The sequence below is a fragment of the Hymenobacter sp. genome (assembly GCF_036388155.1).
In the GTDB taxonomy this organism is placed as follows: Bacteria; Bacteroidota; Bacteroidia; order Cytophagales; family Hymenobacteraceae; genus Hymenobacter.
The window spans coordinates 1-56,581 of the sequence record NZ_DASVSI010000077.1 but is presented as its reverse complement, the minus strand read 5'-3'; the positions used below and the strand labels follow the sequence as shown (position 1 = coordinate 56,581).

The window sequence follows — 56,581 nt, the reverse complement described above, 5'->3', positions numbered from 1 at the left end:
CGTGGTAAGTTTGGTAGCCGTAGGAATACCGCGAAGTGAAGTCGTGGTCGGTGCCGCTCAGCAGCAAGCCTAAGCTTTGGAACGGGCGGGTGGGCCAGGTATACGACGTTTTGGCGTAGCCGGTGTAGCGGGTGGTGGCCTGGGTGGTGCCGTACTGCTCAACGTAGGCCGCGTCGCCAGTGTCCCGGAAACCTACCTGGCCGCCCTGGCGGGTTTCGCGCAGGGCGCCAATGCCCACTTCGCTCACCAAGCCCTTGCCCGACAAGTATTTCCACTTGTTGAAGGCGTTGAACTGGGTTGCCAGCGGCAGGTCCAGAAACCCGTCCTTGTTGCGGTCCACGCGCTGGCCCAGGTGGTCGGTGTGCAGCAGCAGCACGGTGCTCCATTTGGGGCTGAGGCGCGCCGACGTGTTCAGGTTGACATCGAATTTGCCGAGGTCGTTGCCGTAAATGTTGAACAGCAACTGGTCCGTCTTCTCCGGTTCCTTCAGCTTCACGTTCACCTGGCCCGAAATGGCCTCGTAACCGTTCACCACCGAGCCCGTGCCTTTGATGATTTCGATGTTCTCAATCCAGGGCCCGGCCAGGTAGCCCAGGCGGTAGGGGGCCGACAGGCCGCGCAAGGCCGGCTGGTTGTCCACGGTCAGCAGCGAGTAGCTGCCGTCGAGGCCCAGCAGCTGAATCTGCTTGGCGCCGGACACTGCGTCCGAGGTCGTGACTTCCACCGAGGCATTGGTCTCAAAGCTTTCGGCCAGGTTGCAGCAAGCCGATTTGGTCAGGTCGCGCGCCGAAATCACCTGCACGTTGGCCGGTGTAATGGCGGAATACGCCGGGCCGCGGGCCGTTACGGTCACCTCGCCCAACTCCTGGCCGGCGCGCAAGGCTACCCGCAAGTAGGGGGCGCCGGTGGTGGGCACCGCCAGGGTGTCGGCTTGGTAGCCCAAGGCCTGCACCACCAGCCGCGAGGCGGCCTGGCCCGGACGAACCAACGCAAAGTTTCCTTTTTCGTCGGTAATTGCCGTGAGGGTCGGTGCGGCCGCGTCGGGCGCATCCAGTAGCCAGCGCACCACGGCGCCGGGCAGGGGAGAGGTTTTGCCCGCCTCGGTGACTTCGCCCCGTACCGGCGCGATTGCCGCCGACTGCGCCGCTGCCCAGCCAGGCCACAGCCCAGCCAGCAGTAGCCCGGCCGAAAAGAGAATTGGCGGAAAACTTCCGCTGTAAGGTTTCATATAGTCTGTAAGATAAGCGTTTCTAAAAATGTTGCCGCCTAAGGGCAATGCCGGACGTGCAAAAACACCGCAGTCCGGCTTTCAGAAGCACTTACACCACCAGCGTACAGACAAAGGCCAGTAGTTCACGTCCGGCCAGCGGCGGCGGAGACGAGTCGGCCGCCAACCACCGCGGGCCAACCCCAGGCAATGCTACCGTGACCGATTGCGGGGGCCATTGCATTTCAGGCATCCGGGCCACCAAAACCGGCACCGGTACCAGCACCTTGGCGGCGAGCTCGTGAGCCGGCGCCGAAAGCTTGTGGAGGTGGCTGGTGGTGTCGCAGCAGTTGTCTTCGACTGCGGTGTTGGCCGTCGCTGCTTGGCTGTTGCAGCCCTGCGGCAGTGCCCGTCCGGGCACCGTAACGTTCACCTTGCTGCGCCCACTCATTCGGCAAGTATGCCGCTGCACCGTGAGGCCCACCGAGGCGGTGAGCACCACCACCGCCAGCAGCAAGCTGACGAAGCGACGGAACAGGGAATAGCGAGGCATAGCGCCTGCAAAGGTACGGCTAGTGCGGGAAAGGATGTGGGTCAAAATTGGGATTGAAACGTGCTAAATCCTGCCCAAAAGCCTTCCGAGAAGTTCCTCTCTGGGGGCTGAGTTGCACACTGCCACTTTGGCAAACATCGTGTACAATCACACCTTTCGTTGGAGGCCGGCGCTACGGAGTTCTCGAAAAAACGCCTTAGCGAGCGCATGGAAGCGTTTTGGGGATTGTGGTAGGAAATGGTAAATTGTGGTTGATTTCTCAGAGGCTTCCCGTACATTTGCCCATGCCGCTCCATTTTACCCGGCGGACTTGCCCATGAATCTTCTGTCCGGCGAATACGAATGCAAGCTTGACCCCAAAGGGCGGCTTGTGTTGCCGGCCAAAGTGAAGGGCAACTTGCCGGAGCAGTCGGGTAACCAACTGGTGCTGGTGCGCGGCTTCGAGCCTTGCCTGGTGCTCTACCCCCGGGCGGCGTGGCGCGTCATTCACGAGAAAGTGATGGCGCTCGACGAATTCAACGAGGAGTACCGTCAGTTTCAGCGCAATTTTTTCCGGGGCATGACGGAAGTAGAGCTCGATACAATCAATCGTTTCATGCTACCTCGCAGCATGTTGCGTTACGCGGGCATTGAGAAAGAGGCAATCATCGTGGGCTTGGGCAACCGCTGCGAAATCTGGGACCCGGCCCGCTACGATGAGTTCCTCATCAAAGACCAGCAGAGCTTCAGCAAACTGGCGCAGAAATTTCTGTCGGTTGACACCCCCACCGCAAGCGTCCCCACGGCATGAGCGAATACAGCAACGATAGCGCCTACCATCGCCCGGTGATGCTGGCCCAGTGCCTGGCTGCGCTCGACCTGAAGCCCGAGGGCCGCTACGTCGACGTCACCTTTGGCGGCGGGGGGCATTCGGCCCGCATCCTGGAAAAGCTGACCACCGGACACCTCTACAGCTTCGACCAAGATTCGGACGCTGAAGCCGAAGCCAAAAAGCTGGCACGGCCACAGTTTACATTTGTAAAGGCTAACTTTCGGGATTTAACCGCTGAACTACAGGCACTTGATGCCTTGCCCGTGGACGGCCTGCTGGCCGATTTGGGGGTTAGCTCCCATCAGTTCGACACCCCCGAGCGCGGGTTCTCAACGCGCTTTGACGGGCCGCTGGACATGCGCATGGACCCTGACGGGCCACTCACGGCCGCCGACATTCTGAATGACTACAGGGAGGCCGACTTGCACCGCATTTTCGGCATGTACGGCGAAGTGACCAATGCCCGCACCTTGGCCAGCACCGTGGGCGCCGCGCGGCGGGGCCGCCGCCTCGAAACCATTGCCGAACTCAAGCAAGCCATTCAGCCCTGCACTCCCCGGGGCAAGGAAAACAAGTACCTCGCTCAGGTCTTTCAGGCCCTGCGCATCGAGGTGAACCAGGAAATGCAGGCGCTGCAGGAGATGCTGCAACAAACGGCCGAGGTGCTGCGGCCGGGCGGGCGCTTGGTGGTGATGAGCTACCACTCGCTGGAGGACCGGCTGGTGAAAAATTTTATTGCCAAGGGCAAGTTTTTTGGGGCGGTCGAAAAAGACTTCTTTGGCAATGAAAGCAAGCCTTTTGAGGCCGTGAACCGCAAGCCCGAAGAAGCTGACCCCGCAGAAGTGGCGCTGAATAGCCGGGCTCGAAGTGCTAAATTGCGGGTTGCGATTCGAAACGAATGAGCACCCCAATGCGCGGCACAAGTCGAAAAACACCCCGGCCTGCTGCGATGCTCTCCGTTTCCACTCGCTTCATTCGCTCCCGATTCGTGTAAAAAGTACTCTCGAAACTCATCCCGTGGCCACCAACACGCTCAGACCTTCCGATAGCCCGCGCCGGGCCAACGTGCCCCGCGAAGTTGCCGCGCCGGCCGCGCCCGAGGTGCTGCCCGAGCCCGTGGTGGCCGTGGCCCCCGAGCCCGAGCCCGAACCTGAACCAGAGCCCACCCCGGCTCCGGCCCCCAAACGGCCGCGCAAGCCCGCCGCCCCGCCGCGGCCGCGGAGCTCGTGGAGCTTGTTCTCGCTGCTCGACCGGATGACGAGCGTGGACGGCCTGTTCCGGGAGGGCTTGCCGGTCCGCTACCTCCCGCACCTGCTGTTTGTGATGGCGCTTACACTGCTCTACATCGGCAATACGCACTATGGCAACCGAATGAACCGCAGCATCCAGCGCCTTAAGCAGGAAACCGAAGACCTGCGCGCCGACTACACCACGCTGAAGTCGGATTACATGGAAGCCAGCAAGCAGAGCGAGGTGGCGCGCAAAGTGGCCGCCTTTGGCTTGGTAGAAAGCTCGTCGCCGCCGTTCCGCATCACCGTGCCCGCCGGCCACCTCGACGCAGCGGAACTGGAGCTGATGCCCGTGCTCACGGCCGATACGCTAGCCGCCCGCGCCGCCCGGGATTCGGCCGCTGCCCAGCACGCCGAAGTGCTGGCCGAGCGCAACCGTGCCCCTGTGGCTGAGGGCGAAGAGGTAAGCGGGCCGGAAATCATCGCCCCGCCCCAACCGCTGGACGGCGACACCGTGGCGGCAATGGCCCCGCCGGCTAGCCGCGAGCTCGGTAGGCGCACTTCTTCGCCCAAGCGGACGTCACCACCGGCCTCCAAAGCAAAGAGTAATTCGCCAAAAAGCACCCGGGCCGCAAATAAGCCCGACAGCAAGCGCAAGGTACAAAAAGGTACAAGTTCGTCTAAAACTAAAAGGGCGGACAAGCAAGATGTTAGAACACGGACACGATGAAAGGCAACGTTAAGAAGTCCATAGTCACGCGGGTGCGGCTGGCCTTTCTAGGGGTAGCCGTTTTCTCGTGCGCCATCTTTTGGAAAGCCACCAAAATTCAGGTGCAAGAAGGCAGTAAGTGGCGAGCGCTGGAACAGGAGCGCCGCATTAGCTACCAGCCGGTGCCGGCCACGCGGGGCAACATTTACTCCGACAACGAAAGCATCATGGCCACTTCGCTGCCCTTTTACCGGGTGGCCTGGGACCCGGGCGTGGTGGACGATGCCATTTTCAACAAGGGCATCGATTCCTTGGCCTGGCACTTGGCGCATTTCTTCCAGGACCGGAGCGTGCAAGAGTACCGTCGCCGGTTGAAGAATGCGCATTCCTCCAAAGTGCGCTACATCCGCTTGAACTCTCGCCAAATTAACTTCCAGGAGAAAAAGCTGATGGCCACCTGGCCCGTATTCCGCGAAAGACGCAACCGAGGCGGTGCCATTTTCGAGAAAGTGGACAAGCGGTTCCGGCCTTTTGGCGGTTTGGCGCAGCGCACCATTGGCTTCGTGAACGAGGACAAACACGGCGCGGGTTTGGAGTACACCTTCGAGCAAAGCCTGGCCGGTAAGCCGGGGGAGGCGCTTTTTGAGCGGGTGCCGGGCGGTGTTAAGCCCGTGTACGATGGCACCGAAATCAAGCCCCAGCCGGGCTACGACGTGAAGACCACACTCGACATCAACCTGCAGGACGTGGCCGAAAACGCACTGTACAAGTCATTGGTCGATAACAACGCCCAGTATGGCTGCGTGATTCTGATGGAGGTGGCGACCGGCGAAATCAAGGCGGTAGCCAACCTGGGCAAGGCATCGGACGATACCTATAAGGAAGACTACAACTACGCCTTTGCCGACCAGGGCCGCACCGAGCCAGGCTCCACGTTCAAGCTGGCGTCGATGATGGCCTTGTTTGAGGCACGGCCCGAAATTGAACTGAGCGACATCGTGGACACCGGCAACGGCCGCATGTACGTGGGCGGCGCCGTGAAGTCGGACTCGCACGGGTACGGGCGCATCAGCGTGCAGCAGGTGTTCGAGAAGTCCAGCAACATTGGCGTGGCCAAACTGGTGGACAAATACTTCGCCGGCAACCCGACCGAATACACCGACTACCTGAAAAAGTTTGGGCTGCACAAACCCCTGGGCTTCCAGATGGCAGGCGAGGCATTGCCTTACGTGAAAGACCCCGCCGACCGTAGCTGGAGCCGCACTTCGCTCACCACCATGAGCATTGGCTACGAGCTGAAGCTGGCACCGCTGCAGACACTGGCCTTGTACAACGCCATTGCCAACGGCGGGGTGAAGGTGCAGCCGCTCATTGTGAAGGAAATCAAGCAGGCCGACCAGGTACTGCAGCGCAATGAAACCAAGGTGCTGAACCCCAAAATCTGCTCCGACGCCACGCTGGCGAAGGTGAAGTCGATGATGGAGGGCGTGGTGACCGAAGGCACAGCCCGCAGCATCCGGCCCAAAGACTACAGCATTGCCGGCAAAACCGGCACGGCCTGGAAGTTCAAGAACGGCCAATACACCAAGACGTATTCCACCAGCTTCTGCGGCTACTTTCCGGCCGACAAGCCCAAGTACAGCTGCATTGTGGTGGTGGACTCGCCGCGCAACGGCCGCATTTACGGGGCCGACGTGGCCGCGCCGGTGTTCCGGGAAGTGGCCGACAAGTGCATGGCCCGCGACCTGCTGAGCCAGCGCCCATTGCTGGCCAAGGCCCGCCTGAACAAGAGCCGCGTGCCCATGGTGCGGGCTGGCATGCAAGACGAGTTGGCGCTGGTGTGCCAGAAGCTGGGCCTAGCTGGACAAACGCAGGCTACAGGCGGCGAAGAGTGGGTACGGGCGGCCTCGGACACGGCCTTCCACGCCCGTACGGTGGCCTTGGTGGTGAACCCGGTGCGGGTGGGCTACGTGCCCCAGGTAAAGGGCCTGACCCTGCGCGATGCCCTGTTCCTGCTGGAAAACCGGGGGCTGCACGTGCGGGCCATCGGCACCGGCCGGGTTAAAGAACAGTCGTTGGCCGTGGGCTCGCGCATCAAGCGCGGCGACGTAATCACGCTGTCGCTGGCAGAAACAGCGCCGCGCGTAACTGCGCCCGTGGCCTTGCCGGAGCCCGAGCACACCGACCTCGCCGAAAACAAGCTTCTGACCCCAGCCGACCCGGAACCGCTAGCCAAGAAGCTTATGGCCAAGCCTTTTGCCGCTTCGGCCAAAGCGAAAGTGAATTCTTCTGCTTCCCACTCAGATGCCCCAGCGGCTACCAAGAGCAAATCCAGCAAGCCGGCTGCCCAGTCCGCAACGGCCAAGGAGAAGACTTCAGATGCCGACAAGTCCGCGTCGAAGGCCAAAACGGGCTCCGGTAAGACTTCGCCCAAGGATGCCAAAAAACCAACTTCGACCAAACCAGCGGTTCGCCGCGCTTAAAGCTTTACGTCAGATTTTGTGGCTTGCTGCCGAAGCCTGACCAATACCCAATGATTTCTCTGCCGCTCTTTTCTTTGCTTACCGACGTGACCGTCCTCGCCCAGCACGGTCCTGCTGACGTGGCCATTACCGGCCTTACGCTCGACTCGCGCGAGGCGGCGCCGGGCGTGGCTTTTTGCGCGCTGCGCGGCACGGCTACTGATGGCCATAAGTTCATTGAAGACGCGGTAGGGAAGGGGCTGGCGGCCGTGATTTGCGAAGAGCTGCCCGCCGAGCTGAATCCGGCCACGGCCTACGTGGTGGTGAAAGACAGCGCCGAGGCCCTGGGCCACATTGCCGCGGCTTTCCACGGCCACCCCTCGCGGCAAATGCGCCTCATTGGCGTGACGGGCACCAACGGCAAAACCACTTGCGCCTCCCTGCTCCACAAGCTGCTGCGCGAGCTGGGCTACCACGCCGGCCTGCTCAGCACGGTACAAAATCAGATTGACGAGGAAGTCATCCCGAGCACCCACACCACCCCCGACGCCATCCGGCTGAATGCGCTGCTGGCCCGCATGGTGGCCGCCGGCTGCACCCACGCCTGCATGGAAGTGAGCAGCCACGCCGTGGCCCAGCACCGCATCACGGGCCTGCGCTTTGCTGGCGGGGTGTTCACCAACCTCACCCACGACCACCTCGACTACCACGGCACCTTCGACAACTACCTGAAGGCCAAAAAAGCCTTCTTCGACGCGCTGCCCAAAACCGCTTTCGCCCTCACCAACGCCGACGACAAGCGCGGCCCGGTGATGCTGCAAAACACCGCCGCCCGCCGCGAGACCTACTCCCTGCGCGGGGCGGCCAGCTTTCGGGCCAAGCTGGTGGCCAACGAGGTGCACGGCCTGCACCTGGAAATTGACGGCCGCGAAATCCTCTTCCGCCTCATCGGGGTGTTCAATGCCTACAACCTGCTGGCCGTGTACGGTGCCGCGGTGCTGCTGGGCGAAGACCCCACCGAGGTGCTCACCATCTTGTCGGGCCTGACCACGGCGCCCGGCCGCTTCGAGCCGGTGGTATCGGCTAAGCAGGCCGTGACGGGCATCATCGACTACGCCCACACGCCCGACGCGCTGGAGAACGTGCTGCAAACCCTGCACGAAATCCGGCAGCCCAGCCAGCAAATCATCACGGTGGTGGGCTGCGGCGGCAACCGCGACGCGGCCAAGCGGCCCATCATGGCCAACCTAGCGGCGCGCCTGTCCAACAAGGTCATTCTGACTTCCGACAACCCCCGTTTCGAGGAGCCCGCCGATATTCTGGCCCAAATGGAAGCCGGAGTAACGGCTCCCGACTCGGCCAAAGTTCGCACCGTGGTCGACCGGCGCGAGGCCATCAAAGCCGCCGTGGAGCTGGCCGGTGCCAACGACATCGTGCTGATAGCCGGCAAAGGCCACGAAAATTATCAGGAGATTCGCGGCGTGAAAGCGCCATTTGACGACAAACTGATTTTAACCGAATTTTTCCAACAATTGAATAAGTAAGAACCGCCGCAAAAGAACGTCCTGTCGAGCGCCGCCGAGACATCTCGCTCGGGACAGTAATCAATTGAGCAGTGGTGGCACGCAAGATGTCTCGGCGCTCGACATGACGTTCTGCTGAAACAGGCTTCTTCCTAAGACCGAATGCTTTTTTACCTCTTCCGTTACCTGCACGACCATTTTGACCTGCCCGGCACGGGGGTGTTCCAGTACACCACGTTTCGCGCCGGCTTGGCCGTAGTCATTTCGCTGCTCATTGCCCAAACATTTGGGCACCGCCTCATCCGCCTGTTGCAAAAGAAGCAAGTAGGCGAAAGCATCCGCGACCTGGGTTTGCAGGGCCAGAATGAGAAGAAGGGCACCCCCACCATGGGTGGCCTCATCATCATCCTAGCCATTCTGGTGCCGGTCATTCTGCTGTGCCGGCTGCGCAACATCTACATCATCCTTATGATATTGAGCACCGTGTGGTTGGGGCTGATTGGTTTCTTGGACGACTACATCAAGGTATTTCGCAAGAACAAAGAGGGGTTGAGCGGCCGGTTCAAGGTGCTGGGCCAGGTTGGGTTGGGCATCACCGTGGGCTGGGTGCTTTTCTACAGCAATGAGATTACCATCCGGGAATACCTGCTACCCAATGGGCAATACTCGGCCATCGAGGCCACCAAGGTTTTCAAGGACGTGCACTTGATGATTACCACCGTGCCGTTCATGAAAAACAACGAGCTGAACTACGGTGACTTATTTGCCACTGCTGGTACGTTTTTCAACGGCCTCTACGGCCTGCTCTACATTCCCATCGTCATCTTCCTGATTACGGCCGTGAGCAACGGCGCCAATATCACCGATGGCCTCGACGGACTGGCGGCCGGTACTTCGGCCATCATCGGCATCACGCTGGCCATTTTCGCTTTCGTCAGCGGTAACGCCTTGTTGGCCGATTACCTGGACGTCATGTTCATTCCCGACTCCGGCGAGCTGGTTATTTTCTGTACAGCCTTCGTGGGTGCTTGCATTGGCTTCTTGTGGTACAACAGCTACCCGGCGCAGGTATTCATGGGCGACACCGGCTCCCTGGCCCTGGGCGGCATCATTGCCGTGCTGGCGCTCATTGTGCGCAAGGAGCTGCTTATCCCCATCCTGTGCGGTGTGTTTCTGGTTGAAAATTTGTCGGTTATGGTGCAGGTGGGCTATTTCAAGTACACTCGCAAGAAGTACGGCGAAGGGCGGCGCCTACTGCGCATGTCGCCGCTGCACCACCACTACCAAAAGCTGGGCTACCACGAGTCTAAAATTGTGTCACGCTTTTGGATTGTCGGCATCATGCTGGCCGTCATTACTTTGGTTACGTTGAAACTGCGATAACCCATGAAAATAGTTATCCTCGGAGCAGCCGAAAGCGGCGTGGGCGCGGCCCTGTTGGCACAGGCCAAAGGCCACAGTGTGTTTGTGTCGGACCGCGGCACCATTCAGGCCGATTACAAGCAGCAGCTCACGCAAGCGGGCATCGAGTTCGAAGAAAACCAGCATACCCTGGAGCGCATCCTGGCGGCTGAAGAAGTCATCAAAAGCCCCGGCATCCCGGAAAAGGCGCCCGTCATCAAAGCGCTGCGCGAGAAGCATATTCCCATCATCTCGGAGATTGAGTTTGCGGGCCGCTACACCAAAGCCAAGTGCATTTGCATCACCGGTACCAACGGCAAAACCACCACCACGCTGCTTACTTACCACCTACTGAAAAGCGCAGGCCTGAGCGTTGGACTGGCCGGCAACGTGGGCTTTAGCCTAGCCGAGCAGGTGATTGCCGACGAGCACGACTACTACGTGGTGGAGCTGAGCAGCTTCCAGCTCGACGACATGCACGCGTTTCGGCCCTGGGTTGCCGTGCTGCTCAACATCACCCCCGACCACCTCGACCGCTACGACTACTCACTCGAGAAGTACGCGCAGTCCAAGCTGCGCATCACGCGCAATCTGGACAGCAACTGCACCTTTATCTACAACGCCGACGACGAGGTGATTGGCCGGTACTTTCTTTCGGCGTTTCTGGAAACCCGGCAGCTGCCTTTCAGCCTGCATCATCGGCGCGACGTGTACCTGGCCGGCTACTACACCAGCGAGCACACGCTGTGCACCAACCTGGCGCCGGGCCTCGACGAAACCGGGGTGGAACTGAGCACTGCCGCCTCACCGCTCATCGGCCAGCACAACCGCCAAAACACGCTGGCCGCCGTCCTTGCCGCCCGCGTGGCCGGCCTTAGCCCCGAGCAGATTGAAACGGCGCTGGCCACGTTCCAGAACGCCGACCACCGCCTGCAACTGGTGGGTGAAATCAACGGCGCCCGCTACATCAACGACAGCAAGGCCACCAACGTGGAGGCCGCTTGGTACGCCCTCGACGGCATCCACCAGCCCATCGTCTGGATTGCCGGCGGCACCGACAAGGGCAACGACTACACCAGCCTGCTCAACCTGGCTGAAAGCCGCGTGAAGGCCCTCATCTGCCTGGGCGTGGACAATACCAAGCTGCTCGACGCCTTCGGTGGCGTGGTGCCCTACATCGAAGAAACGCAAAGCATGACTGACGCTGTGGCCCGCGCCGCTGCCCTCGCCGAGCCTGGCGATGTGGTGCTGCTCTCGCCCTGCTGCGCCAGCTTCGACTTATTCAAAAACTACGAAGACCGGGGCCGGCGATTTGCCGCGGCGGTTTCAGACTTGGTTAATGAGGGTAGGAGGGCAGGAGGGTAGGAGTTTGCTGCTTTTGCCTCACCCATTTTTTACCTCTTGCCCTCTCACCCTCCCACCCTCATACCCTACGCAATGGAAACCCCAAAAAACTGGCTGCAGCGCAACCTCAAAGGCGACCCCATTTTGTGGGCCATTGTGCTGCTGTTTTCCTTCATCAGCATTGCGGTGGTGTACTCGGCCACGGGCACGCTGGCTTATAAGAAAATGGACGGCAACACCGAACATTTTCTCATCAAACACACCGGCCTGATTCTGGTGGGGCTGCTGTTTATGTGGTTGGCGCACCGCATCGACTACCGCTACTATTCGCGCCTGGCGCTGTACGCGCTGCTGATTTCGGTGCCGCTGCTGCTGTTTACTTACCTGATGGGTTCCAACATCAACGAGGCCTCGCGCTGGCTCACCATCCCGGTGATAAACCAAACCTTTCAGCCCTCGGATTTGGCCAAGCTGGCCCTGATTTCGCACCTAGCCAGCATGCTCAGCCGCCGCCAGCAACACCTCGGCGACTTCTGGACCACGCTGTTTCCGGTAATGCTGTGGGTCGGCATCATTTGCGGGCTCATCATCCTCAGCAACGCCTCCACGGCGCTGCTGTTGTTCGCCACTTGCCTGCTGCTCATGTTCATCGGGCGCGTTCCGTTGCGCCAAATGGCCGTGATGATTGCCATTGGGGTGGTGGTGGGCGGGGCCGGCCTGGCCACCGGCCAGCGCGGCAAAACGGTGATGTCGCGCATTGAGAACTTCAGCAACCCCAACAAGAAAGTCCCCTTCCAGCTCGAGCACAGCTACATTGCCATTGCCACGGGCGGCATTGCCGGCAAAGGACCCGGCAAAAGCACGGAGCGCAACATCCTGCCCCACCCGTATTCCGACTTCATTTTTGCCATCATCATCGAAGAGTACGGCCTGATTGGCGGGGCCACGGTGCTGTTTCTCTACCTCGCTTTCCTCTACCGCGGCCTCAAAACAGTGATGAATAGCTACGGCGCCTTCGGGGGCCTATTGTCGGCCGGCCTGAGCTTTAGTCTGGTGCTGCAGGCGCTGGTGAATATGGGCGTGGCCGTGGGCCTGGGCCCCATCACCGGCCTGCCGCTGCCGCTGCTGAGCATGGGCGGCACCTCGCTTATTTTCACTGGCATCAGCATCGGCATCATTCTGGCCGTCAGCCGCGGCGAGCGGGAAGTACGCCCCATGACCGGCGAGCCCGACGACACGGCCCGCATCCCTAGCCAGCGCCCGGCGTATGCGTGAGGGCTGTTGTCAGTTGTTCGTTGTCAGTTGTCAGGTTGTTCTGAAAACTGACGCCAGCACCTGACGACTGACAACGAACAACTGACAACGAACCCATGAGAATCATCATCAGCGGCGGCGGCACCGGCGGGCACATTTTCCCGGCCGTGGCCATTGCCAATGAAATCCGACGCCGGCTGCCCGACACCGAAATCCTGTTTGTCGGTGCCAACGGCCGTATGGAAATGACCCGCGTGCCCGACGCCGGCTACAAAATTGTGGGCCTCGACATTAGCGGCCTGCAGCGCCGCCTGACGCCGCAAAACCTCATGTTCCCGGTGCGCGTGTTTCGGTCGGTGCGCAAGGCCGGCAAGCTGATTGAGGAATTTCGGCCCGATGCCGTAGTGGGTGTGGGGGGCTATGCCTCGGCGCCGGTATTGCTGGCCGCCACGTCGCGCGCCATCCCGTCGCTCATTCAGGAGCAAAATTCCTACGCCGGGTTGGTAAACAAGCTTTTGGCCCGCCGGGTAAACCGCATTTGTGTAGCCTACGACGGCATGAGCAAGTTCTTTCCCGCCGACAAGCTCGTGGTAACGGGCAACCCCGTGCGCACCGAAATTGCCAGCGGCACCCGGGCCGAAGCCCTCCAGTTCTTTGGCCTGGACCCCGACAAAAAAACGGTGTTGGTAGTAGGGGGGAGCCTAGGCGCGCGCACCCTCAACCTCGCTACTGCGGCGGCACTGGCACGCTTGCGCGAGGCCGGCGTGCAACTGCTCTGGCAAACCGGCAAGCTGTATTTCCCCGAAGCCCAAAAGTTGGCGGCTCCTCACCAAGCGGCCAATTTGCATGCCTTAGAATTCATTCAACGAATGGACTTGGCGTACGCCGCGGCCGATGTGGTCATCAGCCGGGCCGGTGCCTTGTCGGTGTCCGAACTGTGCCTCACGGGCAAAGCCTGCATCCTCGTGCCCTCGCCGAACGTGGCCGAAGACCACCAAACCAAAAACGCCCTGGCGCTGGTCAGCCGCGGTGCCGCGGTGCTCATCACCGACGAGCACGCCTCCGCCCGCCTCTACGACGAAGCCCTGCGCCTGTTAGCCGACCCCGAGCGGCAGCAGCAGCTCAGCAGCCGGGTGCGCGAACTGGCCAAGCCCAACGCCACCACCGCCATTGTGGACGAACTGCTGCAATTGATTTCCCGCAAATCGTAGCCTGAGTGCCTAATCCACTGTTAATTAGTAATTGAATTGAAGCAGTTTCCTTACGTTTTCTTTTTGGGGATAGGCGGCATCGGCATGTCGGCCCTGGCGCGCTGGTTCCAAGCCAACGGCCACCACGTAAGCGGCTACGACAAAACCGAGACGCCCCTCACCCAGGCCCTAGCCGCCGAAGGCATTGCCGTGCACTATGCCGATGCCGTCGAGAACATCCCGGCGGAAGTCCTGGAAAACCGTGCCCAGTGCCTCGTCGTGCTCACCCCCGCCATCCCGGCCGACAGCGTGGAGTGGGAGTGGCTGCGCACCCAAGGCTACGACATCCGCAAGCGCAGCCAAGTGCTGGGTGTGCTCACTCAAGGCCGTTACACCATTGCCGTGGCCGGTACGCACGGCAAAACCACCACCAGCAGCATGGTGGCGCACCTGTTGCACCACGCAGGGCTCGACGTAGGCGCTTTTCTCGGCGGTATTGCCGTAAACCTGGGAAGCAACTTGCTACTGCCCGCCACGTCCGAGGCCCCCATTGTGGTGGAAGCCGATGAGTACGACCGCAGCTTCCTAACCTTATTTCCCGACGTGGCCATCGTCACCAGCACCGACGCCGACCACCTTGACATCTACGGCGACCAAAGCGCCCTCATCGAGTCCTTTTGTCAATTCGTGGGGCAAATCAAGCCGGGCGGCGCGCTGCTGCTCAACCATACCGCCGACCCGCGCGTGGCGGCGGCCGCGCCCGTGGGCACCCGCATCATTCGCTACGGCCTCACCGCCGAGCAAGGCCCGGAACTGTTTGCGGCCAACGTTTCGGCCGAGGGCCATCAGTTTCACTTCGATTTGCGCAGCCCGCAGGAGACCGTCACGGACCTGGAATTGGCCGTGCCGGGCTACCACAACGTGGAAAACATGCTGGCGGCCGCCGCAGTGGCCCAAATTCAGGGCGTCGGCCCAGAACAATTACGTGCGGCCGTAGCCGCTTACCGTGGCGTCAGGCGGCGGTTTGAATTCGTGGTTACGACCCGAAAAAACGTCTATTTGGACGATTATGCCCATCATCCACGCGAAATTGAGGCTTTTCTGCGTTCCGTGCGGGCACTGTATCCCGGCAAGCGTTTGCGCGTCATCTTTCAGCCCCACCTTTTCACCCGCACCCGGGATTTCGCGGAAGGCTTTTCGAAAAGCTTAAGCATTGCAGATGAGGTGTTTTTGTTGGATATTTACCCTGCTCGTGAAAAACCTCTTCCCGGCATAACCTCGGCCGTACTACTGGCCAACATCACTGCCCCAATCAAAGCAATTGTGACCAAACAACAAGCATTGGACGCGGCCCGAACCGACGAGCATTTCGACGTGCTGGCTACGGTAGGAGCGGGGGACATTGACACCCTGGTGCCCCAATTGAAATTGATTTTGACGGAACGATGGAAGTAGCCATTTCACTCCATCTGGTCTTCCCCCATCCAATCAGTCACCCCTTTACCATTTCAATCCTTGGAGCGCACCGTTAGAAATGTACTTGTTGCCGTGGCCTGCCTGCTGGTGCTGGGCGGGCTGGGCTTTTTTGCGGCGCTGCGCCAAGCCAGCCGCCCCGTGGGCGAAGTCACGGTTTCCATCGCCAACGAGTTTGACAACTACTTCATCAGCGAGCGCGGCGTGACGGCCTTGCTCACCAAGGGCGGCAAAGAACCCGTGGTGGGCACCGTGCCCGAGGGCCCCCGCCTGCGCCAACTCGAAGCCCGCCTGAAAGCCCACCCCTTCGTGCGCGAGGCCCAGGTGTACCGCGACCTGGCCGGCAACCTGCACGCCGACGTGCGCCAAAACCGGCCCATTGCCCGCCTCACCCACACCGACACCCGCCTCGATACCTACGTGGACGCCGAGGGCCGCACCCTGCCCCTCTCACCCCTGTTTACGGCCCGTGTGGCCACGGTAGCACGGCCCAGTGGCGCTAGCTTGCCAACTGGATTTTTCCAAGATAGCACCGGGCGGCGCTACCTGGAGTTTCTGCGCTACGTAGACGAGCACGAATTCTGGAAAGCCCAGGTTTCGGAGGTGTTTATCGAGCCGGGCGGCAAGCTCTCGTTCACGCAACAGGTAGGAGACCAGCGCATAGAATTCGGGCTGCCGGAAAATATTTCGGAGAAATTTGCCAAGCTTATGGTATTTTACCGGCAAATTCCGTCAGTTTTGGGGTGGGACACCTACCACCGCGTAAACGTAGAATACCAGAATCAGATTATCTGCGAATAGTAATTCGCTGAAACATAGGCCGTAAAGCCACCTACACTTCATTCCCAACCCACCGCATCTTCACCGCTCGCCAGCACCGCTCCTATGCATCAAGATAAAATCGTCGTCGGGCTCGACATCGGCACCACAAAAATTTGCGCCCTGGTGGGCCGTAAAAACGAGTTCGGCAAACTCGAAATCCTGGGCATGGGCAAAGCCGTGTCCGAGGGGGTTTCGCGGGGCATAGTGCTCAACATTGACAAGACCGTAGACGCCATCAAACGGGCCATTCGGCAGGCCGAAGAACAGTCCGGAATTAGCATTGGGGTGGTAAACGTGGGCATTGCCGGGCAGCACATCAAGAGCCTGCAGCACAACGGCAGCATCACCCGCAATTCGCACGATACCATCGGCCCGGACGACGTGGCCCGCCTCACGCAGGACATGTACCGCCTCGTGACCCAGCCCGGCTCGCAAATCATCCACGTGATGCCGCAGGACTACAAAGTGGACTACGAGGAAGGCATCGCCGACCCCGTGGGCTACGAAGGCGTGCGCCTGGAAGGCAACTTCCACATCATCACGGCCCAGAGCACGGCCATCAACAACATCAACAAGTGCGTAACCAAAGCCGGGCTGGAAATTGCCGACCTGATTTTGGAGCCGCTGGCCAGTTCCATGTCCATCCTCTCCGAAGAGGAGAAGGAGGCCGGCGTGGCCCTGATTGACATTGGCGGTGGCACCACGGACTTGGCCGTGTTCAAGGACGGCATCATCCGCCACGCGGCGGTGCTGCCTTTCGGCGGCAACATCATCACGCAAGACATCAAAGCCGGCTGCAACGTTGCCCCCGGCCAAGCCGAGCAGTTGAAAGTGAAGTTCGGTAAGGCCATTGCCCAGGAAGCTTCCGACTACGAAATCGTGAGCATCCCCGGCCTGCCCAACCGTCCGCCCAAGGAGGTGTCGCTAAAAAACCTGGCGTACATCATTGAGGCCCGCATGTCGGAAATCATGGAGCTGGTGTACGCCGAAATCTACCGCATGGGCCTGCACGACAAGCTGTCGGCCGGCATCGTGCTCACTGGTGGCGGCTCGCAGCTTCAGAATTTGGAGCAGCTCACCGAGTACATCACCGGTTTAGATACCCGCATTGGTTACCCCAACCAGCACCTCGGCAAGAGCCGCATCGAAGCCGTAAAGTCGCCGATGTATGCCACTACCGTGGGTTTGGTGCTGTCGGGCTACCACTCGTTGGACGAGCGCAACCTGTCGCGTGCACCCTACGAGCAGGAAGAACTGCCCGCCGCACCGGCTTACTACGCCGCTCCGCAGCCGGCACCCGCCGCTCCGGCTCCGGTCGAGACGCGCGCCGTGGCCCCCGCTCCGGCGCCCGTTGCCCCCGCACCACAACCGGCCAAGCCAAAGGAACCCGGCGCGGCTAGCCGTTTCTTCAAAGACATCATCACCCGAACCAAAGGGCTGCTGATTGACGATTACGACGATAAATCTTATTAATTAATACATACAGTTGACGGTTGATTGCTGCTAAAGAGAACGGTGAGTTAGTGACTTACTATTCGATATGCAGCAATCAACTATTAGCCATCAACGTATCGCCTCATGAATTACAAATTCGACATTCCAGCCCAAAGCAAGTCCATCATCAAGGTGATTGGGGTTGGCGGCGGTGGCTCCAATGCCGTGAAGCACATGCACAAGCAGGGCATCAAGGACGTGGAGTTCATCATTTGCAACACCGACCATCAGGCCTTGCAGAGCTCTACGGTGCCCAACAAGCTCCAGATTGGCGTCGACCTGACCGAGGGCCTCGGTGCTGGCGCGAAGCCGGAACGCGGCCGTCAGGCAGCCATCGAGAGCAAGGAGCAAATCCGCGACCTGCTTAACCAAGGTACCAAGATGCTGTTTATCACCGCCGGTATGGGCGGGGGTACGGGCACCGGTGCGGCCCCCGTCATTGCGCAAGTAGCACAGGAGCTGGGCATCCTCACGGTGGGTATCGTGACGGCGCCGTTCATGTTCGAGGGCAAGAAAAAGCGCCAGCAGGCCGAAGAAGGCATCAAGGCGCTGAGCGAGCACTGCGACACCGTGCTGGTGATTCTCAACGACAAGCTGCCTCAGATTTATGGCAACCTGACCATGGGTGCCGCTTTCGCGAAAGCTGATACGGTGCTGACCACGGCCGCCAAGTCCATTGCCGAAATCATCACGGTGACGGCTGACGTGAACGTGGACTTTGAAGACGTGAAAACGGTGATGAAGGACAGCGGGGCGGCCGTAATGGGCAGCAGCGTGACCGAAGGCGAAAACCGCGCCCGCCGCGCTGCCGAGGAAGCCCTGAACTCGCCGCTGCTCAACAACACCGACATTCACGGCGCGCAGCGCATTCTGCTTTCCATCATGTCGGGCGCTGAGCACGAGTTGGAAATGGACGAGTTGACGGAAATCACGGAATACATCCAGGAGAAAGCTGGCCAAGACGCCGAGATGATTTTCGGCCACGGCATTGACGAGTCGTTGGGCCAGAGCATCCGCGTAACGGTGATTGCCACGGGTTTTGCCCGCGACGCCCACTCCATCAATACGCCCTCCATGGGTGGTTCGGAGCCTGCCGCGGCGCCAGCGCCAGCCCCGGTGGCCGAAGCTGAGCGGAGCGAGCCAACTCCCGCAGCACCTGCTGCTGGGGCCACCGCTGCCCCCTTCGTGCCGAGCTTCAGCGCGGCTCCCGAACCGGCCCGTGTGACGTTTGATTTGAATGGGCCTTCGGCGCACACCGCTCCTCCCTTGGCAGGCATTCCGACCACCGCTCCCGGTGAGCCGGTGTTGAGTACCAGTTTGCCCGCGCATACGCCGGAGGCCACTCGGCCCCGGCCCGCGATGGACGCCCACGCCTTGGAGCGTCGTCGTCGCCTGCAGGAACTCAGCAATGGCCTGCCGCCCGAAGCAGTTGCCCAGTACGATACGCCGGCCTACCTGCGCCGTCAGGTGAAGCTGGAAAACGTTGAGCCAAGCTCAGCACAGCACATCTCCCGATTCAATTTGTCTGATGACAATGAGTTGTTGGGAGATAACCGCTTCTTGCACGACAACGTGGACTAATTAGACAGTCGATGCAATTGAGAAGCCACTGCTGAGAGTATCAGCAGTGGCTTTTTTGTCTTGGGGGTACCTGATTACTAGGGGCCGGACCGCGTGGCGTAAATGATTAGTGGACTGTGCTGGGTGCCATTCGCTCGGCGCGCAGCCAATTTCCCAGCGGCGCTTCCACCACCCGATACAGCCCATAAGCCAGCACCTGCACCACCAGCAGCCGCAGAAGCCAGGAGTCCGGCAGCCACTCGTACACCCAGAAAGAGAGCGGGTAAGCATGCACCAAGTAAAAGGCGTAGGAACTGCGGCCCAGGTGCTGAAACAGCGGGCCGCTGAGCACCTTGCGCAACCAGGTTTGCTCGCTGAGCAAGCCGGCAAACAGCAGGCCGCCGGCCAGCGGCAGCAGGACCAAGGTCAGGAACAAGTAGGGCCCGTAATGTGTGTCCGTGGCTATTTGGGACTGCGTTAGTGCCAGCGCGGCGGTGACGGCTACCCACCCCAGCACCCCGCCAGCGGTGCGCCACCCACCCGGGCGATTTTGCAGGCGCCCGGCCCGCAGCCGGTCCGCCAGCCACACGCCCACGAAAAACTCCAAGCAGTGGCCCAGGAAAGTGTAGTGCAGCATAAAGCCGTAGGAGCCGAACAGTCCGTGCAGCTGCAGCGGCGCCAATACGGCCACCAAGCCGCTGCCCACTGCCACCAGCAACAGCGGCTGCGCCCACAGGGACAAACCCCGGGCCCGCCAGGCCAGCAGCACCGGTGCGGCCAGATAAAAGCATTCCAGCAGCGTGAGCGACCACGCCGGGCCGATGCCGGTAAACTTGTATTCGTCAAAAAAGCCGCGCAGCAGGCTCAGGTGCAGCAGCAGCAGGCCGGGCGTGGCGGTGGGGGAACGCCAGTGCCAGAGCACCGCGAAGGCCGCCAGGGTAAGCAGGGCGTAGAGCGGGTAGATGCGGGCAAAGCGGTTTTGCAGGTAGCGGCGCCAGCCGCCGCGCGGGCTCAGGGCCGGGGTGCCCGTGTCGTAGCGCAGGGCAATGAGAAAACCGCTGAGCAGCAGCAGCAAAGGCAAGCCGTGTTGCTCGCGCACAAAGGTGCGCCACGCCAGCCCGAGTCCAGCCGCGGGCTGGGTGCTGAAAGGGTAATGGTGAAAAAACACCAGCCACGCCGCCACGGCCCGTAGCCCAGTCAGGGCCGGGAAATAAGAATTGGCGCGGGCGGGAGGAGGCAAAGCCAAGAGAAACGGGGCGAAAAAGGAAAAGTCCGGGCAAAAGCGACGCTGGCTTCTACCCGGACTCCTGAAAGAGGCGATGCCGCTGCAGCTTAGCCCACCGTGTGGTACACGGCCTGCACGTCCTCGTCGTCCTCAAACTTCTCGATGATGGTCATGATTTCGTCGAGCTGCTCGTCGTTGAGGGCGACGGTGGTGTTGGGCACGCGCTGCAGGTTGACGCTTACCACGTGGCGGCCCTGCGCTTCGAGGGCTTTCTGCATCTGGCCGAAGTCGGTGAAGGCGGTTTCGACCACAATGTACTTGTGTTCGGCGCCGTGCTCGTCCTCCTCGGTGGTCTCGTACACGTCTTCGGCGCCGAAATCGATGAGCTCCAGCTCCAGCTCGTCGCGGTCGAGGCCTTCGGCGGCCAGCTTAAACACGCCTTTGCGGGTGAAGGTGTAGTCCGACGAACCGGCGGTGCCCAGCGTGCCTTCGTTGCGGTTGAAGATGAGGCGCACGTTGGAAACGGTGCGAGTGGGGTTGTCGGTGGCGGTTTCGATGACCACGGCCACGCCGTGGGGCAGGTAGCCTTCGTACACCACTTCCTGGTAATCCTTTTCTTCCTTGCTGCTGGCGCGCTTGATGGCAGCTTCCACCCGGTCTTTGGGCATGTTCACGCCCTTGGCATTCTGCATGGCGGCGCGCAGGCGGGCGTTGGTGTCGGGGTTGGGGCCGTTTTCCTTCACGGCCATCACGATTTCCTTGCCGATGCGGGTAAAGTCTTTCGACATTTTATCCCACCGCTTCATTTTGCGGCCCTTGCGAAATTCAAATGCGCGTCCCATACGCTATTGTGTAAGTAAAGTACTGTGTGAAGTAGCGCAGCGCCAATACGTTGCGGCTATGGTCTAAAACCGTTTCGTCGAAACGGGCCGCAAGTTAGCCAGAAGGGGCGGGGGGCGCCAAATGCGGCAGACTATTGCGCTAGGGACGGGGTTTTTTGGCCGGTTTGGCTTTGGTTTTTGTCTTGGCCGGCACGGAGGTGGGCTGGGTGGCGGCATCGGCCGCCACCAGCTCGTACACACCCTTGTTGCCCACGGGGTACCCCAGGATGGTGAGCGTCAGGCGCTGGGTGGCGGGGCTGTACTGAAAGGTGCCCCGCTGCACGTCGGCGCCCTTCAAGTCGGTGAAAGCAAAGCGGATGCTGTCGCCGTTGAGGGTGAAGGTGCCGTCTTGCCGGAAGTATTTCGGGCCGCTGGGCAGCAGGATGCTAAAGCGCTTTTCGTAAGCGCCCGAGGGCTTCAGGGTAAGCGTGCCTCCCACGCCGCGCACCTCCGTGGGAGGCTCGGATGTGGTGTTGTCGTACACGGTGTAGGCCGTGTATTGGTAGGTAGTATAGAAGGAGGGAAGCGGATTCTTGGCTTGAGCCCAGGCCCCGTGGGCCAGTAGCAGGCTGCCGACCACGGGCAGCACCCGCCCAGAGATGGAAAAGGACATAATTAGAGAGGTGAACAGAAAACTAGGAGCCAAAGGGCAATGCCACAGCACCGCGCAGCGGGGTACGCAAGGGCACGAGCCCCAGAATAGAGTGTAAAAATCGCGCCGAAAATTAATCGACGCACCCCACCGCCATTTTCTGTCTGTGCCCGAGTTCCCTATCTGCCTTGAAAGCTAGGCGTGGTGCGCTTGGACGGGAGCCCCGTCGAGCCACTGCACAAACTGGCGCAGGCCCTCGGCCAGCTTGGTTTGGGGGGCGTAGCCCAACATGTGTTGGGCCTTGGTGATGTCGGCGTAAGTGATTTCGACGTCGCCGGCTTGGGGCACCTGGAAACTCAGCTGCGGCTCCACGCCCACGGCTTTGCCCACAGCCTCGATGAGCTCGAGCAGCGAAACGGGATGGTGGTTGCCCAAGTTGACGAGCTCGTAGACGGGGGCTTCCTGGGCGAGGAGGTAGGCAATGCCCCGGGCGATGCCCTCCACGGTGTCGTCCACGAAGGTGTAGTCGCGGGCGGTGTGACCGTCGCCGAACACGGGGATGGGCTGCCCGGCCCGCAGCAAGCGGGCAAACTTGTGGATGGCCAAGTCGGGCCGCTGGCGCGGGCCGTACACCGTGAAAAACCGCGCGCAGAGGGCTTTTAGCTGGTAGAGGTGGTGGTAGGTGTAGATAAGCTCCTCACCGGCCAGCTTGGAGGCCGCATAGGGTGAAACGGCTGCTTTAAGCATCGATGCTTCTTCTTCAAACGGCAGCTCGGGCGTGTTGCCATACACCGACGACGAGGAAGCAAAAAACAGGTTGTGCACCTCCTGCTGCCGCATCCACTCCAGCAAATGGGTGGTGCCCAGTACGTTGGTTTCCATGTATCCGGCGGGGTCTTTCACCGACGGCCCCACGCCGGCTTTGGCGGCGAGGTGAGCCACCAGGTCCACGGGTTCGGTGACGTGTTCGGCCAGGGCGCGGGCGCCGTTGCGCAGGTCGACTTCAATAAAGGAGAAGCGGGGGTGCTTGGCAAAGATTTCCAGGTTGGCTTCCTTGGTGGCGCGCGGATAGAAGTCGTCGAAATTGTCGATGCCAATGACGCGGTAGCCGTCGTGCAGAAGCCGTTCGCAGAGGTGGGAGCCAATGAAGCCGGCGCACCCGGTAACTAAAATTGTAGAGGACATAAGGGTCGGAAAGTCGCAACCACCCTGACCCAACGCGGGCCGCGGTGCCGGGAATTCGGCACCTAATAACAGGCATACGTGCCGGTTTGTCGTTCAGGTTAGCCGCTAATTACGTTGTACGAGGCGCTCATCTATTTTAGAGCCCAGTTTTAATCATCGGCCTCACTTGAACGTATTCACGTGATAACGCCTGAACTTTACGCTTCATTGTCCTTACCCCTCCACGTGCCCGACTCGCTTCCCGGTTCCTCAGCCGCTTACCTGGCCACCCAATCCCTGACCGTGCTGGTGCCGGTGTACAACGAAGAAGAAAGCCTCTCCCAGTTCGTGGTGGAGATGGATAAGTTTCTGGCTCAAACCCCTTTGCCGACCACGGTCCTGTTTGTGAACGACGGCAGCACCGACGGGTCGCTGGCGTTGCTGCGCACCATTTGCCGGCCCGGCACGCCCTACGAGTTCATTTCCCTCAGCTCGAACCACGGCCTGAGCACGGCCATCAAGGCCGGCATCGACCACGTCCGCACGACGTTGGTGGGCTACATCGACTCCGATATTCAAACCACGCCGGAAGATTTTCTCAATTTTTTTGAGTTTTTCCCGGAGTACGACATGGTGAACGGCATCCGGGCCCGCCGCCAGGACACGGTGGTCAAGAAACTCTCTTCCAAAATTGCCAACACGGTGCGCCGCACGCTCATCAACGACGGCATTGAGGACACGGGCTGCCCGCTGAAAATCATCAAGATGGACTACGCCCACCGCCTGCCGCTGTTCCACGGGCTGCACCGGTTTTTGGGCGCGCTGGTGCAGCTACAAGGCGGCAAAGTGAAGCAGATTCCGGTGCGGCACTTCCCCCGCTTTGCGGGCACAGCCAAGTACAACCTCTGGAACCGGGCCTGGAAGCCGCTGGTCGACACTTTCGGCTTCCGCTGGATTCGCAGCCGCTGGCGCAACTACGCCATTGGGGAACAGCAGCGCGCCGCTTCCCATGCTTAAGACCGAAACCGTTGCCCTGGTCATCGGCTTGGTGTCGCAGGTGCTTTTTTCGAGCCGCATTGTGCTGCAATGGGTGCAGAGCGAACGGGCCAAGCGCGTGCTGGTGCCGTCGCTGTTCTGGCAAATTAGCCTGGTGTCGTCGTTTTTGATGATACTCTACGGCATGCTTCGGCACGACCCCGTCATTCTGGGCGCCCAAGTCATCAGCTACGTCATCTACATCCGCAACCTGCAGCTGCTGGGCGACTGGCGCAAGCTGCCGCAGGTGTTTCGGGTGGCGGCTTATGTGTTTCCGCTGGCCACGCTGGCCTGGTTCGTGGTGGGCACCCCGTTTTTCAGCCTGAACACCATGCTCGAAGGCCGCATTCCGCGCGGGGTGCTGGTGCTGGGGGCCGTGGGCCAGACCATTTTCCTGCTGCGCTTCGTGTACCAATGGCTGTATTCCGAGCGCAAAGGCGAGTCGGTGCTGCCGCTGGGCTTTTGGGTGGTGAGCTTGATTGGGTCGGTGCTGATACTGACGTATGCCACCCTGCGCACGCCCGTCGACGTGGTGCTGATACTTGGCAACGTGTTCGGCGTGGTGGTGTACGCCCGCAACATTGTGCTGCTGCGCCGCGAAGAGGCCCGGCCCAAACCCCTGGCAGCGGTAGCCAGCCCGGCCCCCGACTACGGCAGCACCCGCACCACCGTCACGCGCCAATAGCCGTCCTTGCGCTTGGTGCCCAGGTTAAAGCTGTCGACTACTTGTAGTTGCGCCTGGGCCCGCCACGCGGCGGGCAGGGCCGCGGCCACGTCTTGGCCCGTCACAACGGCCACGGGCATGGTGGGCCGCACCAGGAGGGAGTCGGCGTCGCGGGGCCAGGCAGGTATGGCCCGGCCGGCTTCCCACACGTGCACCATGTTGGGGGCTTCCAGGGTGTACCAGGGCAGCTGCGCCAGGGTGGCGTTGAGGCGCAAGTCGGCGGCGGTGCGCAGGCCGGGTTCGCTGCGGGCGGCTTTCCAGTCGAAATAAGCCGGCAGCACCAGCACTACCAGCACCATGGCGGCCACCGCCCCGCCCACCAGGGCCGCGCCCCGCCGCTGCCGGATGGCCAGCCCAACCAGACAGGCGGCTGCGAGCAGTCCCCCCGCTGCAGCTAAGCCAAAAGTCCAGATGCTGAGGCTCACGCCCACCGTTTTCGACAGCACCAGGACCACCGGCAGCGCCACGCATACCAGGGCCAGCAGCCCGGCCCACCCGCGCATTAACCCCAGCGCCAGCCGGGCTGGCGCCGCTTGCCGCAGCTCGGTTACCCAGTGGCGCAGCAGGCCGGCGGCCACCAGTACCAGCGGCGGCAACAGCGGCAGCATGTAGCGCTCCTTTTTCTCGGGCACTGCGCTGATGAGCACCAGGGCCAGCAGCAGCCAGCCCAGCCCCAGCAGGTAGGGCACGTACCGGCCGGCCCGCGGCCGGGCGTAGGGCACGGCCAGCGCCGCCCAGGCCACGGGCGCCCACACCCCCACAAACACCGGGAAATTCCAGTAGTACCAGAAGGGCTGGGCGTGGCGCTCGGCCCAGGCGCCCACTTCGGTGCGGGCCACGGCGAGGGCTGCCGGCCCTACCTCATGCTGCAAGGCCAGGTACGCAGGCCACGCCAGCCCGATGGCTAGGCCGACGCCCACGGCCAGCAGCAGGCCGGGCAGGCGAGGCCGCACCAAGCCCCGATGCGGGTATAAGGGCGAAAAAAAAGCCACGGCAAACGGCACCAGCATGGCATACAGCACCACCGGCCCTTTGCTCAGAAACGAGCCGCCCAGCAGCACCCCGCCCAGCACAAACCATCGTAAGGCCCCGCGCGGCCGCTGCCAGGCCCGCAGCAAGGCCCACAGCGCGCCCACCATGAAGCTATTGGCGAAGATGTCCCATTGCCCTTCGCGCCCCACCGTGATGAGCAGAAGGCTGCTGGCCAGCATCAGGGCGGCCAGCCAGGCGGTGCGGCCGGGGGCCTCGGTTTCGCCGGGCTGCTGGCGCGTCAGTTCATGTACCAATCCCCAGAAAAAGAACACCAACAGCGCAGTCATGAGCGCGGCCGGCAGGCGCAGCAAGGCCAGGTTCTCGGTGGGGCCCGTTAGCCGCTGTACGGTGGTCACGGCCCAGGTGGGCAGGGGCGGTTTGGCTAGTCGCAGGGCTCCGTTCATGGTCGGAATCAGCCAGGAGCCGCCGGCGGTCATTTCGCGCGCGGCCACAAAGTTGCGGGCTTCCATGAGCGTGACCGGGGCCCGGCCCAGGTTCAAAAAGCAGGTGGCCGCACACACGGCGAGCAGAATCAGCAGCCTTCTCCAGTGGGTGCGTGGGTGCTGCATGGTCATAAGTTACGCGTGGGGTAGCGGCGAGAGTGCCGGAATTTGTGTGCGAAGTAAAAACTAATTCGCTCGATTGTTCGGCCTTGGAAATCAATTGGCCGCCCGGCCGTAGCGTTGCCTGCCGGGCAGGTGAGCTCCCGGCGAGAGCAGGAAATGGCCGGCCATTTTCACCTCAGAGTAGTTAAAGTTGTTGAGCCCGGCTGGAAAATACTCTTGCACTCAATACGTCTTACTGTAGCGAGCGCAGCACTGGGCCACAAGCCACTCCCTAGCTCTGCAACCCAACGGGACTGTCCGGGGAAGGTTGTTTCCGAGCCTTGCGCCGCGGCCCTGGGCGGCACGTTCCTCGCTGAAGTCTGAGCCCCTGAAGGCGGCAAAAATTCACCTGCCAGATGCCCCAAGTCACCCAAACCGCCCAAGCGCCCACCCTGAGCCCCGTCGCCCCTCAGCCCGCTCGCTACTGGCTGTGGCTGCTGCTGCTGGCCCTGGCCGTGGGGCTGGGGGCCAACCTCAACGGCTGGGGCGTGCTGGAAAGCAGCGAGGCCCGTTACGCCGAGATTGGGCGCGAAATGCTGGCGAGCCGGGACTGGCTGCACCCGCGCCTGTTGGGCATTCAGCACTTCCACAAGCCGCCGCTCACGTACTGGCTTACGGCCGCGGGGCTGGTACTGGCGGGCCCCACGGCACTGGGCGCGCGGCTGCTGCCGGTGCTGGCCGTGCTGGCCCAAGTGGCCCTGGTGTACGGCCTGGGCCGGCAGCTATTTGCCGGCGACCGCGCCCGCGCGCTGGCCGCCGCCGTGGTCTACAGCACCCTGCCCGTGGTGCTCATCTCGGCCCTCAACCTGACCACCGACGCCTACCTGCTCACCCTGGAGCTGGCCGCGGCCTACGCCGTGTTGCGCTACGCTGCCGGCGGCCGCGCTCGGTGGCTGTATGCCGCGGCCCTGGCGCTGGGGCTGGCCTCGCTCACAAAAGGGCCGGTGGGGGTGGTGTTGCCGCTGATGGTGACCGTCGGCTTGAACTTTCGGCAGCCGCGGGTTCGGCGCCCGCTCACGGGGCACCACGTGCTGAGCGCGGGGCTATTCCTCGTGGTGGGCTTGAGTTGGTACGTCTACCTGGCCTTCGAAAACCCGGCCTTCGTCCGCTACTTTTTGTTGGAGCACACCGTGGAGCGGTTCGTCAATCCCGAAACTTTTGGGCGCAGCAAGCCCTGGTGGTTTTACCTGGTGCTGGCGCCGGCCGCGAGCTTGCCGTGGTCGGCGGCCTTGCTGGCGCGGGCGTGGCGCTCGCCCTGGGCCGAAGTGCCGCGGCAGTGGCGCAACGTGCTGCTGTTTTGGATAGCCGCGCCGCTGGTTTTTTTCTCCCTTTCGAGCTCCAAGCTGCTGCTGTACGTGCTGCCCATTTTCCCCGGGGTGGCCCTGGCGGTGGTTTATTACCTGGGGCGGAGTGCCGAGGGAGTGCTACGCCGCTGGTACCTGGGGCTGGCGTGGTTTTTCGGGGGGCTGTTGCTGGTGTTTGGCGCGGCGTGGGCGGTGGGCGCGGCCTGGAAATTGCCGGTGGTGCTGAGTCCCTGGGTGGGCGTGTGGGCCGCAGTGGGCGTGGGCGGGCTGCTGGGGCAGCACCGGTTGTGGCGGCCGGGTGGCGTGGCCGCGCGCCTGCTGCTGGTGCCCGTGGTGGGCACGGTGTGCGTGCTGCTGGCGGCAAAAGCGGTGCTGCGCGAAAACGAACTGCTTTTTAACGGGACGCGGCCTGTGGCGGCGCGCCTCCTGAGTCCGGATTTTGCCCACCGCCAAGTGGTGGTGTACAATCGGCTGCTGCCGTCGTTGGCATTTGAGCTAAAGCAAATCCCCGTGTCGCTTTTCGACGGCAACCTGACCCTGAGGCGGGAAACCCAGTTCGAGCCCGACCAGGCGTGGCGGCGTCAGCTCATCGATTTGCAAGACCCCAAGGCCCCGCGCATTCCCCTGGTGCAGCGCTGGGCCCGCTCGCCCGTGCTGGTGGTGAAAGGCAAGCTGATACCCGAGCGGGAGTGGCTGCGCGCCGGCCTCACGCGGGAGGAGGTCATCGGCCCCTGGCGCCTCTACTATTAGGGGTTAAAAGTGAAGAGGTAAAACGATTTCCGGTTTACCTCTTCAACTTTATAGAGCAATTAAGAAACAATGCCCGTGCCGGTCCGACGCCCTAGGCGTCGGACCGGTTGTTGGTCGCACCATCCTCCCGAAAGCCCTGCCGACAACCGGTCGGACGCCTAGGGCGTCGGACCGGCACCGTTGCCCCAACGCCGGAACCCGTTTCACCTTTACCTTTTAACTTCTTTCCGCCATGCCCACTTTTCTCCGCGAACTCATTCGCCCCGCTGCGGAGCTGCCCGAGGCCGACGTGTGCCTCGTGGGCCTGCCCCTCGATTTTGGGACGGTCCTGGAAGGCGGCCGGGCCGGCGCCGTCGGCGCCCCCGACGCCCTGCGCCGGGAGCTGCGCCGTTACCACAAAACCTACAACCTGGAGCACAACGTCAGCCTGAACCACCTGCGCATTGCCGACGCCGGCAACCTCGACTTGCGCAGCCCGGACCACGCGCAGAACCACGCCCACATTCGCGAGCAGCTGGGCCGGCTCCTGGGGCAGTACCCGCGGGTGGTGGTGCTGGGCGGCTCGCACGACGGCACGTATTCCACGGTGCGGGGCCTGGTGGACGCCAGCAACGGGCAAGCCGTGGGCGGCATCAACCTCGACGCCCACGCCGACGTGAAGGACAAGCCCGAAATCAGCAGCGGCACGCCGTTTGGCAAGCTGCTGCGCGAAGGGTTGTTGGCCGGCCCCCGGTTCACCGAAATGGGGCTGCATTCCAACCTCAACACCAAAGAGGACATCGATTTTCTGCACCAGCAGGGGGCGCACATCGTGCCGCTGGCGCACGCGCAAAAAGACGGCATCGAGCTGTACCTGACCCGCGCCCTCAGCCGGGCCACCCACGACGGCCCGGCCTTCGTGAGCTTCGACCTCGACGGGTGCGCCGAGGCCTTTGCGCCGGCCGTATCGGCGCCCAGTGCCGACGGCTTCACCCCGCGGCAGGCCGTGGAAGCCGCTTTCCTGGCGGGCCAACACGAAAAGGTCCGGCTGTTCGAAGTCGTGGAGCTAAACCCCCATTACGACCGCGACAACCAGACCGCTCGTTTGGCCGCCACCATCATCGCCGCCTATTTGACGGGCGTGGCGCGGCAGGTACCGGTACGCTAGCGTTAGCTGCCCACTCCGCCCCGGTAAAGCGGCGGAATGGGCGGCGACTGGTACGGCTTCCTGGGGATGTACTTTTTGCGGAGCTTCGTGCCGGGCGACTGAAAGCCTTGCGACTGATAGACCAGCGGCTTTTTGCCGCTGCGCCGCCGGCCCCCAGTGAGGAACCAGGCCGCGCCCGCCGCCAGAATGCTCGCCCCCACGATGGCCAGCTGCACGGGCAGCTTGTCTTTGGGTGCGGGGGGCAGGTGCTCCACGCCGCTGGCGTCGGTGCGGGCGGGCTCGTGCACGTAGCGGCCGTGGGCGGGAATGGGGTAATGGGTGGCCAACTCCCGCAAGCCCGCTGCGGCCTCGGGCCCCGTGATGACCGGGCCGTGGCCGCAGCCAATGGCTTTGGGCGCCAAGTCAGCCAGCGTTTGCACGGATGTGCGAGCGGCTTCCCAGTCGTAGTTGAAGGGCGTGCCGGCCCGGCTGATTTTGGGCTTGCCCAGCAGCACGGCCGGTATAGAGTCGTGGTGGCAGGTGGCGAAGGCATCGCCGCCAAGCAACACGCCGTCGGCGTCGCGGAAAAACGCCAGCTGGCCGGGCGCGTGGCCCGGCACGTGCAGCCAGCGCCAGTTCATGAGGTGCGGCACCACGGGGTCATCCGTGTTGAGTCCCTGCACCCGCTCGCCCAGGTTGGGCAGCTGCGAGGGGAAAAAGCGGCTCATGAACGCCAGCGAGCCGCCCACGGTGGGGTCGCGGGGCGGGTACTGCGCCAGGCCGGTGACGTAGGGCAGCTCCAGGGGGTGCACGATGATGGGCACGCTCCAGTGGTCGGCCAGCTCGATGGCCGAGCCGAGGTGGTCGAGGTGGCCGTGGGTGAGGAGGATGGCCTCGGGGTGCGAGCCGGGGTAGAACAGCTTGTCGGCAGCGGCGATGATGGTTTTTGAGCTGCCAGGCAGGCCCGTATCCACGAGCACCCACTCGCCGGGGGTGCCGGTTTCAACAAAATACACGTTGACAAAGCGCTGTATGCGCAGCTGGGTGACGCCGGCGGCTACGGTATCCATAGAGAGAAAATAGTTGGTGGAGCACAAGCTTACGCAAAACGACGACGCGGGTAACAACTACTCGACCGTAAGCCCGCCAAAGCCGGCGCTTTTTGCGTCAGAAGTCCTTCAAGAAGCGCATGCGAGGCTCAGAGCGGCTTGGCGAAGAGGTCGGCCCGAGGGCAATGGCAGGAGAGTGTGAAGAATCAATCGGGCCGGCCGGGGGGCGCACGCGCCGGGCGCAAGCATTCCCGGAATGACGTCGTCGAGGGGAGCGTGAGCTGGTAAGCTCCAAGCCTACGGGCCACCATCTCGGCTAATGACGAGCTTGAAACGGCCCCGAAATAAAAATGTGAAGGCGCTTGTAACGAATCAGCAAAGTGCCGGTAACCATCCCAGCACCCACCCAATCGACTTGCCGGGCGCGGGCTCTTTCGTTCAACCACTCATCATTTCCAACCTCACCATGAAAACTCTTTTTTCTGTGCTCTTGCTGGCTTGCGGCGCGCTGTCGGCCACGGCTCAAACGGCTTCTGAACCCCAGTTCACCATCAGCTGCCAGGAGGGCGGCAACTGGTCGTGGGGCAATGGCGAGAACCAACGCTTTTGCGAAACCCGCGACCTGACCATGGCCGCGCCCAGCGGGCAGCCGCTGTCCATTGAGGGCGGCGCCAACGGCGGCATCACGGTGCACGGCTGGTCGGGGTCGAACGTGCGCATCCGGGCCAAGGTGACGAGCTGGGCCAACAGCGAAGCCGAGGCTCAGGCCCGCGTGAAAAGCGTGAGCATCAGCACCGCCAACAATACGCTGCGCGCCACCTCTTCCGACAACAACGAGCGCTACAGCGTGAGCTACGAGGTGTTTGTGCCGCGCCAAACGGCCCTGGCCCTGAACACGACGAACGGCGGCATCAGCCTCGACAACCTGCAATCTGACGTGAAATTCCACGCCACCAACGGCGGCGTTTCCCTCAAAAGCCTGGGCGGCCAAGTGACGGGCGAAACCGTGAACGGCGGCCTCAACATCACCCTCACCGGCAGCAAGTGGGAGGGCAAGGGCCTCGACGTGGCCACCACCAACGGCGGCGTGCACTGGCGCCTGCCCAAAGACTATTCGGCCGAACTGTTCACGAGCACCAACATGGGCAACATGCGCGCCAACATGCCGGTAACCAAGTCGGGCTTTCTGCGCAAGGAGCTGGCCACCAGCCTGGGCAAAGGCGGCGCCCCCGTGAAGGCCGTGACGACCAATGGCGGCGTCACCATCGAGCAGGTAGACCGCAACTAAACCGCGCACCGCAGCCGGGTGGGGCAGGGCTGACGGCAACGGCTCTGCCCCTTTTTTGCCCGCCCGCCGGCCCCGGCCCTGGCGCGCAGCGCCCCCTGGCCCCGGCCGAAGCAGCCCCGAAAGGAGAACCACTATCTTTAGTTTTTTACGAGATAGCGAATCGTTTTAGCCCAATGCACGCATCCCCGAGCCGTCACATGCCGTCCCGTTTTGGTGGTCTTTTTCTAGCGTTGGTGCTGAGCCTGAGCGGAGCGCCCAGCCAGGCCCAAGCGCCGGGCAAAGACAGCGCCGCCGTCCTTCCGCCGGCCCCGCCGCGCAGCGAGCCCGGCCTGAAAGCGGCGCTGATGCAGCCCATTGCCTCGGCGCGGGTGGCCGACTCGCTGCTGGCCCAGGCGCGCCGCCAGGCCTCGACGGGCGCGCAGGTGGTGGCGCTGGCCCAGCTGGCCAGCATCCGCTTGCAGCAGCAGGAGCCCGCCGAAGCCACCCGGCTGCTGCAGGAAGCCGAGCGGCTGGCGCCACAGCTGCGCGACCTGCGCGACGCCGGCTGGGCCATGGGCCAGGTGGGCCGCATTCAGCGGCGCTACCTGACCGCGGTGCCGGCATCGACCGACTACTTTGCGCCGCTGTCGCGCGCGCTGGGCGACGCCTTGGGCAACGCGTTGCCGATGGTTTTGGGCGAGAAGTTGTCCAAAGCGGAGCAACGCCTCAAAACCAGCGACCTCATTGTCGCGGGTACTCGGGTGCCGGGAGTGGAAAAGTACCGGGGCCAGGGCCGGGCGACGCCGCTCACGCCCGGCACACCCGGCCAGCCGGTGCCCGTGGTGCCGGAAGCCGCCTATGCCGCGGCCCAGCGGGCGCAGCAGGAGCTGGCCCGCCTCAAGCTCAACGTGATGGAAAAGTGGCTCGACACCTTGCTCGCGCCGGGGCAGGCGCCGCCCCAGGTGGCCAAGCAGCTCAGCGCCAGCCGCAAGCGCCGCGACAGCAGCCAGGCCCTGAGCCAGGCCTTTGCCAAGGAGGGCGACTACGCCCAAGCCTACCGCTACTTCCTGCAGTACAGCGCCTACAAGGACAGCCTCAACGCCGAGGCCACCTCGCGCCGGCTGGCGGCGCTGGAGTACAAGCAAACCCTGCTCAGGAAAGAAGCCCAGATTCAGCGGCTCACCAAGCAGCAGCTGTTGCGCCAGCAAGCCGCCCGGCGCCAGCAGCAGTACGTGGCCGGGCTGGTGGGCTGCGTGGCCGTGCTCATCGGGTTCGCGGTGGTGCTCAGCCGGAACAACCGCACCAAGCAGCTGGCCAACCAACAGCTCAGCGAGCAGAAAGCAACGCTGCAGCAAACCCTGGCCGAGCTGAAAAACACGCAAAACCAGCTGATTCAGGCCGAAAAAATGGCGTCGTTGGGCGAGCTCACGGCCGGCATTGCCCACGAGATTCAGAACCCGCTCAACTTCGTCAACAACTTCTCGGAGGTGAGCGCCGAGCTGGTGCACGAGTTGAAAGAGGCCCGCCAGCAACTCCCGCGCGACCCGGCCCTGGAGCAGGAACTGCTTGACGATGTGGAACAAAACTTGCTCAAAATCAACCAGCACGGGAGCCGGGCTTCGTCCATCGTGCGCGGCATGCTGGAGCACTCCCGCACCAACGCCGGCCAGAAAGAGCCCACCGACCTCAACGCCCTGACCGAGGAATACGCCAAGCTGGCCTACCACGGCGCCCGGGCCAAAGACAATTCTTTCAGCGCCACGCTTTCCACCGACCTTGACCCCCGGCTGGGCCCGGTGCAAGTGGTGCCCCAGGAAGTAAGCCGGGTGCTGATGAACGTGTTCAGCAACGCGTTCTACGCCGTGCAGAAAAAGCTGTCCGACGCGCCGCCCGGCTACCAGCCCGAAATCAACGTGTGCACGAAGCGCGAGCCCAACGGGGTCAAAATTCAGATTCGCGACAACGGCATTGGCATTCCCGCGGCGCTGAAAGAGAAGATATTCCAGCCCTTCTTCACCACCAAGCCCACGGGCCAGGGCACCGGCCTGGGCCTGTCGCTCAGCTACGACATCATCACCAAGGGCCACGGCGGGACTTTCACGCTCGAAAGCGAGGAAGGCCAATTCACCGAGCTAACCCTGACCCTGCCCACAGCAGCCGCCTAAAGCGTCTTTTCTCCAGCTATTTCCCGGCCGCAACGGCCGCTGTTCACTTCCATGAAAATTTTACTTGCGGCGCTTGTGTGTTTCTGCTGGTCCTTGGCGGTTCGGGGCCAAGCTTCTTACCGCGGCTTGCCCGTTATCAAAGCCGCATCGGCAAAAGCCGACTATCGCATCGGCAAATTCCGTACAAAAGGCAACTGGAACATCTCGCCCCAAATCGCCGCCGACAGCCTGCTGGTCGCTTGCTGGTCGGGCCCGGAATCTTTTGCTTTTTACACCGACACCGACAGCATTGCTTTCACCGTTCGGCCCAACCAGGTGCGGTCTTTTTACGTGCTGCTCAACGGCTCAGACTACGCCCTGACCGTGGTGAAAGGGCAGAAACCCGCGCCGGCGGTGCTGGCCTTCGATGCAAAAGCGAAGAACGACAAGCTGCAGGTGTGGTACGAGCAAAACAACAACAACGAGTATTTGCAGCGCCTGCTGGCAAACTATCCGCTGCAACGCCTGATTGCCAACGCCAAAACGGACACCGACAAGGCGCTGACCGTCCTGCATTGGGTGCACCAGCAGTGGCAGCACAACGGCAACAACGAGCCGCGGAAAAACGACGCCATCTCCATCCTCGAAGAAGCCAAAGAAGGCAAGCTGTTTCGGTGCGTGGAATACGGCATTGTGGCCACGGCCTGCCTCAACGCCGTGGGCTTGAAGGCGCGGGTGTTGGCCTTGAAAACGAAGGACGTGGAAACCCGGGCCTCGGGCGCGGGCCACGTGCTGCTGGAGGTGTACCTCAACGACCTGGGCAAGTGGGCCATGCTCGACGGCCAATGGGACGCCATGCCCATGCGCAAAGGCGTGCCGCTGAATGCCGTCGAGTTTCAGCAGGCCGTTTCCCGGCACTACGACGAAGTTGCGATTGCGAGCCTATCCAAAGTATCGAAGCCCTACTACGTCAACTGGATTTATCCTTACTTGTACTACTTCGACGTGAAGTTCGACAACCGCGAAAACGTCGGCGGAGAGCGCCACCGGGTAGACGGTAAATCCACCCTGATGCTGGTGCCGGCCGGGGCCAAAAACCCGACCGTCTTTCAGCGAACCAACTCCATTGGCAGCTGCCTCTACACAAATTCCCTGAAGGACTTCTACGCGCCGCCCGCATCGGGCGCGGCATCGGCTCAATAGGAGCTGGGCTGCCAACCTGCGTGCTGGGCCAAAGAATTAGGGTTGGCCAGGGCGTGGCGAAGCCAACGAGCTTCAGCAGGCGCAGCTGAAATCGGGGTAGTCGCGGTAGCCCGGCGCCTGCTTGTCGTCGAGGCGAATGAGGTGGTCGAGCCGAATTTCCTCGCCCGATTTCAAGCGCATGTACTCTACCTTGTCGCGGATGAACAGCGTGTCAATCACCCCCGAGCCCAGGCAGAGCTCGCGCAGGTCGTTGAAATACTGCAGCTCCACGCGGCGGCGTAGGGTAGCGGCGGCTTCGAGCTCGTCGTAGAAGTTGCAGTCGATGGGTTTATAATCGGTGCTCATGATGGATGGCGAGGAAAAATCCCGCTGCCGGGCTTGCAGCAGCGGTGCGACAGTAGCTACGGTGTTAAACCGCGGGAACCGGTACGAGGTTGGCGGACCGTTGCTCGTCGGGCAGCCAGGCATCGAGCAAGCGCTGGCACAACGGCACCAGCGGCGCAAACAGGAGCACGCCCGCCACGTTGAACAGCACGTGGGCGTGCGCAATTTGGCGGGCCACATCGGTTTGGCCCGCTAGGCGCAAGACCAGCGCCGTGAACGGGCCAATGAGCAGCAAGCCCAGGCTGATGGATACCACGTTGAAGAACACGTGAAACAGCCCCGTTTTGATTGCGGGGCGGCCGCGGCCAACGGTGGCCAGCAGCGTATCGGAGCAGGTGCCCAACTCCGCGCCCAGCATCACGGCCACGCCCGCTGGCAGCGTGAGCAAGCCCTTGGCCGCTAGTTTGATGACCATGCCGAGCGTGGCCGAAGACGACTGAATAACCAGGGTAATCAGGGCCCCGGCGCCGGCGCCTCGGATGGGGTTTTCGAGCTTCAGCAGCCAGGCCTGCACGCCCCGGTAGTCCTTGAGCGGGGCCGCCGCTTCGCCAATCAAAAACAAGCTGAAAAACAGCAGCCCGAAGCAAAACAAGGCCCGCCCCGCTGTGCGGCCGTTGCGCTTTTTGCTCAGCGACAGCAGCAGCAAGCCGGGCAGCATGGCCACCACGGCGTACTGCCCCAGGTCGAAGGCAAAGAGCTGGCTGGAAATGGTGGTGCCGATGTTGGCGCCGAGCACCACGCCCAGCGAGTTGCGGAAGGGCAAGGCCCCCGCGCTGACCAGGGCAATGGCCAGAATGATGACCACCGACGACGAATCGAGCAGCGTCGTGACCACCGTGCCCGTGAGAATGGCCATGGGAATGGTCTTCGTGAAACGGTCCAGGACGCCCTTCGCCCGCTCGCCGGCCACGTGCCGCAGGGCCAGGGCCAATCGGCTGACGGCGTAGAGGAACAGCACCAGGCCGCTGACTGCCAGTAAGGTGATGGAAAGAAGGGAGGAATTCATGGCGAAGGCGGCGTCGGCTTACTGGACGTTGGGTCTCCAACGCAAGCGCCGCCTTGAGGGGCGTCCCGGGCACGTGAATAAATTGTTACCCAAGCCGTTGTTGCAATGCGGCGCTTTGCGCTGGCAAGCAGACCGGCGCTTATTGCATGCCGCCCGGAAGCAGACTGTCCCTTGGCACTTTCCTATATTCGCCGCACCACCCAACCCACCCCGTTGCCATGGCCTCTTACCCCACCGCCGAAACCCCCACGCCCGAGCTCAACCTCGAAGCCAATTCCTTCTCCACGGCCAGCGCAGCGCCAAAAAAACACGACGGCAAGCGCCCGATGTTCTACGAGTTCAAGCCCCAGGAAACCGTGAAAGCGGCCCACGGCAGCACGCTGCGCTGCAAAACCTGGGAGGCCGAAGCCGCCCTGCGAATGCTGGAAAACAACCTCGACCCCGCCGTGAGCCTGGTGTATGACGAGCTAATCGTGTACGGCGGGGCCGGCCGCGCTGCCCGCAACTGGAAGGAGTACCAAACCATCGTGAAAACGCTGAAGGAGCTGGAGGCCGACGAAACCATGCTCGTGCAGAGCGGCAAGGCCGTGGGCGTGCTCAAAACCTGGCCCCACGCGCCCCGCGTGCTCATCGCCAACAGCAACCTGGTGCCCGCCTGGAGCACGCAGGAATACTTCGACGAGCTCGACCGAATGGGCCTGATGATGTACGGCCAAATGACGGCCGGCTCCTGGATTTACATTGCCACCCAGGGCATATTGCAGGGCACCTACGAGACGTTTGCCGCCATGGCCGACCAGCATTTTGGCGGCAGCCTGCGCGGCACCATCACTGTCACGGCCGGCCTGGGCGGCATGAGCGGTGCCCAGCCCCTGGCCGTGACCATGAACGACGGCGTTTGCCTCGTCATCGAGCCAATTGACGAGCGGGTGAAACAGAAAGTCCGCGAAGGCTACCTCGACGAGCAGGCCCGCGACCTTGCCCACGCCCTGGAGCTGTGCGAGCAGGCCAAAGCCAACGGCAAAGGCTGGTCGGTGGGCCTCACTGGCAATGCCGTCACGGTGCTGCCGCAGCTGCTGGAGCGGGGCTTCCAGGCCGACATCGTGACCGACCAAACCTCGGCCCACGACCTGATGGATTACATCCCCGAAGGGGAAATAGGGGAGGTGCTGGCCCTGCGCGCGTCCAGTCCCGAGGAGTTCAAACGCCAGGCCCTGGCGTCCATCGTGAAGCACGTGGAGGCCATTTTGGAGATGCAGCGGCGCGGCACCATTGCCGTGGACTACGGCAACAACCTGCGCGGCCAGGCCGAAAAAGGGGGCCTGGCCGTGCGCGACGAGCACGGCCAGTTTCTGTACCCGGGCTTCGTGCCGGCCTATATCCGGCCGCTGTTTTGCGAAGGCAAAGGCCCTTTCCGTTGGGTCGCGCTTAGCGGCGACCCGCAGGATATTCTGCGCATCGACCGCGCCCTGCTCGAAACCTTTCCGGAGAATAAGCTGCTGGCTCGTTGGATAGCCAAGGCGCAGGCCAAAGTGCCATTCATCGGCCTGCCGGCCCGGGTGTGCTGGCTGGGCTACGGCGAGCGCGAGAAGTTCGGCCTCGTCATCAACGACCTCGTGGCGCGGGGCGAAGTGTCGGCCCCCATCGTCATCGGCCGCGACCACCTCGACTGCGGCTCGGTGGCCTCGCCCAACCGCGAAACCGAAGGCATGAAGGATGGCTCCGACGCCGTGGCCGACTGGCCCCTGCTCAACGCCCTGGCCAACTGCGCCAGCGGCGCCGACTGGGTGAGCCTGCACAACGGCGGCGGCGTGGGCATCGGCAACTCCACCCACTCCGGCATGGTAATCGTAGCCACCGGCACCCCCGAAAAAGCCGAACGCCTTAAGCGCGTGCTCACCACCGACCCCGGCATGGGCATCTTCCGCCACGCCGACGCCGGCTACGAGCTGGCCCAGGACGTGGCCCGCGAGCGCGGGGCGAAGATTCCGGGGTTGCTATAGGGCCGGGGCTGACAAAGGGACTGCTTTTGTGGCTTGTTGATTAAATACTACCTGCCGCTGTTTCCCGCACTCCTGGGGAACAAATGCACTCTCCTGCTGCGGCGCCGCCTATTGGCTAGTTGCGGGGCATTCAAACCATCCTTTCGTTCCTGCGTTATTTGCGCTGCACCAGCCCCTGAGGCATTGGGTGGGCCAAACGCCTTTGCTATTTATGACAACAACTTTGCGCCGGGGAGACGGCAGCACCTACCTCACCTTGCAGTACATCCAGGACGGTGACTGGATTCACGCCCGTTGGTTTGGGCGACAAACCCTGGGAAGCGTGATGGACGGCGGCCTGACTTACCTGGAACTGATACGCCGCCAGCCCTGCCCCCGGCTCCTCAACGACCACCGCGACCTGGTGGGCACCTTCACCGAGGCCAACGAGTGGATTCAGCAAATCTGGACGCCGCTCACCATTGCCGAAGGACTGCGCTCCATCGGGCAGGTAGTGTCGCCGGACATTTTCGGCCACCTATCCATCGAAGACCTACAGCACCGCATCGGCGACAAGCTCGACATCTACCTGTTTGAGGAATTCGACGCGGCGCTGGCCTGGTTGCTGACGCAGTAAAAGCAGCGAACCCGCACCGGCAATGATGGCAGCGTGCAGCGTGACCGAGCCGCAAGCATAAGACGAAGCAATGTGAGCAGGGCCAGGAAACACTTGTCGCAATAGCTCCACTGCTCCACTGGCGTAACCTGAGCGCGTCCGCAGGACGGCCACTGGCTCTAAAGACGCTGCTTCGCCACGCCTTCCTTGGTAATTTTCACCGGCTGAATGCGGCCCTGCGCGTCAAAAACGAGTTGGTCGATGCAGGTGACGCGGTGGTGTATGTCGGTTTCGCCCAGCGGGCGGCGGTGGTACACGATGTACCACTGGTCTTTTCCCGGCACTTGGATGACGGAGTGGTGCCCGGCGCCGGTGGCCACGCTGGCGTCTTGCTGCAGGATTTTGCCCACGCGCTGGAACGGGCCCATCGGAGAATCGGCCACGGCGTAGGCCACGGAGTAGTTGGGGCCGCCCCAGCCACCTTCCGACCACATGAAGTAGTACTTGCCGCCGCGCCGGAACATGAACGGGCCTTCCACATAGTTCTGCGGCGTGATTTCTTTGAAGGTGGTGCCGTCGGGGAAGGGAAGGAAGCCGGTGAAATCGGGCTTGAGGCGCGCAATGTTGCAGTGCGACCAGCCGCCGTATATCAGGTAGTACTGCCCGTCCTTGTCCTGAAAAACGAACTGGTCGATGGGCTGGGCGCCGTTGTGAATATTCTCAACGAGCGGCTTCCCGAGGTAGTCGTTGAAAGGGCCTTCTGGCCGGTCGGCCACGGCCACCCCAATGCCGCCTATTTCACCCTCGTGCACGTCGTTGGCCCCAAAAAACAGGAAATACCGGTTGTTCTTCTGTACGATGGACGGGGCCCACATGGCGCGCCGGGCCCACTTCACGCGGGCCGTGTCCACGATGCGCGGGTGCTTGGTCCAGGTCACGAGGTCGGGCGACGAAAACGCGTCCATGAACACCTGCTCGTCAAACGGCGCGGAGTACGTGGGGTAAATCCAATACGTTTTGCCGAAGATGGTGGCCTCGGGGTCGGCGTACCAGCCCGGGAACACCGGGTTGCCGGCGCGGGCCGGTCCGACTGCAGGCTTTGCTGCCGCGGCGCTGGCTTTCGCCGGGCTGGGCGCCTGTGCGGAAGCCAATTGCGGCAGGAATAGGCCGAGCAGGCCGCCGAGCAAGAATAGGTATTTCATGGGCGCTAGATACAGGCGAAAAGAGAAGTGCTCAGCAGAGTAGAGCAGGCTTTGCCTATCGAAACCCCTGGTGAGTTCTTGCTTGGCGAAGAAAGCATGTAGCCCGCATACCAACCGCGCTGAAAGACCGTTGCTTAAGTGCGACCTTGCCGTCGTATGGGCGGTGGCAGTCAGCTCATCAACACGTGCTGTTGGCTAACTCCTGTCGTCGGCCAGCATTTCATCCTCCTTTGCCCTCCGGCTCCATTGCGCATGAAAAACCAGCTACTTGGCCTCTTACTGCTGGCGCCGGGCCTCGCCCTCGCCCAGACGCCCGTATCCTACACCATCAAGGGGAAAATTGGCCAGCTGAACGCGCCCGCCAAAGTCTACCTGCTGCGCGGTATGCAACCTTCGGATTCGGCCACGCTGAAAAACGGAGCGTTTGAATTCAAAGGCAGTACCGACGTGCCCGCCCCGGCCGACGTGGTGCTCCAACGGAACGGCAAGCTGAAGGACACTTATTCCGCATCGCAGGAACGCGTCAGGATTTTTCTGGAGCCCACCCCGGTTGTCATTAGCAGCGCGGATTCGCTGCTGGAGACGCGAGCGAAGGTCTCGGGGGGCTCCATCACCGCCGACAACCAGAAGCTCGGGGCCGCCATGCTGGCCATGAAAGCCAAAGCAATGGCCTTCGGGGCTGAGGCCCGCAAAGCCACGGAGGCCCAGCGGAAAGACCCCGTTTTTGCCGCGCGCATGCAGGCGCAGTTCGAAGCCCTCAACAAGGAGTACGGCCAGGTTTACGTCAATTTCATCAGGGAGAATCCCAACTCCTGGGTCAGCCTGTACGGGCTGGAGGGCATGCAGATGATGGAAGTGCCCCAATACGCGGTGGTGGGGCCGTTGTACAACGCCCTCAGCCCAACCTTGAAGAATAGCCCCGTGGGGCGCCGCTACGGCGAATTGGTAGAAAAGCTCAGGGCGGTAGCCCTCGGGGCCCAGGCCCCTGCCTTCACCCAAAAAACGCCCGACGGCAAGCCCGTGTCGCTGGCTGACTACCGCGGCAAGTACGTGCTGGTTGATTTCTGGGCGAGCTGGTGCGGGCCCTGCCGTAAGGAAAACCCAGCGGTGATAAAACTCTACAACGAGTTCAAAGGCAAGAATTTCGACGTGCTCGGCGTGTCGCTCGACGATGAGAAGGGCCGCGCCAAGTGGGCCAAAGCCATTGCCGACGACCACCTGCCCTGGACCCAGGTGTCGGACCTGCGTGGCTTCAATAACGAAGCTGCGCAACTATACGGCGTGCGTGCCATCCCCCAGAACTTCCTGATTGACCCAGCGGGCAAGATAGTGGCCCTCAACCTGAAAGGGGAGGAGCTGAGAGCCGCCCTGGCAAAGTACCTCAAGTAACCGCTGGCGCGTTGGTCCAGCGCCGCCCAGACGTAGTTGGCCTGCAAAAAGGCGTCGCGGGTACCTGGCTACGCAGGAGCGAGTGGCATTGGGTTCAGTGGGCATTGCGGGCCACACCGACCTGGCAAGTCTCCGGCTGCTTCGGCCAAGCACGCCGAACCCTCACTGCCAGAAATGGTTGAGTAAACTTGCCTTTTTCGACCGCGTGGGGAGTTTGCGGCACGTTTCCGAAACTACGCTACCTCAGCTTCGTAAAGCGGCGAAAGGAGTTGCCGGTAAACCGGAAGACTGATGAGTGCGCAACAGCCAGCCAACATGAGCTCGCCTTGGCCCCGTGCTACGGGGGCTAAGCTGCCCAACTCCGGCGCCAAAGGCGCCGCGGGCCGCCGCGTGGGCACCCTGGCCAAGACCTTTCTGCTGGTGATGGCCTGCGGGCTGCTGTTTGGCGTGGGCTTAGCGCGGCTGTCTCAATATTTTGGGGCCAATTCAGGAAGCCCGGTACCCGAGGCATCGGGCGCACCGGCTACGGCGGCCCTCGACAGCATGGAGCACGAGGCCGCGGTGCCCATCAGCCAGCTGCCCATAACCGGCAGCCAGTACCGGGTGGCGGTTGAAAAAGCCTATTTATTTGCCAACCCGCAGCATTCGGCGCCCCTCAAGCGGTTCTTGCAGCGCGGGGATGTGTTCTACGCCGATGGCGACAGCAATGGGTTTGTGCGCACCACGTTTGTGCAGTTGAACGGCGCCCAGGGCAATGGGTGGCTCAGGCAACGCGAGCTGCACAAAATAGCGGCCAGCCCGCCGCCTAAAGCCGTGCCGGCAACAGCGCCGGTGGCGCCCGCGGCACTCGCAGCGGCCACGTCCACGCGACGAACCGCCAAGCCGGTGCTTTATCGCTCGCGAGCTGCGCAAAGCGCTGCCCGCCAGCCGGCCCGCACGCGGGTAGGGGCCTGGCTGCAGCGAACGCGGGAAAAAGTGTTGCCCCGGCGCAAAGCGTCCACCGAAGCCAAACGCAACAAAAAGAAAGCGCCGCCCTGTAAGTGCGCTGTCCTGCCCATAGGCCCGTCGGCGCTGGCTGCACAAGCTTAACCCCTGGGTAAACTTCCGGCTTGCCCGCCCAGCAGGTGCCCCGTTAGCCATTCCCGCAGGGCTTTCAAGGCAGCGCTGGGTTTCCGGGCCAAGAGCGGGGCGGCACCGCTGAGGCTACTTTGTGCGTACAGGGAAAATGAGCAACTACCTCTTTCTCCTACTTCCGCCGTTGGCGCTGGCTGCTTTTGTGGGGTTCTTTAGCCTGATTGTGAAGGGGCTGGCCGTGGCTGGTTGGCAGCGGCTGGCCAAGCACTACCGGGTGGCTGCTTTGCCGCCGGGCCCCACCTTTCGGTTGTCGCTCGCCACGGTGGGCGGCGTGCGGTACCGCGGGGCCGTGAAAGCGGGCGCCACGGCCGAGGGCCTGAGTTTGGCCACGGGCTTCCCGTTTGGGACGGGGCACGCGCCCATGCTCATTCCGTGGTCGGCCATTGGCCCGGTGCACGTCCGGCAGATGCTTTGGCTCACTTCCTACGAAACCGAGGTGCAGACCCCCACCGGCACCGTGGGCCTCACCTTCGCCAGCAACGACCTCATGGAAGCCGCCAAGCCCTGGCTGAAAATGGCGTAACTGCCACTAGCGCAGCCTGCGGGGCTAAATCCCGGTGGGTTTGCCGTCCAGGCTCTGGGTGTTGCGCTGGGCCCAATACGTTTCCACGGCTTCGGGGCCTTTCCTTTCCCAGGATTGGGTGAGGTCTTCGCGCGCCGACTCATACGCCATAAACGGCACGGCCATGCCGCAGGAGCTGGTCACCAGGTCCACGTCAACCACGAAAACCTGCCGGGCTCCGGCCAGGTCGGGAAACAAGGGCAGGAGGGCGTTCCATTCGGCGTCGCGCGGGTGGTGCACCGCCGCGGTGCCGTAGAGCCGCAGAATGTTGGGCTTGCCCTCAAACGCGCAAAACATGATGGTAATGCGGTTCTGCTCCAGCAGGTGGGCGGCCGTTTCGTTGCCGCTGCCCGTGAGGTTGAGCCAGGCCACGCGGTTGGGCCCGAGCACGCGAAACGTATCGAGCCCTTTGGGCGAAACGTTGACCCGGCCTTCCGGCCCCGCCGTGCCCACGAAGAATACTTTCTGCTGCTCGATGAAAGCCCGAGTGGCGTCGTCGATTTCCGCGAATTGCTTGCCCATAACCTGCGTGCGTGAAGGGTGAAACGCAACTGCCGAGCGGCGCCTGGTTGCGCCTGCGAACTTACGGCCTGATTACTGGTCCACGCCTTCACCCAGCGGGCTGGTAACCAGCCGCTGCAAGGTTGTCCTTACCCATTGCGGCCCACCATGCCCATCGCCGGGCCGAAAGCAGCGGGGGTGCCCTCCACCACGGCGCGGGTGCGGGGCAGGGCGTCGGGGTATTCGCGCTGCAGGAAGGCCACCAGCTGCTCGCGCACGGCGCAGCGCAGCTCCCACACGGCGCCGGCGTCGGCGGCGCTCACCAGGGCGCGCAGCTCCAGGGTGCGGTCCTTCGAATCGGTGACGTGCAGCACGGACACGCGCCGGTCCCAGTAGGGGCTGCTCTCCACAATGCGTTGGAGCTCGGTGCGCACCGCTTCCACGGGCACGGTGTAGTCGGTTTGCAGGTGTACCGTGCCCAGGATTTGGGCGCTGTTGCGGGTCCAGTTTTGAAAAGGCTTTTCGATGAAGTAGTTGAGCGGCAGTACTAACCGCCGCTCGTCCCAGATGCGGAGCACCACGTAGGTGAACGTTATTTCTTCTACCCGGCCCCATTCGCCTTCCACCACCAGCACGTCGTCGAGGCGGATGGGCTGGGTGAAGGCAATTTGAAATCCCGCCAGCAGGTTGCTGATGGAGCGCTGGGCCGCAAAGCCCACAATCACGCTGGCAATGCCGGCCGACGTGAGCAGGCCCGTGCCCAGCCGCCGCACCGTTTCAAAGCTCATCAGGACCAGGCCGGCGGCCACCAGCACAATGAGCGACATCACCAGTTTTTTGATGAATTGCAACTGGGTGAACAGCTTGCGCACCCGGAGGTTGTCGGCCCCGTCGAGCTGATAGCTGCGCAGCACCTGGTCTTCCACCACATCCAAGGTCTTGATGAGGCCCCAGGCGAAAGTGATAATCAGGGCAAACTCCACCACCCGGCGCAGCACCTCGAAGCCCTTGGGCGGCAGCTGCACCAGCGGCAGCAGCAACGATACGGCCAACACGGGCAGAAAAAAAGCCGTGGCTCGCCCCAGGTGCCGGTCCACGGATTGCGCCAGGGGCGAATTCTCGCGTCGGTTGTAGGCCCGCAGCGCTCCGAACACCAGCAGCTTCACCACCAGCCCCAGCACGAGGCCCGCCACCAGCACGCCCAGCGTGGCTATGATTTCGGGGAAATGGGACAGAATATGAGTGAATTTCTCTTGCATACCAACTGCTGCGCTTATCGAGCGCCCCGCGTTCACGTGAGAGAAGTGTACCCGCGGCGGGGCCGAAAGGTTAGCGCCCGGGGCCGGCCGGTGGCTACAGCTTCTCGCCGCAGCGCCAGCAGAATTCCGCGTCGGGCCGGTGGTCGGCGGCCTGGCAGACGTGGCATATCGCCTGCTTGTAGGCCAGGGCCTCCGCGCGCTTGCTGGGCAGGGCCATTTGGGCCGACACGATGCCCGTGGGCACGGCAATGATGGCGTAGCCCAAAATCATGAGCACCGAAGCCAGGCTCTGGCCCAGCACCGACACCGGCGAAATGTCGCCGTAGCCCACCGTGGTCAGCGTGACGATGGCCCAGTAAATGCTTTTGGGAATGCTGGTGAAGCCGTTTTGCCCGCCCTCCACCACGTACATCAGCGTGCCCATCACCACCACCAGCGTCAGCACGGCCGAGAGGAACACCAAAATTTTGAATCGGCTGGCCTTGAGGGCATCCACAATGAACTCGCCCTCGCCCACGAAGCGCCCCAGCTTGAAAATGCGAAACACCCGCAGCAGCCGTAGCGTCCGAATGACGAGGAGGTAGCGGCTGCCGGCCAGCAGCAGCGTTGCCAGCGTGGGCACAATGGCCAGAAAGTCGACGATGCCCAGCGGGCTTAGGGCGTAGGCCAGTGGCCGCCGCACCACCAGCAGCCGCAGCACGTACTCGACGATGAACAGGGCCGTGAACGCCCACTCCACGGCCTGCAGAAAGGGCCCGTACTGCGCCGAAATGCTGCGCACGCTTTCCAGCATCACGGCCACCACGCTCAGCACAATGGCCACCAGCAGCCCGATGTCGAAGGCGCGGCCGGCGGGGGTATCCGACTCAAAAATGACGCTGTAGGCGGTGCGCTTCCAGCCGGAAGCGCCTTCACGAGGTCGGTTGTCCATAACACAGTCAGGCTGCCGTGGGCGGCAACTCATCCAAGCTTCTCCTACGCAGGGCGGCGGGTTGCAGGCCAATGCCCGTGCACGTCCAGGCCATATAGAAGCCGCTTGCACTGTCGCGCCAAGCCCCGGCAGCCGGTTGATTTCGGTGCAACCAAGGAACAAAACGCTGCCTTTGCCGCCTGCAATACGTAGTAGCCAAGAATCCCTCTTGCGCACCCCGTCTAGCCCCTTGCACCATGAGCGCACTCAACCAAGCCGACATGAGTTCGACCTGGCCCCGAGCCAGCGGCGTCAAGCCTGCCGTTCCGCGCTCAATTGTTGCGGGCCGGACCGGTGAAATCAGCATCCTGAAGACGTTTTTCCTGGTGGTCGGGTGTGGGCTGCTGTTTGGCCTGGGCCTGGCCTACGTGGCCTGGCACTACGCCGGGCAGGATGCTGCCGCGCCTGCCGCGCAGCCGCGCACCCTGCCCACCGCCCGCCCCACTCCGCCGGCCCGTCAGCCGGCCCCGGGGGCTTCGTTTGTGCCTCCGGCCCAGCCGCCGGGGCCAAGCGCCCGGTATCGGGTGAAAGTTGAAACGGCGTATTTCTTCGACGTTCCCCAGCAATCGACGCCCAACGGCCGCTACCTGCGCCGGGGCGACGTGTTCTACGGGCAGGGCGAAACCAACGGCTTTGTGAAAACGGGCTTTGTGCAGCCCAACGGGTCGGCCGGCACTGGCTGGCTCAAGCTCGATGGCCTGACCAAGCTCGGCGGCTCGGCCCCGCGGCCAGCAGCGGCCAGCCGTGCCGCCGCGCCTGCCGCTGTGCCTGCCGCCGCGCCCACGCCCGCCAAGCCCGCCCGGCCCGTTGCGGCCGCCGCCGAACCAAGCGGCAGCGCCGGGGCTCAAACGGCCGTGGTCCAAGTAGCCAAGTCGTATTTCTACGACTCGTCCGACCTCGCGCAGCCCCGCAAAGCGCACTGCGTGCGCGGCGACAAAGTGCGCCTCGGAGAAAGCCAGGGCGAGGCCGTGTACGTCACCTTCACCAACTGGGAAAAGGTCACCACCAGCGGCTGGATGCGGCAAGACGCGCTGCGGTAGATGCCATGAGGTAGCTGTTTTGATTGACAGTGGTAGCCTTGAGGAAAATTTGCATGCCTGGGCTCTCCAGCGTTACTCATGTCTAAAGTCGTTTTTTGCTTCGTATTCGCCTTGGCACTGAGCTTTAGGGTAGTTATTTGGGTGGTTTAGGTAGCCTGCTGCCGTTGGACCCCGCAAACCGTCCTCAGGAGTGTAGACAATAAGGATTCCTAAAAAAGCCCGTCATGCAGCGCGCCGCGCAGCATGACGGGCTTGTAGTTTGCTGTCCACACAGCCTAGTAGGGCTAGTAAGCGCGGTTCCTCTCCGCGGCGTTAGCAGCTCGCCGGCGTTGCCATTGCGGGTGTTTGCCCCTGGCCGCAGCGGAAATGCCTTGCGCCGCCCGCCATTCGGAGGCCAGCAAGCTCATTTCCACCGACGACCAGTATTCTTCCTCGTGGCGCAGCACGTGGCGCAGCGTGCCAATGTGGCGAAAGCCGCACCGCTCGTAGCAGCGAAGGGCGTCGGCGTTGAAGTCGTACACGCCCAAGCCAATGCGCTGCAAGCCCAGTTGGCCAAAGCCGATGGCTAGCGCAGCCTGGGTCATGGCCTGGCCGTAGCCGCGGCCGCGGTGGGGTACTTTGCCTACCAGCACCCGCGCAATGCGCCCCGTGCGGTTCTCCCAGGCAATGTTGTCCAGCGCAATGTGGCCAATGAGTTGGCCCGTTTGTGCATCCAGGGCCTTGTAGGCCAGGGTTTCGGAACGGCCCGGCACGTTGGCGCCGCGCAGGTGATGGCGCAGCTGCTCGGGGGTGAGGGGAAAGGTAAACGCGGCTCCGCAGCACACCTTGAGCAGCCGCTCCGAGTCCATCCAGGCAATAAGTTGGGGAAAATCAGCTTCAGTGAAAGGCTCCAGAACAACCACGGGGCAAAACCGAAAGGCATCGACAAAAAGACTCTTCGAAAGGGCCACCAACGAAGTGGAATCGCGCCGATGACCGGGGACGGCCTGCATGGCCCTATCCACAATTCGCAACGAGATTTTCGTACGGGTACGCTACTTGAAAAGTGCCTGCATTGCGGCGTTTTACGTATTTTTTGGAACAAAATCAGTAACTCTCGCAGCGGTTGACGCAACGGGATGGGCCACTGCCGCGCTTCGGGGCCGGCACTGTGGTGCTTTGTTTCAGTTCTGGCCTTTGCCGGCCTGTGGGACTTTTGCAGTAAATAGCACACCCAATTATCCGCCGTGTCCGTCGGCACCCCTTTCCCAGCTTGCGGAAATGGCGGCCGGGTATGCTTTCGAATGACTAAAACCCCCTTTCTCTGCCTCGCGCTGCTGCTGGCCGGGTGCGCCACCAACCGTGCGGCCGAACAAAACGCGGCCAGCTTGCCCCCCGCCGGGGCCACGTTCCGCCTGCCGCCCACCCACCGCCTCGACTTGTTCGATGCGGCCCGCCGCCGCGCCATTCCCGTGGCCCTGTACGCGCCCACCAAGCCGGCCCGGGCCTCGAAGCGCAAGCTGGCCTTGTTCAGCCACGGGTACGGGGGGCAGCACATCGGCTATTCGTTTGTGGCCCGCACTTTGGCCGCGCACGGCTACCTAGTGGCCAGCGTGCAGCACGAGCTGCCCACCGACGAGCCGTTGCCCCAAACCGGCAACCCCCGCGAGGTGCGCCGGCCCAACTGGAACCGTGGCGTGCAGAACCTGGCGTTTGTGCGGCGCGAGCTGCTACGCACGCACCCCGAACTGGACAGCCTGCACCTGCTGGTGGCCGGCCATTCTAACGGCGGCGACATGTCGGTGCTGTTTGCCGAGCAGCACCCGCAATTGGTGGAAAAACTGATTTCCCTCGACCACCGGCGCATGCCACTGGCCCGCGCGCGCACCCCGCAAGTGTTGTCCATTCGCTCCAGCGACCAAGTGGCCGACCCCGGCGTGCTGCCCACCCCGGACGAACAAGCGGCCCAGGGCATGAAAATCGTGCAGCTGCCGGCCACCATCCACAACGACATGTGGGACGGTGGCACGCCACAGCAGCGGCAGGAAATTGAAGACCACATCTCGCGCTTTTTAGGAAACTAGCCGTCGCTCTTTTCGCCGTAGCGTGCTTTTTTGAGTACTTGGGGTGGCGCGTATAATACTGAATATCATCGGATAATGCGTTAGGTAAAACTCGCTTCGCAATCTTCCGTTTGAGCTTCTTTTCACCCCCTCGATTATGAAGCTTTTTTTCTCTTTTCTTCTTTCCGGCAGCTTGCTTATGGGTACCGCCCCGGCAGCCATGGCCCAGCAGGCACCCTCGCCGTACCGCACCGACCTTCTCAAGGACGGCGCCATCATCACCGGTCTCACCGCCCTGAGCGTAACGGGCCTGTACCTGGTGCAGCAAAAGAGCGGCCTCGACGAAGCCGGCCTCGCCGCCCTCAACAAGAACGACGTGCCCAAATTCGACCGGTTCGTGGCCGGCAAGTACAGCGAGCGCGCCCAAACCGCCAGTGACATTCTTTGCTACGGCGCGGCCATGACGGTGGCGCCCGGCCTGCTGGCCCTCAACCCCGCCGCCCGCGGCCGCTACGGCCAGGTGGCCGCTTTGTACCTGGAAACCATGCTGGCCACCGATGCCCTGTTCACGATGACCGTGGGGACTGTGACGCGCTACCGGCCCTACCTGTACGGTGCCGAGGGCGGCAACAGCCGCAGCGGCAAAATAGCCACCAACTCGTTTTTTGCGGGCCACACAGCGCACTCGGCCACGGGCACCTTCTTCGCGGCCAAAGTCTTTCACGATTTCAACCCCGACTCGCCGGCCCAGCCCTATGTGTGGGGTGCGGCCGCCGTGATTCCGGCCGCCGTGGCCTACTACCGCATGGAAGCCGGCAAGCACTTCCTCTCCGACAACATTGTGGGCTACGTGGTGGGCGCCACCGTGGGCGTAGTGGTGCCGCAGCTGCACAAAACGGCCGGCCGCACCGGCGTGTCGCTGCTGCCCATGCAGGGCCTGAACGTGAACGGGCACGCTTACTCCGGGCTGCTGCTCAGCAAGCGACTGTAAGGGCGCTGCGCTGATGTTCGTTATTAGTTGCTCGTTGTCAGCTGTTTGTGCGGTTTCGCCGTCGGTGTAGCGGCTGGGCAGTAGCGCGAACTTTGAGGTTCGCGTCCCCGGCGGACAACCGAACGACACCCAACGGGCTGTAACGGCGCGGGGACGCGAACTACAAAGTTCGCGCTACTGCTACCGCACGCTGACGGCGAGACCGCGCTAACAACTGACAACGAGCAACTGACAACTCGTTCATTTAACCGGTGCTGTTTCCACGGCGCCAGTGGCTTTGTTTACCTCAAACCGGGCGGCGTTGGGCATGCGCTGGGCCCAGTCGGTGCGGGGCACCAGCACTTGCCAGGTGGCTTCGTTGTCGTTCACGCGGGCCGAATCGAGCACGTACAGGGCAGCGTTGGGCTGGCCCTGGAGGTAGCGCCCCACGGCGGCGCGGGCGTCGGCGGCGGGTGCGCCGGCGGCGGCTGGCTGAATCGCTGTGGGCTGGCCCGGCGTGCTGGCGGCAGGAGCGGGGGGCTGGCAGCTGCCGAGCAACCCTAGCAGCACGCTAGTTGCGGCGAGCCGGAGGTTGGTTTTGTGCATCATGCGGCAAAGCTAACCCGTGCGTTCCGGCAAAGGCCGCACGTTGATTGCGCGGCAGGGCGGCGCCGAAACTACGCCGTCTTCACGAAGCGAATCAACTCGCGGACTTGGTTGAGGAAGCGGGCGTCTTCCGAAAGCTTGGCAATCTCCTGGGCCGTTTGCCGGGCCAGGGCCTCGTGGTCGCGCGCATTTTGGCGGGTGAGCTCCTCCAGCAAGGAGTCGAGGCGGTCGAGGCGGCGCAGCCCGGCCGTGTGCTGCTGGGCCAACTCGTGCGCCCACGAATTCGCTTCGGTGGCATCGAGCGAAGCGCGAATGCTTTCCAGGTGCGTTTCCAGTTCGCTCACGCGGGCCCGCAGTTCCACCACGTCTTCGCGGGGGTAATGCACTTGGTGCTGCATCAGGCGCAGGCGCGCGGCCAAGTGCTCGTAGGCGCGGGCCGCGGGCCGGGCAAAAGTGAGCGCCACCGCCGCAATGGCCGCCGGGTAACCCACCGCCACCACGCGGTAGTAGGCCAACGCCGCCAGCACCACCGCCGTGAGCAAATGCAGCCCCACGGCCAGCGTGCGGAAGCGCCCGGCAATGCGCTGCGCAAACGCCACGTGCTCTTCGTTGACGGCAATGCCCTTTTCGCGGGATTCGTGGGCATCCTGCACCACGCCGCGGGCGGCAAAATGTGCATTCCAAGGCAGGGTGGTGACCACGGCCAGCCACCACACCACGGCCACGCCCACCAGCCAATCAATCAGGCTGCCCACCGGCACGTGCAGCCACTGCAGGCCAAAAAACACCAGCAGCGCCCCGATGGCGAGAAAAAACAACATGGATGCAAATCCGCCGAAGGACATGGCCGCGCGCAAGTTAAGGTGAACCGTTGGCGCAAGTTAAGCGCCGAATACCTCACTGCTGTGCTGCAAGTTGCCGCCGTGCTGCCGTAGGTCGGCCTGGGCCCGGACCCAGCCCTCGGCCGAAATGGCGCGGGTGGCATCGGTGAGCACCGTGGCGGCAAAGCCTTCGGCCAGGGCGTCCTTCGCGCTGAAGTACACGCAGTAGTCGGCGGCCAGGCCGGCCAGGTACACTTCCGTCACGCCGCGGCCGCGCAGGTAGTCGGCCAGGCCGGTGCTTTTGCGGTGGCCGTTGTCGAAAAAGGCGCTATAGCTGTCGATTTCGGGGTTGGTGCCCTTGCGGAAAATGACTTCAATGCGGGCGGCGTCGAGCGCCGGGGCCAAGTCGGCGCCGGAGCTGGTTTGGGTGCAGTGGTCGGGCCAAAGCACTTGGGGCAAGCCGTGCAAATCAATTTGCTCGAACGGCTGGCGGCCGGCGTGGCTGCTGGCAAAACTTTGGTGCCCGGCCGGGTGCCAGTCCTGGGTGGCCACCACCAGTTCAAACCGCGGCTGTAAGGCGTTGACAATGGGCAGGATGGCGTCGCCTTCGGGCACGGCCAAGCGGCCACCGGGCAGAAAATCGTTTTGGATGTCGATGAGCAAAAGGGCTTTCATGGGCGCAGGAAACGAGGAACCGCAAAGTAAACCAAGCATTGGGCAAGCAGTTACGTCTACGGTCCTACGCTTCACCTTTTTCTTCCCTTGTCCCCATGCCCGACCTTCAACAGCAACTCGTTCTCGTCACCGGCGCTACCTCCGGCATTGGCGAAGTCACCGCCACGGAGCTGGCCAAGATGGGCGCCCACGTCGTCATTCTGGCCCGTAATGCCGACAAAGCCGCCGCCACCCAACGCGACATAAAAGCCGCGGCTGGGCACGACCGCGTCGACGTGCTGCTGGCCGACTTGGCCAGTCTGGAGCAGGTGCGCCGCGCCGCCGCCGAGTTCAACGCCCGCTACCCGCGCCTCGATGTGCTGGTGAACAACGCCGGGCTGGTTTTTGGGTCGCAGCGCCAGCTTTCCGTCGATGGCAACGAGCTGGGCCTGGCCACCAACCACCTCGGTCCGTTTCTGCTCACGGCGCTGCTTTTCGACAAGCTGCGCGCCAGCCCCGCCGCCCGCGTGGTGAACCTGGCCTCCAGAGCCCACGAATTCGCCAAACCCGACTTGGCCGACGTGCAAGCCGCGCGCCACTACAGCGCCATGCGCGTGTATAGCAACACCAAGCTCTACAACATCATGTTCACGCAGGAGCTGGCCCGCCGGTTGCGCGCCCACGGCATCCCCAACGTGACCACCAACGCCGTGCACCCCGGCGTGGTGGCCAGCGGCTTCGGCCAGAGCGCGGGCGGCCTGGTGGCCAAGGTCTGGCAGCTGGCCCACCCGTTCATGATTTCGCCGGAGAAAGGCGCCGAAACCAGCATTTTTCTGGCCTCGGCGCCCGAGGTCGCCGGCATCAGCGGCGGCTACTACGTCAAAAAAAGAGCCGAGCCCGTGAAGCACTCTTTCAACACGCCCGAGCACGCCCGCGAGCTTTGGCAGCTGAGCGAAAAGTTGACGGGCACGTCGTTTCTGTCGTAATTGGGCTGATTTCGCCACGGTTTCTCCTGTTCTATGCCCGTTCCCGCCGTCGACCTTGCCGCCTACACCGCCCGCATTGGCTACGCGGGCCCGCTCACGCATTCCCTCGAAACGCTGGTGGGCCTGCACCGGGCGCAGGCCTTCAGCATCCCGTTCGAGAACCTCGACATTCACCTTAACCGGCCCATTGGCCTCGACCCGGCCAGCCTGCAGCGCAAGCTGATTGGGGAGGAGCGAGGCGGCTACTGCTACGAGCTCAACGGCCTGTTCCGGCTGGTGCTGCTCGAGTTAGATTTCCCGGTGACCTGCCTGGTGGGGCGCAACTTGCTCGCCGGCCACCCGCTGCGCCCGCGCGCCCACCAAATCCTGCTAGTGGAGGTCGAGGGCCAGCCCTGGCTCGTCGATTTGGGCTTCGGGGCCAATGGCCTCATCGAGCCCATCCCGCTGGTCGTGGGCCCGGAGCACCAGCAGTTCTTCGACCGCTACCGCCTGCAAGCGGCCCCGCAGCACAACTACCACTTGCAACTGCGCATCCTGGGTGAGTGGCAGAGCCTGTACACGTTCACCCTGGACGAGGCCCAGCCCAGCGACTACCGAATGATGAATTTTTACTACTCGCAGGCGCCGGATTCCCCCTTTCGGCAGCAGCGCATCTGCACCCTGGCCGCCCCCGATTGTCGGGTGAGCCTGGTAGACCGGGAGCTGAAAATCCGGCGGCCCGACGGCAGTATAACCGCCCACGCCCTGACCGATGACGACGCCTACGAGCAGGCGCTGGCCACGCATTTCGGCCTGCGGCTGCCGGTCACTGCCGCGGGCTGAGCCGGGCGGAACGGCCAAAAATGGATGGTTGCTGCGTGCTTAGGTGAATGCCGCCGCTACGCCCGATTCTGCAGGTTTAAAGTGAGTAGACGCTGGTCTACAGCGAGCTGACTATTTTGCTGCTGAATTTTCGCTTAGCGACCCGTTTTTGCTTTTCAATGGAAGCTCAACCGTCTTACCTCGACCTCAACCGGGCGCTTTGGAATGCCCGAACCGGCCCGCACCTGGCTTCCGACTTTTATGCCGTAGAGGCATTTAAAGCCGGTCGGTCGTCGTTGAACGGCCTGGAACTGGACTTGCTGGGCAGCGTGGCGGGACTGCGCGTTTTGCATTTGCAGTGCCATTTTGGGCAAGACAGCCTTTCGCTGGCGCGCCTGGGCGCGCAGGTCACCGGCGTCGATTTGTCGGACGAAGCCATTGCCGCCGCCCGCCGCCTGAGCGCCGAATTGGGCGTGCCGGCCGAGTTCATCTGTTGCGACGTGTACGACCTGCCGGCGCACCTGCCCGACGCGCAGTTCGACTTGGTTTTCACCAGTTACGGCGTGCTGGGCTGGCTGCCCGACCTCACCCGCTGGGCGGCGCTGGTGCAGCGCTACCTGCGCCCCGGCGGCCGGTTGGTGCTGGTCGAGTTTCACCCCGTGGTGTGGATGTTCGACAACGACTTCACGCACGTGCAGTACAGCTATTTCAACGCGGGCCCCATCGAAGAAACGGAAGTTGGCACCTACGCCGACACCGGCGCCGCCATCAGCAACCCGTCCATCACCTGGAACCACGGCTTGGGTGAAGTGCTGGGCAGCCTGCTCGGGCAAGGGCTGCGCATCGAGCAGTTCCAGGAATACGACTACTCGCCCTACAACTGCTTCGCCCACGCCGTGGCCAATCCCGATGGCAGCTACCACATTGGCCCGCTGGGCGCCAAAGCGCCGCTGGTGTACGCCGTGGTGGCCCGCCGGCCCTAATCCTGGGCGGCCTGCGGGGCGCTGGCGGGCTGCTGCAACGCGCGCCACTCGTCTTCCAGAATGCCCATTTCGATGAGGGTCCAGTAGCCGTCGTCGTGGCGCACCACGTCGCGCAGCACGCCTTCCTTCTGGAAGCCGCATTTGAGGTAGCAGTTGATGGCGGCGTGGTTGAAGTCGTACACGCCCAGGCTGATGCGGTGCAGCTTCAGGTCCTCGAATCCGATGCGGAGCAGGGCTTTTACCATGCCTTGGCAGATGCCGCGGCGCCGTTCGGTGGTGTTGCCCACCAGCACGCGCGTGACGCGCCCGGCCCGGTCGCGCTGGCTGATGCCCCCCAGGGAAATGTGGCCCACGATGACGCCGGTTTTGGAGTCAACGGCTTTGTAAATGAAAACGCTGGGGTCGTTGAAGTCATTCGAGCCTTCGATGTACCACGCCAGGCTTTTTTCGGTGAGGGGGAATGAAAACATCGAGCCGCTCCATTCTTTCATGAGGCGCTCGTCGTCCACCCAGGCGATGAGTTGCGTAAAGTCGGCGGGGGTAAAGGGTTCTAGCTTAATCATGGGTGCGCCGGCCTTGCAGGCTCAGGTAGAAGTGTTGAGTAAGAATAAGTGCGCAATATAAGCTCATCCCTAACCGTCGGACTTTGCCGAAAGCCACAGCCGCCTTTTGCTATCAAACGGAACTCCCGAAGCCTTGTTAACCGCTTCTCGCATTATTTTTTCTACTTTTTTCGCCTGTCATGAATCTTTCCAACAACACTGTTCTGCTCACCGGCGGGGCATCCGGCATAGGGCTGGCGCTGGCCGTGCGCTTCCTTCAAGCCGGTAGCCAGGTCATCGTCATCGGCCGGCGGGCCGACAAGCTAGCCGAAGCCCAGCAGCAGCACCCCGGGCTGATTACCCGCGAGTGCGACGTGGCCGATGCTGCTGCGCGCACCGAGCTGGTGCGGTGGGCCACGGCCGAATACCCGGGCCTCAACGTGCTGGTGAACAACGCCGGCATTCAACACCGCGTCCAGCTCGCCGAAGACGCCGACTGGGAAGAGCGTCGGCAGGAAATCGTTATCAACGTGGAAGCGCCCATTCACTTGGCCATGCTACTTATTCCGCACTTGCGCCAGCAGGCCACCCCGGCCATTATCAACGTCACGTCGGGCTTGTCGTTTGCGCCGGCGGCGTTTGTGCCCATCTACAGCGCCACCAAGGCGGCGCTGCATTCGTTCACGCTTTCGCTGCGCCACCAGCTCAAACCCACCGGCATTTCGGTGCTCGAAATCGTGCCGCCAGCCGTGAACACCGACCTGGGCGGCCCCGGCCTGCACACCTTCGGAGCGAACGTGGACGAATTTGCTGATTCCGTGATGGCCCGCTTAGCCGCCGGCGAGGAGGAAGTAGGGTTTGGAACATCGGAAAAGTCTCGCCTGGCTTCGCGCAGCGAGCTGGACGAAATGTTCCGGGCAATGAACAACCGCTGAGCAATCAATTAACTAGGTTCAGCTGACAACTATAAATTAGGCCGTCGTGCAGATAGGCCGTCA

At 62.8% G+C, this 56,581-nt stretch carries 51 protein-coding genes (1 of these 51 cut by a window edge); 32 read left to right on the top strand and 19 right to left on the bottom strand.

Annotated features, from left to right (window positions below):
• Together VF629_RS11225 and VF629_RS11220 are read right to left on the bottom strand one after the other, a co-directional pair.
• Positions 1-1,228, bottom strand: the 5' portion of a protein-coding gene (locus VF629_RS11225) for a TonB-dependent receptor (protein WP_331058571.1). Its footprint begins 1,172 nt before the window's first position; only the first 1,228 of its 2,400 coding nucleotides appear in the window; its start codon is at positions 1,226-1,228; its stop codon lies beyond the left edge, outside the window.
• 91 nt (positions 1,229-1,319) lie between these two features.
• Positions 1,320-1,760 carry an HYC_CC_PP family protein gene (locus tag VF629_RS11220; RefSeq protein ID WP_331058570.1) on the bottom strand — a complete coding sequence of 147 codons (441 nt, stop codon included), beginning with the start codon at positions 1,758-1,760 and terminating at the stop codon, positions 1,320-1,322.
• A gap of 316 nt (positions 1,761-2,076) precedes the next feature.
• Between VF629_RS11220 and mraZ the strand changes: the two genes are divergently transcribed.
• From mraZ to ftsZ, 13 genes are all read left to right on the top strand, one after another.
• Positions 2,077-2,550, top strand: coding sequence for a division/cell wall cluster transcriptional repressor MraZ (gene mraZ / locus VF629_RS11215; RefSeq protein WP_331058569.1), 474 nt, complete (start codon positions 2,077-2,079; stop codon positions 2,548-2,550).
• Entirely contained in the window at positions 2,547-3,473 is a 927-nt protein-coding gene (gene rsmH / locus VF629_RS11210; protein WP_331058568.1) for a 16S rRNA (cytosine(1402)-N(4))-methyltransferase RsmH, read from the top strand. The genes mraZ and rsmH overlap by 4 nt, the downstream gene beginning before the upstream one ends.
• A gap of 115 nt (positions 3,474-3,588) precedes the next feature.
• Positions 3,589-4,530, top strand: a complete 942-nt coding sequence (locus VF629_RS11205) for an FtsL-like putative cell division protein (protein ID WP_331058567.1) — start codon at positions 3,589-3,591, stop codon at positions 4,528-4,530.
• A complete protein-coding gene (locus VF629_RS11200; RefSeq protein ID WP_331058566.1) occupies positions 4,527-6,992 on the top strand; it encodes a penicillin-binding transpeptidase domain-containing protein in 2,466 nt (821 codons plus the stop codon). The genes VF629_RS11205 and VF629_RS11200 overlap by 4 nt, the downstream gene beginning before the upstream one ends.
• Positions 6,993-7,042: 50 nt before the next feature.
• A complete protein-coding gene (locus VF629_RS11195) occupies positions 7,043-8,515 on the top strand; it encodes a UDP-N-acetylmuramoyl-L-alanyl-D-glutamate--2,6-diaminopimelate ligase (protein ID WP_331058565.1) in 1,473 nt (490 codons plus the stop codon).
• A 141-nt stretch (positions 8,516-8,656) separates the two neighbouring features.
• Positions 8,657-9,877 carry a phospho-N-acetylmuramoyl-pentapeptide-transferase gene (gene mraY, locus VF629_RS11190; protein WP_331058564.1) on the top strand — a complete coding sequence of 407 codons (1,221 nt, stop codon included), beginning with the start codon at positions 8,657-8,659 and terminating at the stop codon, positions 9,875-9,877.
• A 3-nt stretch (positions 9,878-9,880) separates the two neighbouring features.
• Positions 9,881-11,260: a UDP-N-acetylmuramoyl-L-alanine--D-glutamate ligase gene (gene murD, locus VF629_RS11185; protein WP_331058563.1), complete on the top strand. Its 1,380-nt coding sequence runs from the start codon at positions 9,881-9,883 to the stop codon at positions 11,258-11,260.
• Positions 11,261-11,332: 72 nt separating this feature from the next.
• Positions 11,333-12,514 (top strand): FtsW/RodA/SpoVE family cell cycle protein, encoded by a 1,182-nt coding sequence (locus VF629_RS11180; protein WP_331058562.1) that lies wholly within the window; start codon positions 11,333-11,335, stop codon positions 12,512-12,514.
• Between the two features lie 95 nt (positions 12,515-12,609).
• The gene (gene murG / locus VF629_RS11175; protein ID WP_331058561.1) at positions 12,610-13,704 is read left to right on the top strand and encodes an undecaprenyldiphospho-muramoylpentapeptide beta-N-acetylglucosaminyltransferase; all 1,095 of its coding nucleotides are present in this window, start codon (positions 12,610-12,612) and stop codon (positions 13,702-13,704) included.
• Between the two features lie 36 nt (positions 13,705-13,740).
• Complete coding sequence (gene murC, locus VF629_RS11170) at positions 13,741-15,138, top strand: UDP-N-acetylmuramate--L-alanine ligase (RefSeq protein ID WP_331058560.1); 1,398 nt, start codon at positions 13,741-13,743, stop codon at positions 15,136-15,138.
• 60 nt (positions 15,139-15,198) lie between these two features.
• Positions 15,199-15,957, top strand: coding sequence for a hypothetical protein (locus VF629_RS11165; RefSeq protein WP_331058559.1), 759 nt, complete (start codon positions 15,199-15,201; stop codon positions 15,955-15,957).
• An 84-nt stretch (positions 15,958-16,041) separates the two neighbouring features.
• Complete coding sequence (gene ftsA, locus VF629_RS11160; protein WP_331058558.1) at positions 16,042-17,451, top strand: cell division protein FtsA; 1,410 nt, start codon at positions 16,042-16,044, stop codon at positions 17,449-17,451.
• A gap of 105 nt (positions 17,452-17,556) precedes the next feature.
• Positions 17,557-19,053: a cell division protein FtsZ gene (ftsZ, locus tag VF629_RS11155; protein ID WP_331058557.1), complete on the top strand. Its 1,497-nt coding sequence runs from the start codon at positions 17,557-17,559 to the stop codon at positions 19,051-19,053.
• Between the two features lie 106 nt (positions 19,054-19,159).
• Here ftsZ and VF629_RS11150 read toward each other — a convergent pair whose 3' ends face one another.
• The 4 genes from VF629_RS11150 to VF629_RS11135 all read right to left on the bottom strand — a co-directional run bounded on the left by VF629_RS11150 (position 19,160) and on the right by VF629_RS11135 (position 22,915).
• Positions 19,160-20,278 carry an acyltransferase gene (locus VF629_RS11150; RefSeq protein WP_331058556.1) on the bottom strand — a complete coding sequence of 373 codons (1,119 nt, stop codon included), beginning with the start codon at positions 20,276-20,278 and terminating at the stop codon, positions 19,160-19,162.
• 86 nt (positions 20,279-20,364) lie between these two features.
• Positions 20,365-21,099: a YebC/PmpR family DNA-binding transcriptional regulator gene (locus VF629_RS11145; RefSeq protein ID WP_331058555.1), complete on the bottom strand. Its 735-nt coding sequence runs from the start codon at positions 21,097-21,099 to the stop codon at positions 20,365-20,367.
• A gap of 139 nt (positions 21,100-21,238) precedes the next feature.
• Entirely contained in the window at positions 21,239-21,751 is a 513-nt protein-coding gene (locus VF629_RS11140; RefSeq protein ID WP_331058554.1) for a hypothetical protein, read from the bottom strand.
• 174 nt (positions 21,752-21,925) lie between these two features.
• Entirely contained in the window at positions 21,926-22,915 is a 990-nt protein-coding gene (locus VF629_RS11135; protein ID WP_331058553.1) for an SDR family NAD(P)-dependent oxidoreductase, read from the bottom strand.
• Positions 22,916-23,122: 207 nt separating this feature from the next.
• On the opposite strand from VF629_RS11135, the gene VF629_RS11130 reads away from it, so the two are divergent.
• Together VF629_RS11130 and VF629_RS11125 are read left to right on the top strand one after the other, a co-directional pair.
• Entirely contained in the window at positions 23,123-23,911 is a 789-nt protein-coding gene (locus tag VF629_RS11130; protein WP_331058552.1) for a glycosyltransferase, read from the top strand.
• Positions 23,904-24,614, top strand: coding sequence for a lipid-A-disaccharide synthase N-terminal domain-containing protein (locus VF629_RS11125; RefSeq protein ID WP_331058551.1), 711 nt, complete (start codon positions 23,904-23,906; stop codon positions 24,612-24,614). Before VF629_RS11130 ends, VF629_RS11125 begins: the two co-directional genes overlap by 8 nt.
• Here the strand turns inward: VF629_RS11125 and VF629_RS11120 are convergent.
• Positions 24,578-26,254: an ArnT family glycosyltransferase gene (locus VF629_RS11120; RefSeq protein WP_331058550.1), complete on the bottom strand. Its 1,677-nt coding sequence runs from the start codon at positions 26,252-26,254 to the stop codon at positions 24,578-24,580. The genes VF629_RS11125 and VF629_RS11120 overlap by 37 nt on opposite strands.
• A gap of 392 nt (positions 26,255-26,646) precedes the next feature.
• Between VF629_RS11120 and VF629_RS11115 the strand changes: the two genes are divergently transcribed.
• The gene (locus tag VF629_RS11115) at positions 26,647-28,344 is read left to right on the top strand and encodes an ArnT family glycosyltransferase (RefSeq protein ID WP_331058549.1); all 1,698 of its coding nucleotides are present in this window, start codon (positions 26,647-26,649) and stop codon (positions 28,342-28,344) included.
• Positions 28,345-28,576: 232 nt separating this feature from the next.
• A complete protein-coding gene (locus VF629_RS11110; protein WP_331058548.1) occupies positions 28,577-29,491 on the top strand; it encodes a formimidoylglutamase in 915 nt (304 codons plus the stop codon).
• 2 nt (positions 29,492-29,493) lie between these two features.
• Here the strand turns inward: VF629_RS11110 and VF629_RS11105 are convergent, their stop codons facing one another.
• Entirely contained in the window at positions 29,494-30,540 is a 1,047-nt protein-coding gene (locus VF629_RS11105) for an MBL fold metallo-hydrolase (protein WP_331058547.1), read from the bottom strand.
• 445 nt (positions 30,541-30,985) lie between these two features.
• On the opposite strand from VF629_RS11105, the gene VF629_RS11100 reads away from it, so the two are divergent.
• The 3 genes from VF629_RS11100 to VF629_RS11090 all read left to right on the top strand — a co-directional run bounded on the left by VF629_RS11100 (position 30,986) and on the right by VF629_RS11090 (position 35,133).
• Entirely contained in the window at positions 30,986-31,807 is an 822-nt protein-coding gene (locus VF629_RS11100; protein WP_331058546.1) for a DUF4097 family beta strand repeat-containing protein, read from the top strand.
• Between the two features lie 197 nt (positions 31,808-32,004).
• Complete coding sequence (locus VF629_RS11095; RefSeq protein WP_331058545.1) at positions 32,005-33,951, top strand: sensor histidine kinase; 1,947 nt, start codon at positions 32,005-32,007, stop codon at positions 33,949-33,951.
• Between the two features lie 51 nt (positions 33,952-34,002).
• A complete protein-coding gene (locus VF629_RS11090) occupies positions 34,003-35,133 on the top strand; it encodes a transglutaminase-like domain-containing protein (RefSeq protein WP_331058544.1) in 1,131 nt (376 codons plus the stop codon).
• A 72-nt stretch (positions 35,134-35,205) separates the two neighbouring features.
• Here VF629_RS11090 and VF629_RS11085 read toward each other — a convergent pair whose 3' ends face one another.
• Together VF629_RS11085 and VF629_RS11080 are read right to left on the bottom strand one after the other, a co-directional pair.
• Complete coding sequence (locus VF629_RS11085; RefSeq protein WP_331058543.1) at positions 35,206-35,478, bottom strand: hypothetical protein; 273 nt, start codon at positions 35,476-35,478, stop codon at positions 35,206-35,208.
• A 64-nt stretch (positions 35,479-35,542) separates the two neighbouring features.
• Positions 35,543-36,523, bottom strand: a complete 981-nt coding sequence (locus VF629_RS11080; protein WP_331058542.1) for a Na/Pi symporter — start codon at positions 36,521-36,523, stop codon at positions 35,543-35,545.
• A 326-nt stretch (positions 36,524-36,849) separates the two neighbouring features.
• On the opposite strand from VF629_RS11080, the gene hutU reads away from it, so the two are divergent.
• Positions 36,850-38,526, top strand: coding sequence for a urocanate hydratase (gene hutU / locus VF629_RS11075; protein ID WP_414653866.1), 1,677 nt, complete (start codon positions 36,850-36,852; stop codon positions 38,524-38,526).
• A gap of 211 nt (positions 38,527-38,737) precedes the next feature.
• A complete protein-coding gene (locus VF629_RS11070) occupies positions 38,738-39,142 on the top strand; it encodes a hypothetical protein (protein WP_331058540.1) in 405 nt (134 codons plus the stop codon).
• Positions 39,143-39,300: 158 nt separating this feature from the next.
• Here VF629_RS11070 and VF629_RS11065 read toward each other — a convergent pair whose 3' ends face one another.
• Positions 39,301-40,323, bottom strand: coding sequence for a glycoside hydrolase family 43 protein (locus VF629_RS11065; RefSeq protein WP_331058539.1), 1,023 nt, complete (start codon positions 40,321-40,323; stop codon positions 39,301-39,303).
• A 252-nt stretch (positions 40,324-40,575) separates the two neighbouring features.
• On the opposite strand from VF629_RS11065, the gene VF629_RS11060 reads away from it, so the two are divergent.
• From VF629_RS11060 to VF629_RS11050, 3 genes are all read left to right on the top strand, one after another.
• Positions 40,576-41,712, top strand: coding sequence for a TlpA disulfide reductase family protein (locus tag VF629_RS11060; RefSeq protein WP_331058538.1), 1,137 nt, complete (start codon positions 40,576-40,578; stop codon positions 41,710-41,712).
• A gap of 315 nt (positions 41,713-42,027) precedes the next feature.
• Positions 42,028-42,801 carry a hypothetical protein gene (locus tag VF629_RS11055; protein WP_331058537.1) on the top strand — a complete coding sequence of 258 codons (774 nt, stop codon included), beginning with the start codon at positions 42,028-42,030 and terminating at the stop codon, positions 42,799-42,801.
• Positions 42,802-42,937: 136 nt separating this feature from the next.
• A complete protein-coding gene (locus tag VF629_RS11050; protein ID WP_331058536.1) occupies positions 42,938-43,369 on the top strand; it encodes a hypothetical protein in 432 nt (143 codons plus the stop codon).
• A gap of 24 nt (positions 43,370-43,393) precedes the next feature.
• On the opposite strand, the gene VF629_RS11045 is transcribed toward VF629_RS11050, so the two are convergent.
• The 3 genes from VF629_RS11045 to VF629_RS11035 form a co-directional block, all read right to left on the bottom strand.
• Positions 43,394-43,930, bottom strand: a complete 537-nt coding sequence (locus VF629_RS11045; RefSeq protein ID WP_331058535.1) for a pyridoxamine 5'-phosphate oxidase family protein — start codon at positions 43,928-43,930, stop codon at positions 43,394-43,396.
• A 128-nt stretch (positions 43,931-44,058) separates the two neighbouring features.
• Positions 44,059-45,168: a mechanosensitive ion channel family protein gene (locus VF629_RS11040; protein WP_331058534.1), complete on the bottom strand. Its 1,110-nt coding sequence runs from the start codon at positions 45,166-45,168 to the stop codon at positions 44,059-44,061.
• A gap of 94 nt (positions 45,169-45,262) precedes the next feature.
• Positions 45,263-46,099, bottom strand: a complete 837-nt coding sequence (locus VF629_RS11035; RefSeq protein WP_331058533.1) for an ion transporter — start codon at positions 46,097-46,099, stop codon at positions 45,263-45,265.
• A 236-nt stretch (positions 46,100-46,335) separates the two neighbouring features.
• Between VF629_RS11035 and VF629_RS11030 the strand changes: the two genes are divergently transcribed.
• Complete coding sequence (locus VF629_RS11030; RefSeq protein WP_331058532.1) at positions 46,336-47,178, top strand: hypothetical protein; 843 nt, start codon at positions 46,336-46,338, stop codon at positions 47,176-47,178.
• A 284-nt stretch (positions 47,179-47,462) separates the two neighbouring features.
• Here the strand turns inward: VF629_RS11030 and VF629_RS11025 are convergent, their stop codons facing one another.
• Complete coding sequence (locus VF629_RS11025; RefSeq protein WP_331058531.1) at positions 47,463-48,170, bottom strand: GNAT family protein; 708 nt, start codon at positions 48,168-48,170, stop codon at positions 47,463-47,465.
• A 291-nt stretch (positions 48,171-48,461) separates the two neighbouring features.
• On the opposite strand from VF629_RS11025, the gene VF629_RS11020 reads away from it, so the two are divergent.
• Positions 48,462-49,241 carry a serine aminopeptidase domain-containing protein gene (locus VF629_RS11020; RefSeq protein WP_331058530.1) on the top strand — a complete coding sequence of 260 codons (780 nt, stop codon included), beginning with the start codon at positions 48,462-48,464 and terminating at the stop codon, positions 49,239-49,241.
• A gap of 136 nt (positions 49,242-49,377) precedes the next feature.
• Positions 49,378-50,211: a phosphatase PAP2 family protein gene (locus VF629_RS11015; protein ID WP_331058529.1), complete on the top strand. Its 834-nt coding sequence runs from the start codon at positions 49,378-49,380 to the stop codon at positions 50,209-50,211.
• A 240-nt stretch (positions 50,212-50,451) separates the two neighbouring features.
• Here VF629_RS11015 and VF629_RS11010 read toward each other — a convergent pair whose 3' ends face one another.
• The 3 genes from VF629_RS11010 to pncA form a co-directional block, all read right to left on the bottom strand.
• A complete protein-coding gene (locus tag VF629_RS11010; protein WP_331058528.1) occupies positions 50,452-50,799 on the bottom strand; it encodes a hypothetical protein in 348 nt (115 codons plus the stop codon).
• 68 nt (positions 50,800-50,867) lie between these two features.
• On the bottom strand, positions 50,868-51,617 hold the full coding sequence (locus VF629_RS11005; protein WP_331058527.1) for a hypothetical protein: 750 nt from the start codon (positions 51,615-51,617) through the stop codon (positions 50,868-50,870).
• A 60-nt stretch (positions 51,618-51,677) separates the two neighbouring features.
• Positions 51,678-52,292 carry a bifunctional nicotinamidase/pyrazinamidase gene (gene pncA, locus VF629_RS11000; protein WP_331058526.1) on the bottom strand — a complete coding sequence of 205 codons (615 nt, stop codon included), beginning with the start codon at positions 52,290-52,292 and terminating at the stop codon, positions 51,678-51,680.
• Between the two features lie 95 nt (positions 52,293-52,387).
• Between pncA and VF629_RS10995 the strand changes: the two genes are divergently transcribed.
• The 3 genes from VF629_RS10995 (at position 52,388) to VF629_RS10985 (ending at position 55,041) form a co-directional block, all read left to right on the top strand.
• A complete protein-coding gene (locus tag VF629_RS10995) occupies positions 52,388-53,257 on the top strand; it encodes an SDR family oxidoreductase (RefSeq protein WP_331058525.1) in 870 nt (289 codons plus the stop codon).
• Positions 53,258-53,290: 33 nt separating this feature from the next.
• Complete coding sequence (locus VF629_RS10990) at positions 53,291-54,079, top strand: arylamine N-acetyltransferase family protein (protein WP_331058524.1); 789 nt, start codon at positions 53,291-53,293, stop codon at positions 54,077-54,079.
• Between the two features lie 158 nt (positions 54,080-54,237).
• Complete coding sequence (locus VF629_RS10985) at positions 54,238-55,041, top strand: class I SAM-dependent methyltransferase (RefSeq protein WP_331058523.1); 804 nt, start codon at positions 54,238-54,240, stop codon at positions 55,039-55,041.
• On the opposite strand, the gene VF629_RS10980 is transcribed toward VF629_RS10985, so the two are convergent.
• Entirely contained in the window at positions 55,038-55,604 is a 567-nt protein-coding gene (locus VF629_RS10980; protein WP_331058522.1) for a GNAT family protein, read from the bottom strand. The genes VF629_RS10985 and VF629_RS10980 overlap by 4 nt on opposite strands.
• A gap of 179 nt (positions 55,605-55,783) precedes the next feature.
• Between VF629_RS10980 and VF629_RS10975 the strand changes: the two genes are divergently transcribed.
• Complete coding sequence (locus tag VF629_RS10975) at positions 55,784-56,518, top strand: SDR family oxidoreductase (protein ID WP_331058521.1); 735 nt, start codon at positions 55,784-55,786, stop codon at positions 56,516-56,518.
• Positions 56,519-56,581: the final 63 nt, after the last annotated feature.

What these genes read in the sequence shown, in the direction of transcription:
- VF629_RS11070 (WP_331058540.1), top strand. Translation starts at nt 38,738, where the DNA reads ATGACAACAACTTTGCGCCGGGGAGACGGCAGCACCTACCTCACCTTG.
- VF629_RS11120 (WP_331058550.1), bottom strand. Translation starts at nt 26,254, where the DNA reads ATGCAGCACCCACGCACCCACTGGAGAAGGCTGCTGATTCTGCTCGCC.
- VF629_RS11020 (WP_331058530.1), top strand. Translation starts at nt 48,462, where the DNA reads ATGACTAAAACCCCCTTTCTCTGCCTCGCGCTGCTGCTGGCCGGGTGC.
- VF629_RS11080 (WP_331058542.1), bottom strand. Translation starts at nt 36,523, where the DNA reads ATGAATTCCTCCCTTCTTTCCATCACCTTACTGGCAGTCAGCGGCCTG.
- VF629_RS11025 (WP_331058531.1), bottom strand. Translation starts at nt 48,170, where the DNA reads ATGCAGGCCGTCCCCGGTCATCGGCGCGATTCCACTTCGTTGGTGGCC.
- VF629_RS11005 (WP_331058527.1), bottom strand. Translation starts at nt 51,617, where the DNA reads ATGTTGTTTTTTCTCGCCATCGGGGCGCTGCTGGTGTTTTTTGGCCTG.
- VF629_RS11090 (WP_331058544.1), top strand. Translation starts at nt 34,003, where the DNA reads ATGAAAATTTTACTTGCGGCGCTTGTGTGTTTCTGCTGGTCCTTGGCG.
- VF629_RS11085 (WP_331058543.1), bottom strand. Translation starts at nt 35,478, where the DNA reads ATGAGCACCGATTATAAACCCATCGACTGCAACTTCTACGACGAGCTC.
- pncA (WP_331058526.1), bottom strand. Translation starts at nt 52,292, where the DNA reads ATGAAAGCCCTTTTGCTCATCGACATCCAAAACGATTTTCTGCCCGGT.
- VF629_RS11065 (WP_331058539.1), bottom strand. Translation starts at nt 40,323, where the DNA reads ATGAAATACCTATTCTTGCTCGGCGGCCTGCTCGGCCTATTCCTGCCG.
- VF629_RS11010 (WP_331058528.1), bottom strand. Translation starts at nt 50,799, where the DNA reads ATGATGCACAAAACCAACCTCCGGCTCGCCGCAACTAGCGTGCTGCTA.
- VF629_RS11125 (WP_331058551.1), top strand. Translation starts at nt 23,904, where the DNA reads ATGCTTAAGACCGAAACCGTTGCCCTGGTCATCGGCTTGGTGTCGCAG.
- VF629_RS10975 (WP_331058521.1), top strand. Translation starts at nt 55,784, where the DNA reads ATGAATCTTTCCAACAACACTGTTCTGCTCACCGGCGGGGCATCCGGC.
- VF629_RS10990 (WP_331058524.1), top strand. Translation starts at nt 53,291, where the DNA reads ATGCCCGTTCCCGCCGTCGACCTTGCCGCCTACACCGCCCGCATTGGC.
- VF629_RS11135 (WP_331058553.1), bottom strand. Translation starts at nt 22,915, where the DNA reads ATGTCCTCTACAATTTTAGTTACCGGGTGCGCCGGCTTCATTGGCTCC.
- VF629_RS11115 (WP_331058549.1), top strand. Translation starts at nt 26,647, where the DNA reads ATGCCCCAAGTCACCCAAACCGCCCAAGCGCCCACCCTGAGCCCCGTC.
- VF629_RS11100 (WP_331058546.1), top strand. Translation starts at nt 30,986, where the DNA reads ATGAAAACTCTTTTTTCTGTGCTCTTGCTGGCTTGCGGCGCGCTGTCG.
- VF629_RS11110 (WP_331058548.1), top strand. Translation starts at nt 28,577, where the DNA reads ATGCCCACTTTTCTCCGCGAACTCATTCGCCCCGCTGCGGAGCTGCCC.
- VF629_RS11040 (WP_331058534.1), bottom strand. Translation starts at nt 45,168, where the DNA reads ATGCAAGAGAAATTCACTCATATTCTGTCCCATTTCCCCGAAATCATA.
- VF629_RS11200 (WP_331058566.1), top strand. Translation starts at nt 4,527, where the DNA reads ATGAAAGGCAACGTTAAGAAGTCCATAGTCACGCGGGTGCGGCTGGCC.
- VF629_RS11180 (WP_331058562.1), top strand. Translation starts at nt 11,333, where the DNA reads ATGGAAACCCCAAAAAACTGGCTGCAGCGCAACCTCAAAGGCGACCCC.
- mraZ (WP_331058569.1), top strand. Translation starts at nt 2,077, where the DNA reads ATGAATCTTCTGTCCGGCGAATACGAATGCAAGCTTGACCCCAAAGGG.
- VF629_RS11035 (WP_331058533.1), bottom strand. Translation starts at nt 46,099, where the DNA reads ATGGACAACCGACCTCGTGAAGGCGCTTCCGGCTGGAAGCGCACCGCC.
- VF629_RS11055 (WP_331058537.1), top strand. Translation starts at nt 42,028, where the DNA reads ATGAGCTCGCCTTGGCCCCGTGCTACGGGGGCTAAGCTGCCCAACTCC.
- murD (WP_331058563.1), top strand. Translation starts at nt 9,881, where the DNA reads ATGAAAATAGTTATCCTCGGAGCAGCCGAAAGCGGCGTGGGCGCGGCC.
- rsmH (WP_331058568.1), top strand. Translation starts at nt 2,547, where the DNA reads ATGAGCGAATACAGCAACGATAGCGCCTACCATCGCCCGGTGATGCTG.
- VF629_RS11195 (WP_331058565.1), top strand. Translation starts at nt 7,043, where the DNA reads ATGATTTCTCTGCCGCTCTTTTCTTTGCTTACCGACGTGACCGTCCTC.
- VF629_RS11105 (WP_331058547.1), bottom strand. Translation starts at nt 30,540, where the DNA reads ATGGATACCGTAGCCGCCGGCGTCACCCAGCTGCGCATACAGCGCTTT.
- VF629_RS11045 (WP_331058535.1), bottom strand. Translation starts at nt 43,930, where the DNA reads ATGGGCAAGCAATTCGCGGAAATCGACGACGCCACTCGGGCTTTCATC.
- ftsA (WP_331058558.1), top strand. Translation starts at nt 16,042, where the DNA reads ATGCATCAAGATAAAATCGTCGTCGGGCTCGACATCGGCACCACAAAA.
- mraY (WP_331058564.1), top strand. Translation starts at nt 8,657, where the DNA reads ATGCTTTTTTACCTCTTCCGTTACCTGCACGACCATTTTGACCTGCCC.
- hutU (WP_414653866.1), top strand. Translation starts at nt 36,850, where the DNA reads ATGTTCTACGAGTTCAAGCCCCAGGAAACCGTGAAAGCGGCCCACGGC.
- VF629_RS10985 (WP_331058523.1), top strand. Translation starts at nt 54,238, where the DNA reads ATGGAAGCTCAACCGTCTTACCTCGACCTCAACCGGGCGCTTTGGAAT.
- VF629_RS11050 (WP_331058536.1), top strand. Translation starts at nt 42,938, where the DNA reads ATGAGCAACTACCTCTTTCTCCTACTTCCGCCGTTGGCGCTGGCTGCT.
- VF629_RS10980 (WP_331058522.1), bottom strand. Translation starts at nt 55,604, where the DNA reads ATGATTAAGCTAGAACCCTTTACCCCCGCCGACTTTACGCAACTCATC.
- VF629_RS11030 (WP_331058532.1), top strand. Translation starts at nt 46,336, where the DNA reads ATGAGCGCACTCAACCAAGCCGACATGAGTTCGACCTGGCCCCGAGCC.
- VF629_RS11015 (WP_331058529.1), top strand. Translation starts at nt 49,378, where the DNA reads ATGAAGCTTTTTTTCTCTTTTCTTCTTTCCGGCAGCTTGCTTATGGGT.
- VF629_RS11060 (WP_331058538.1), top strand. Translation starts at nt 40,576, where the DNA reads ATGAAAAACCAGCTACTTGGCCTCTTACTGCTGGCGCCGGGCCTCGCC.
- VF629_RS11140 (WP_331058554.1), bottom strand. Translation starts at nt 21,751, where the DNA reads ATGTCCTTTTCCATCTCTGGGCGGGTGCTGCCCGTGGTCGGCAGCCTG.
- VF629_RS11145 (WP_331058555.1), bottom strand. Translation starts at nt 21,099, where the DNA reads ATGGGACGCGCATTTGAATTTCGCAAGGGCCGCAAAATGAAGCGGTGG.
- VF629_RS11095 (WP_331058545.1), top strand. Translation starts at nt 32,005, where the DNA reads ATGCCGTCCCGTTTTGGTGGTCTTTTTCTAGCGTTGGTGCTGAGCCTG.
- VF629_RS11220 (WP_331058570.1), bottom strand. Translation starts at nt 1,760, where the DNA reads ATGCCTCGCTATTCCCTGTTCCGTCGCTTCGTCAGCTTGCTGCTGGCG.
- murG (WP_331058561.1), top strand. Translation starts at nt 12,610, where the DNA reads ATGAGAATCATCATCAGCGGCGGCGGCACCGGCGGGCACATTTTCCCG.
- ftsZ (WP_331058557.1), top strand. Translation starts at nt 17,557, where the DNA reads ATGAATTACAAATTCGACATTCCAGCCCAAAGCAAGTCCATCATCAAG.
- VF629_RS10995 (WP_331058525.1), top strand. Translation starts at nt 52,388, where the DNA reads ATGCCCGACCTTCAACAGCAACTCGTTCTCGTCACCGGCGCTACCTCC.